The organism is Klebsiella sp. C283 (genome assembly GCF_048822555.1).
GTDB classification, from domain to species: Bacteria; Pseudomonadota; Gammaproteobacteria; order Enterobacterales; family Enterobacteriaceae; genus Klebsiella; species Klebsiella quasipneumoniae.
In genome coordinates this window covers 226,148-282,501 of sequence record NZ_JBMEZS010000003.1, presented here as the reverse complement: position 1 = coordinate 282,501, position 56,354 = coordinate 226,148, and the positions used below count along the sequence as shown (strand labels likewise).

55 protein-coding genes, 2 pseudogenes and 1 other annotated feature (2 of these 58 running past the window's edge) are annotated in these 56,354 nt (G+C 58.2%); of the genes and pseudogenes, 29 read left to right on the top strand and 28 right to left on the bottom strand.

The features are described from left to right. The 5 genes in view from ACOI7Z_RS07125 to ACOI7Z_RS07105 are tightly spaced (at most 11 nt apart) and all read right to left on the bottom strand, a layout consistent with a single transcriptional unit that may run on beyond the window. Positions 1-226 carry the beginning of an HAL/PAL/TAL family ammonia-lyase gene (locus ACOI7Z_RS07125; RefSeq protein WP_087848753.1) on the bottom strand. The gene continues 1,274 nt to the left of window position 1, outside the view, so 226 of the gene's 1,500 nt are visible here — the first part of the coding sequence; its start codon is at positions 224-226; its stop codon lies beyond the left edge, outside the window. Further along, the gene (locus tag ACOI7Z_RS07120) at positions 223-1,017 is read right to left on the bottom strand and encodes an ABC transporter ATP-binding protein (RefSeq protein ID WP_087848752.1); all 795 of its coding nucleotides are present in this window, start codon (positions 1,015-1,017) and stop codon (positions 223-225) included. Before ACOI7Z_RS07120 ends, ACOI7Z_RS07125 begins: the two co-directional genes overlap by 4 nt. A 1-nt stretch (position 1,018) precedes the next feature. Then, positions 1,019-1,750 (bottom strand): ABC transporter permease, encoded by a 732-nt coding sequence (locus ACOI7Z_RS07115; protein ID WP_023289347.1) that lies wholly within the window; start codon positions 1,748-1,750, stop codon positions 1,019-1,021. Positions 1,751-1,759: 9 nt separating this feature from the next. Then, a complete protein-coding gene (locus ACOI7Z_RS07110) occupies positions 1,760-2,479 on the bottom strand; it encodes an ABC transporter permease (RefSeq protein WP_023289346.1) in 720 nt (239 codons plus the stop codon). A gap of 11 nt (positions 2,480-2,490) precedes the next feature. After that, positions 2,491-3,336 carry a transporter substrate-binding domain-containing protein gene (locus tag ACOI7Z_RS07105; RefSeq protein ID WP_023289345.1) on the bottom strand — a complete coding sequence of 282 codons (846 nt, stop codon included), beginning with the start codon at positions 3,334-3,336 and terminating at the stop codon, positions 2,491-2,493. A gap of 209 nt (positions 3,337-3,545) precedes the next feature. On the opposite strand from ACOI7Z_RS07105, the gene ACOI7Z_RS07100 reads away from it, so the two are divergent. The 7 genes from ACOI7Z_RS07100 to osmB all read left to right on the top strand — a co-directional run bounded on the left by ACOI7Z_RS07100 (position 3,546) and on the right by osmB (position 10,089). Beyond that, entirely contained in the window at positions 3,546-4,088 is a 543-nt protein-coding gene (locus ACOI7Z_RS07100) for a HutD family protein (protein ID WP_086075766.1), read from the top strand. 199 nt (positions 4,089-4,287) lie between these two features. Continuing rightward, on the top strand, positions 4,288-5,076 hold the full coding sequence (gene fabI / locus ACOI7Z_RS07095; protein ID WP_023289343.1) for an enoyl-ACP reductase FabI: 789 nt from the start codon (positions 4,288-4,290) through the stop codon (positions 5,074-5,076). A 188-nt stretch (positions 5,077-5,264) separates the two neighbouring features. Then, on the top strand, positions 5,265-6,422 hold the full coding sequence (locus tag ACOI7Z_RS07090; RefSeq protein ID WP_060591015.1) for a CMD domain-containing protein: 1,158 nt from the start codon (positions 5,265-5,267) through the stop codon (positions 6,420-6,422). Between the two features lie 81 nt (positions 6,423-6,503). Then, a complete protein-coding gene (locus ACOI7Z_RS07085) occupies positions 6,504-8,438 on the top strand; it encodes an exoribonuclease II (protein WP_023289341.1) in 1,935 nt (644 codons plus the stop codon). 158 nt (positions 8,439-8,596) lie between these two features. Continuing rightward, positions 8,597-8,776, top strand: a complete 180-nt coding sequence (locus ACOI7Z_RS07080; protein WP_004203883.1) for a hypothetical protein — start codon at positions 8,597-8,599, stop codon at positions 8,774-8,776. Positions 8,777-8,849: 73 nt separating this feature from the next. After that, a complete protein-coding gene (locus tag ACOI7Z_RS07075; RefSeq protein WP_086075764.1) occupies positions 8,850-9,599 on the top strand; it encodes a DNA-binding transcriptional regulator YciT in 750 nt (249 codons plus the stop codon). A 271-nt stretch (positions 9,600-9,870) separates the two neighbouring features. Continuing rightward, complete coding sequence (gene osmB / locus ACOI7Z_RS07070) at positions 9,871-10,089, top strand: osmotically-inducible lipoprotein OsmB (protein WP_002901783.1); 219 nt, start codon at positions 9,871-9,873, stop codon at positions 10,087-10,089. A gap of 129 nt (positions 10,090-10,218) precedes the next feature. On the opposite strand, the gene yciH is transcribed toward osmB, so the two are convergent. The 5 genes from yciH to pgpB form a co-directional block, all read right to left on the bottom strand. Then, positions 10,219-10,545 carry a stress response translation initiation inhibitor YciH gene (gene yciH / locus ACOI7Z_RS07065; protein ID WP_087848751.1) on the bottom strand — a complete coding sequence of 109 codons (327 nt, stop codon included), beginning with the start codon at positions 10,543-10,545 and terminating at the stop codon, positions 10,219-10,221. Then, positions 10,545-11,282 (bottom strand): orotidine-5'-phosphate decarboxylase, encoded by a 738-nt coding sequence (pyrF, locus tag ACOI7Z_RS07060; RefSeq protein ID WP_023289339.1) that lies wholly within the window; start codon positions 11,280-11,282, stop codon positions 10,545-10,547. Before pyrF ends, yciH begins: the two co-directional genes overlap by 1 nt. Positions 11,283-11,474: 192 nt before the next feature. Further along, positions 11,475-12,644, bottom strand: coding sequence for a lipopolysaccharide assembly protein LapB (gene lapB / locus ACOI7Z_RS07055; protein WP_004203879.1), 1,170 nt, complete (start codon positions 12,642-12,644; stop codon positions 11,475-11,477). A gap of 6 nt (positions 12,645-12,650) precedes the next feature. Next, a complete protein-coding gene (locus ACOI7Z_RS07050) occupies positions 12,651-12,959 on the bottom strand; it encodes a LapA family protein (RefSeq protein WP_023289338.1) in 309 nt (102 codons plus the stop codon). Between the two features lie 135 nt (positions 12,960-13,094). Next, positions 13,095-13,862 (bottom strand): phosphatidylglycerophosphatase B, encoded by a 768-nt coding sequence (pgpB, locus tag ACOI7Z_RS07045; protein ID WP_023289337.1) that lies wholly within the window; start codon positions 13,860-13,862, stop codon positions 13,095-13,097. 163 nt (positions 13,863-14,025) lie between these two features. Here pgpB and ribA point away from each other — a divergent pair, with 163 nt between their 5' ends. After that, the gene (ribA, locus tag ACOI7Z_RS07040) at positions 14,026-14,628 is read left to right on the top strand and encodes a GTP cyclohydrolase II (RefSeq protein WP_087848750.1); all 603 of its coding nucleotides are present in this window, start codon (positions 14,026-14,028) and stop codon (positions 14,626-14,628) included. A 47-nt stretch (positions 14,629-14,675) separates the two neighbouring features. Here ribA and acnA read toward each other — a convergent pair whose 3' ends face one another. The 4 genes from acnA to topA all read right to left on the bottom strand — a co-directional run bounded on the left by acnA (position 14,676) and on the right by topA (position 22,065). Continuing rightward, on the bottom strand, positions 14,676-17,348 hold the full coding sequence (acnA, locus tag ACOI7Z_RS07035) for an aconitate hydratase AcnA (RefSeq protein WP_023289335.1): 2,673 nt from the start codon (positions 17,346-17,348) through the stop codon (positions 14,676-14,678). A 388-nt stretch (positions 17,349-17,736) separates the two neighbouring features. After that, the gene (locus ACOI7Z_RS07030) at positions 17,737-17,904 is read right to left on the bottom strand and encodes a YmiA family putative membrane protein (RefSeq protein ID WP_002901776.1); all 168 of its coding nucleotides are present in this window, start codon (positions 17,902-17,904) and stop codon (positions 17,737-17,739) included. A gap of 245 nt (positions 17,905-18,149) precedes the next feature. Then, positions 18,150-19,124 (bottom strand): HTH-type transcriptional regulator CysB, encoded by a 975-nt coding sequence (gene cysB, locus ACOI7Z_RS07025; RefSeq protein WP_004203875.1) that lies wholly within the window; start codon positions 19,122-19,124, stop codon positions 18,150-18,152. Between the two features lie 343 nt (positions 19,125-19,467). After that, on the bottom strand, positions 19,468-22,065 hold the full coding sequence (topA, locus tag ACOI7Z_RS07020; protein WP_087848749.1) for a type I DNA topoisomerase: 2,598 nt from the start codon (positions 22,063-22,065) through the stop codon (positions 19,468-19,470). Between the two features lie 406 nt (positions 22,066-22,471). Between topA and ACOI7Z_RS07015 the strand changes: the two genes are divergently transcribed. Continuing rightward, a complete protein-coding gene (locus ACOI7Z_RS07015; RefSeq protein ID WP_002901761.1) occupies positions 22,472-22,723 on the top strand; it encodes a YciN family protein in 252 nt (83 codons plus the stop codon). Positions 22,724-22,785: 62 nt separating this feature from the next. Here ACOI7Z_RS07015 and sohB read toward each other — a convergent pair whose 3' ends face one another. Next, positions 22,786-23,832 (bottom strand): protease SohB, encoded by a 1,047-nt coding sequence (gene sohB, locus ACOI7Z_RS07010; protein ID WP_032429135.1) that lies wholly within the window; start codon positions 23,830-23,832, stop codon positions 22,786-22,788. 255 nt (positions 23,833-24,087) lie between these two features. Here sohB and ACOI7Z_RS07005 point away from each other — a divergent pair, with 255 nt between their 5' ends. Continuing rightward, positions 24,088-24,849 carry a YciK family oxidoreductase gene (locus ACOI7Z_RS07005; RefSeq protein WP_087848747.1) on the top strand — a complete coding sequence of 254 codons (762 nt, stop codon included), beginning with the start codon at positions 24,088-24,090 and terminating at the stop codon, positions 24,847-24,849. Beyond that, complete coding sequence (gene cobO / locus ACOI7Z_RS07000) at positions 24,846-25,436, top strand: cob(I)yrinic acid a,c-diamide adenosyltransferase (protein WP_023289331.1); 591 nt, start codon at positions 24,846-24,848, stop codon at positions 25,434-25,436. The genes ACOI7Z_RS07005 and cobO overlap by 4 nt, the downstream gene beginning before the upstream one ends. Before the next feature lie 60 nt (positions 25,437-25,496). Here the strand turns inward: cobO and rluB are convergent, their stop codons facing one another. From rluB to rnm, 4 genes are all read right to left on the bottom strand, one after another. Continuing rightward, entirely contained in the window at positions 25,497-26,399 is a 903-nt protein-coding gene (gene rluB, locus ACOI7Z_RS06995) for a 23S rRNA pseudouridine(2605) synthase RluB (protein WP_023289330.1), read from the bottom strand. A gap of 379 nt (positions 26,400-26,778) precedes the next feature. Continuing rightward, the gene (locus ACOI7Z_RS06990; protein ID WP_087848746.1) at positions 26,779-27,441 is read right to left on the bottom strand and encodes a response regulator; all 663 of its coding nucleotides are present in this window, start codon (positions 27,439-27,441) and stop codon (positions 26,779-26,781) included. An 81-nt stretch (positions 27,442-27,522) separates the two neighbouring features. Beyond that, the gene (locus ACOI7Z_RS06985) at positions 27,523-28,143 is read right to left on the bottom strand and encodes an L-threonylcarbamoyladenylate synthase (protein WP_023289328.1); all 621 of its coding nucleotides are present in this window, start codon (positions 28,141-28,143) and stop codon (positions 27,523-27,525) included. A 16-nt stretch (positions 28,144-28,159) separates the two neighbouring features. Continuing rightward, entirely contained in the window at positions 28,160-29,023 is an 864-nt protein-coding gene (gene rnm, locus ACOI7Z_RS06980; protein WP_023289327.1) for an RNase RNM, read from the bottom strand. Between the two features lie 159 nt (positions 29,024-29,182). Beyond that, positions 29,183-29,278, top strand: a sequence feature (Trp leader region). Between the two features lie 33 nt (positions 29,279-29,311). Between rnm and ACOI7Z_RS06975 the strand changes: the two genes are divergently transcribed. Genes ACOI7Z_RS06975 through trpA form a run of 5 tightly spaced genes read left to right on the top strand, consistent with a single transcriptional unit; the run spans position 29,312 to position 35,843 of the window. Next, positions 29,312-30,874: an anthranilate synthase component 1 gene (locus ACOI7Z_RS06975; RefSeq protein ID WP_023289326.1), complete on the top strand. Its 1,563-nt coding sequence runs from the start codon at positions 29,312-29,314 to the stop codon at positions 30,872-30,874. Continuing rightward, positions 30,874-32,469 (top strand): bifunctional anthranilate synthase glutamate amidotransferase component TrpG/anthranilate phosphoribosyltransferase TrpD, encoded by a 1,596-nt coding sequence (gene trpD / locus ACOI7Z_RS06970; RefSeq protein WP_023289325.1) that lies wholly within the window; start codon positions 30,874-30,876, stop codon positions 32,467-32,469. Before ACOI7Z_RS06975 ends, trpD begins: the two co-directional genes overlap by 1 nt. A gap of 3 nt (positions 32,470-32,472) precedes the next feature. Continuing rightward, a complete protein-coding gene (gene trpCF, locus ACOI7Z_RS06965) occupies positions 32,473-33,831 on the top strand; it encodes a bifunctional indole-3-glycerol-phosphate synthase TrpC/phosphoribosylanthranilate isomerase TrpF (protein WP_023289324.1) in 1,359 nt (452 codons plus the stop codon). Positions 33,832-33,840: 9 nt separating this feature from the next. Beyond that, on the top strand, positions 33,841-35,034 hold the full coding sequence (gene trpB, locus ACOI7Z_RS06960; RefSeq protein ID WP_004203860.1) for a tryptophan synthase subunit beta: 1,194 nt from the start codon (positions 33,841-33,843) through the stop codon (positions 35,032-35,034). Then, complete coding sequence (gene trpA / locus ACOI7Z_RS06955; protein ID WP_087848745.1) at positions 35,034-35,843, top strand: tryptophan synthase subunit alpha; 810 nt, start codon at positions 35,034-35,036, stop codon at positions 35,841-35,843. The genes trpB and trpA overlap by 1 nt, the downstream gene beginning before the upstream one ends. Before the next feature lie 216 nt (positions 35,844-36,059). Here trpA and ACOI7Z_RS06950 read toward each other — a convergent pair whose 3' ends face one another. Genes ACOI7Z_RS06950 through ACOI7Z_RS06940 form a run of 3 tightly spaced genes read right to left on the bottom strand, consistent with a single transcriptional unit; the run spans position 36,060 to position 39,735 of the window. Beyond that, entirely contained in the window at positions 36,060-37,319 is a 1,260-nt protein-coding gene (locus ACOI7Z_RS06950) for a glycerate kinase type-2 family protein (protein ID WP_087848744.1), read from the bottom strand. Between the two features lie 2 nt (positions 37,320-37,321). Beyond that, positions 37,322-38,410, bottom strand: coding sequence for a tartrate dehydrogenase (locus ACOI7Z_RS06945; RefSeq protein ID WP_087848743.1), 1,089 nt, complete (start codon positions 38,408-38,410; stop codon positions 37,322-37,324). A gap of 14 nt (positions 38,411-38,424) precedes the next feature. Beyond that, positions 38,425-39,735, bottom strand: a complete 1,311-nt coding sequence (locus ACOI7Z_RS06940; protein WP_004203856.1) for an MFS transporter — start codon at positions 39,733-39,735, stop codon at positions 38,425-38,427. A 127-nt stretch (positions 39,736-39,862) separates the two neighbouring features. Between ACOI7Z_RS06940 and ACOI7Z_RS06935 the strand changes: the two genes are divergently transcribed. Further along, positions 39,863-40,771, top strand: a complete 909-nt coding sequence (locus tag ACOI7Z_RS06935) for a LysR family transcriptional regulator (RefSeq protein ID WP_064158331.1) — start codon at positions 39,863-39,865, stop codon at positions 40,769-40,771. A 47-nt stretch (positions 40,772-40,818) separates the two neighbouring features. On the opposite strand, the pseudogene ACOI7Z_RS06930 reads toward ACOI7Z_RS06935, so the two are convergent. Next, positions 40,819-41,081: pseudogene (locus tag ACOI7Z_RS06930) on the bottom strand (MarR family transcriptional regulator); the annotation flags it as partial. Between the two features lie 172 nt (positions 41,082-41,253). Between ACOI7Z_RS06930 and ACOI7Z_RS06925 the strand changes: the two are divergent. The 3 genes and pseudogenes from ACOI7Z_RS06925 to ybiX all read left to right on the top strand — a co-directional run. After that, positions 41,254-41,583: pseudogene (locus tag ACOI7Z_RS06925) on the top strand (short-chain dehydrogenase); the annotation flags it as partial. Between the two features lie 302 nt (positions 41,584-41,885). Further along, complete coding sequence (locus tag ACOI7Z_RS06920; RefSeq protein ID WP_087848741.1) at positions 41,886-44,171, top strand: catecholate siderophore receptor Fiu; 2,286 nt, start codon at positions 41,886-41,888, stop codon at positions 44,169-44,171. 48 nt (positions 44,172-44,219) lie between these two features. Next, complete coding sequence (gene ybiX / locus ACOI7Z_RS06915) at positions 44,220-44,897, top strand: PKHD-type hydroxylase YbiX (protein WP_032428774.1); 678 nt, start codon at positions 44,220-44,222, stop codon at positions 44,895-44,897. A gap of 78 nt (positions 44,898-44,975) precedes the next feature. Here ybiX and ompW read toward each other — a convergent pair whose 3' ends face one another. Next, positions 44,976-45,614, bottom strand: a complete 639-nt coding sequence (gene ompW / locus ACOI7Z_RS06910; RefSeq protein WP_087848740.1) for an outer membrane protein OmpW — start codon at positions 45,612-45,614, stop codon at positions 44,976-44,978. Positions 45,615-45,883: 269 nt separating this feature from the next. Between ompW and ACOI7Z_RS06905 the strand changes: the two genes are divergently transcribed. The 4 genes from ACOI7Z_RS06905 to yciA all read left to right on the top strand — a co-directional run bounded on the left by ACOI7Z_RS06905 (position 45,884) and on the right by yciA (position 48,166). Next, a complete protein-coding gene (locus ACOI7Z_RS06905) occupies positions 45,884-46,297 on the top strand; it encodes a YkgJ family cysteine cluster protein (protein WP_087848739.1) in 414 nt (137 codons plus the stop codon). Positions 46,298-46,322: 25 nt separating this feature from the next. Beyond that, positions 46,323-47,066, top strand: coding sequence for a YciC family protein (locus ACOI7Z_RS06900; RefSeq protein ID WP_023289311.1), 744 nt, complete (start codon positions 46,323-46,325; stop codon positions 47,064-47,066). A 54-nt stretch (positions 47,067-47,120) separates the two neighbouring features. Next, positions 47,121-47,660: a septation protein A gene (locus ACOI7Z_RS06895; RefSeq protein ID WP_004203842.1), complete on the top strand. Its 540-nt coding sequence runs from the start codon at positions 47,121-47,123 to the stop codon at positions 47,658-47,660. Between the two features lie 107 nt (positions 47,661-47,767). After that, entirely contained in the window at positions 47,768-48,166 is a 399-nt protein-coding gene (gene yciA / locus ACOI7Z_RS06890) for an acyl-CoA thioester hydrolase YciA (protein ID WP_002901629.1), read from the top strand. A gap of 29 nt (positions 48,167-48,195) precedes the next feature. Here the strand turns inward: yciA and ACOI7Z_RS06885 are convergent, their stop codons facing one another. Beyond that, positions 48,196-48,732 (bottom strand): YniB family protein, encoded by a 537-nt coding sequence (locus ACOI7Z_RS06885; RefSeq protein WP_023283571.1) that lies wholly within the window; start codon positions 48,730-48,732, stop codon positions 48,196-48,198. A gap of 188 nt (positions 48,733-48,920) precedes the next feature. Between ACOI7Z_RS06885 and hxpB the strand changes: the two genes are divergently transcribed. The 4 genes from hxpB to ACOI7Z_RS06865 all read left to right on the top strand — a co-directional run bounded on the left by hxpB (position 48,921) and on the right by ACOI7Z_RS06865 (position 52,709). After that, positions 48,921-49,589, top strand: a complete 669-nt coding sequence (gene hxpB / locus ACOI7Z_RS06880; RefSeq protein ID WP_087848738.1) for a hexitol phosphatase HxpB — start codon at positions 48,921-48,923, stop codon at positions 49,587-49,589. A 149-nt stretch (positions 49,590-49,738) separates the two neighbouring features. Then, positions 49,739-50,500, top strand: a complete 762-nt coding sequence (kduD, locus tag ACOI7Z_RS06875) for a 2-dehydro-3-deoxy-D-gluconate 5-dehydrogenase KduD (RefSeq protein ID WP_087848737.1) — start codon at positions 49,739-49,741, stop codon at positions 50,498-50,500. A gap of 91 nt (positions 50,501-50,591) precedes the next feature. Beyond that, the gene (locus tag ACOI7Z_RS06870; protein ID WP_023289309.1) at positions 50,592-51,182 is read left to right on the top strand and encodes a metal-dependent hydrolase; all 591 of its coding nucleotides are present in this window, start codon (positions 50,592-50,594) and stop codon (positions 51,180-51,182) included. A 135-nt stretch (positions 51,183-51,317) separates the two neighbouring features. Further along, complete coding sequence (locus ACOI7Z_RS06865; RefSeq protein ID WP_023289308.1) at positions 51,318-52,709, top strand: L-cystine transporter; 1,392 nt, start codon at positions 51,318-51,320, stop codon at positions 52,707-52,709. A gap of 57 nt (positions 52,710-52,766) precedes the next feature. On the opposite strand, the gene cedA is transcribed toward ACOI7Z_RS06865, so the two are convergent. Further along, the gene (gene cedA / locus ACOI7Z_RS06860) at positions 52,767-53,021 is read right to left on the bottom strand and encodes a cell division activator CedA (RefSeq protein WP_008807754.1); all 255 of its coding nucleotides are present in this window, start codon (positions 53,019-53,021) and stop codon (positions 52,767-52,769) included. A 190-nt stretch (positions 53,022-53,211) separates the two neighbouring features. Here cedA and katE point away from each other — a divergent pair, with 190 nt between their 5' ends. Then, the gene (katE, locus tag ACOI7Z_RS06855) at positions 53,212-55,470 is read left to right on the top strand and encodes a catalase HPII (protein ID WP_087848736.1); all 2,259 of its coding nucleotides are present in this window, start codon (positions 53,212-53,214) and stop codon (positions 55,468-55,470) included. 56 nt (positions 55,471-55,526) lie between these two features. On the opposite strand, the gene chbG is transcribed toward katE, so the two are convergent. Both chbG and ACOI7Z_RS06845 read right to left on the bottom strand, forming a co-directional pair. After that, on the bottom strand, positions 55,527-56,285 hold the full coding sequence (gene chbG, locus ACOI7Z_RS06850) for a chitin disaccharide deacetylase (RefSeq protein WP_087848735.1): 759 nt from the start codon (positions 56,283-56,285) through the stop codon (positions 55,527-55,529). 12 nt (positions 56,286-56,297) lie between these two features. Then, positions 56,298-56,354 carry the 3' end of a 6-phospho-beta-glucosidase gene (locus ACOI7Z_RS06845; RefSeq protein WP_087848734.1) on the bottom strand. Its footprint extends 1,290 nt past the window's final position, so 57 of the gene's 1,347 nt are visible here — the last part of the coding sequence; its start codon lies beyond the right edge, outside the window — the gene reads right to left on this strand; the stop codon is at positions 56,298-56,300.

Below are 56,354 nucleotides of genomic sequence, written 5' to 3'. Positions count from 1 at the left end.
GCTGGTGTAGCTGCGCTTCCGGCAGCGTAATATTGCACAGCGCCCCCAGCCCGGTGTTGATCCCATAGGCCACCTGGCCGGCTTTAACGATATGCTGGACAATCGCCCGCCCTTGCGCGATACGCGACCAGGCGCTGTCGCTGAGGCTCAAGGTCGCCTCGCCCCGGGCAACGCAAGCCACCTCCTGCCAGCGTATCGGCGCATCGCCCCACTGGATCATTTTCATACGACCTGTCCTGGCTGTTGATGGCTGGAGATAAATTGCTTGAAGCGCGCGGATCCCTGGCTGCCAAACAGCGCCTCTGGCGCACCGTCGCAGTCAATCGTCCCCTGGTGCATAAAGACCACCCGGTTGGAAACATTGCGGGCGAATCCCAGCTCATGGGTGACCACCAGCATCGTCCGTCCCTCCTCCGCCAGGCTGCGCATCACCTTTAGCACCTCGCCGACCAGTTCGGGATCCAGCGCTGAGGTAGGTTCATCAAAGAGCATGACGTCCGGCTCCATGGCCAGCGCGCGGGCTATCGCCACGCGCTGCTGCTGGCCGCCGGAGAGCTGCGCAGGATAGAAATCCTTTCGGTTCAACATCCCCACTCGCTCCAGCAACTGCTCAGCCTGTTCAATGCAGGTCCGTTTGTCCCGCTTGAGCACATAATGCGGCCCCTCAATGACATTCTGCAGAACCGTCATATGCGACCAGAGGTTAAAACTTTGGAAGACCATCCCCAGCCGCGAGCGCAGGCGCTCTATCTGCCGGGGGTTCGCCGCCAGCCGATGCCCACGGGCATGATGCTTCATTTCAATCGTCTCGCCGCCGACGCTGACCACTCCGGCATCGGGCGTTTCCAGCAGGTTAATGCAGCGCAGCAGCGTACTTTTACCGGAGCCGCTGGCCCCGAGGATCGAAATGACATCGCCCTGCTGCGCCTGGATGGTGATCCCCTTCAGGACATCCAGGGAGCCAAAGGACTTATGAATATCGCTGACCGATAAGGTCACCGGACGTGAATCGAGCATCTTACTCTCCTTTGGTTATCGGCTTGAGCGACACGGTCGCCGGATTTTGCCGGGTATGCGGGGTTAAACGCCGTTCAAGCAGGGCGTACAGCTGCACAATGATGAAATTGAGCAGCAGGTAGATGGCCGCCGCGCAGAGGAATACCTCCATCGTCCGGTAGGTACGCTGAATAATCTGTTGGGCCACCCCCGTGACGTCCCAGACGGTCACCAGGCTTGCCAGCGCCGTCGACTTGACCAATAAAATGGCCTCCGTGGAGTAGGCTGGCAGCGCATAGCGCAGCATCACCGGGGCAATGATCCGCCGCAGCAGCAGCCAGCGCGACATACCGCAAGCCTGGCCGGCTTCAATCTGGCCCGGCGGTATCGCCAGCAACCCGCCGCGCAGAATTTCCGCGGTATAGGCCGCCGTACAGAGCGCCAGCGCCAGAACGGCGCAGATAAAGGGTTCGCGCAGCAGCGGCCACAGGAAACTGTGGCGGATCACCCCAAACTGACCCAGCCCGTAATAAATGAGAAACAACTGGATCAGCAATGGCGAACCGCGAAAGATTAGGATATAGCCTTTGGCGAAACCGCTTGCCAGCGGCCAGCGGCTCATTCGCAGCGCCAGAACGCCAAGAGCCAACACGCCGCCGAGCAAAAAAGAGCAGATAAAGAGCCCCAGCGTCACTGGCAGCGCCGCGCCGAGCTTCAACAACGTCTCACCGAGAAAGGCAAAATCGATAATCATATGGGCTCCTTACGCCTGCGCGGCGCTGCGACGCAGCCAGGCGCGGTTCAGACGGCTCTCCGCCCGGGTAAACGCGCGGTTAGAGAGCAACGTCAGGATCAAATAGCAGCCGCCGCCGATGAGATAGAACAGGAAATAATCGCGGGTAGAGCCAGCGGCAATCTGGCTGGCGCGCATCAGTTCAACCATCCCGGTCACCGATACCAGCGCCGAGTCTTTGAGGCTCATTTGCCAGACGTTGGACAAACCCGGCAGCGAATAACGGACAATCTGCGGCAACAGGATGCGCTGCAGGATCCGCCAGCGCGGCATGCCAATGGCGGAAGCCGCCTCCACTTCCCCGGGCATCAGCGCCAGACGAGCAGCACGGTAGACTTCCGCCTGATACGAGGAGGAGATCAAGCCAATCGCCAGAGCGCCAATCAGAAATGGCGGAACCTCAATAAAGCCGTCTGCGCCAAACAGACGCCCCAGCCATGAAATCATCCCTGAGCCGCCAAAATAAAACAGATAGATCACCAGTAATTCAGGGATACCGCGGAATACCACCGACCAGGCGGCGCCGAACCAGCGCGCTGGCGCGTGGCGGGACAGCTTCGCGGCGGCGATAACGCCGCCCACCCCCGCACCGACGGCCAGCGCCGCGAGCGACAGCAGCAACGTAGTCAGCGTTGCGCTGAGGATCAGCGTCCCCCACCCGTTTTCACCCAAACTCAGAAGATTTAACATGGTTGCCTCGCTCAGGGAGTCACGTCGCTTTTAAACCATTTCTCACTCAGTTTTTTTACCGTCCCATCGGCCAGCGCCGCCTGAATGGCGCTATCCAGTTTCGCTTTGAGTTCGGTATCGGCGAGGCGCACGCCCATCGCCTCACCGCCTCCCCAGATTGGGCCGCTCATCAGCGGACCGCTCAATGCCAGATTGCTATTCTCCGGGCGCGACAGGGTGGTGTTGGCAAAGGTAATATCATCAAACACTGCGTCGATGCGCTCAGCCTGCAGGTCGAGGATCGCATCCGCTGAGTTGTTATATTCCCGGACATCAGCGATATCCTTGAAATACTTATCAATAAACGGCGTGTACACGGTGCCGGACGCGATGCCGATGGTTTTCCCTTTCAACGCCGCGCGCAGCGGCGCAATCGCCGCCTGAATCTCTTTCTCATTATCATGAAGCTTGACCGCTGGCGAAGGCGGTAGCAGCGACCCTTTTACCGCAATGAAAGAGGCCGGCGTGGCTGCGTATGCCTGGGTAAACGCCACGACCTTCGAGCGCTCTGGGGTGACGACGATAGCATCCATGATCACGTCATATTTTCCGGCGTTAAGTCCGGCAATCATGCCATCCCAGTTCTGCACCACCAGTTTGCATTCGATCTGCATCCGCTGGCATAAATTCGCCATAAGCTCGGGCTCGAAACCGCTGAGTTTCCCTCCGGGAAGGGTTAGATTCCAGGGTTCATAGCCGCCTTCCGTAGCGATGGTGATCGATTTCCACTCTTTAGCGTATGTTGAGCCACCAGACAGCAGTAGCCCCGAAAACAGGGTGACCAGGCAGGCCTGGCGGAAAGTAATACGCTGTTGCATTTTCATTCTCCCGATCGCGTTTTGTCATGATGGCTCTGGTCAAGGCGATAAGATAATTCGCAGATGACTGCTCATGTATATACAAGCATTGACAAACCCGCACACGCGCTCAATGATGGATTTGTGAGCCCTGTTGTAAATAATTTGTAAGAACATTGAGACAAGCGTGTAACAAATACTATCCACTTCAGACTTCCGCCGAGCAAACTATGATCACCTATTTTGATTACGCTACCTTGCCCGTCACGCCATGGAAGAACGGCGCTGGCGCCACCCGGGAAATTATCGCCGTTCCTTCCGTAGATGCGCCTTTTCTCTGGCGCGCGAGCATTGCCACCCTGCAGGCCGATGGCCCATTCTCCCTTTTTCCCGGCGTCGACCGGACGATCGTCCTGCTGGCGGGGCAACCGCTACGGCTGCGCGGGGAGGAGATCGACCATCCGCTGGCGCGCTGGCAGCCGTGGGCGTTCCCCGGCGAATGGGCGCTGTCCAGCGTCGGGATCGTTGAGCCTGGACTGGACTTCAATGTCATGACCCAGCGCGGGCGAGCCCTCGCGCAGGTTGAGGTGGTGAGCGACCGGCAGCGACCGGCCACTGACGGGGTTGCTTATGTGCTGCAGGGTGAATGGGATCTGGCCGGACGGCGCTGCGCCGTCGGCAGCGGGCTCTGCTGGCACGGCGACGCTCCGGGGGAGTTGCTGCCTCTCAGCGCCGATGGGCGTCTGCTGCTGGCGGCGATTGCGCTCAAATAGTCAGCAGAGAAAAATGGTATACTTGAGCCATCGCGATCGGCTTTTGCCCCGCGCGGCGCGGGCCGGCTGAAAAATATCGTGACACAAGGGGTCGTCAGTGGGATATAATTCCCGGCTAAATTTGAGTTATTTTGAAATAACAATGTTAACGTTATGATTGTTAAAGTAAAAATAAGCAATAACGATAAGGATTAAAGCTATGGGTTTTCTTTCCGGTAAGCGCATTTTGATCACTGGCGTCGCCAGCAAACTGTCCATCGCCTACGGTATTGCGCAGGCAATGCACCGCGAAGGCGCGGAACTGGCATTCACCTATCAGAATGAAAAACTGAAAGGTCGCGTTGAAGAGTTTGCTGCCGCGCTGGGTTCTGACATTGTGCTGCCGTGCGACGTTGCTGAAGATGAGAGCATCACCGCGCTGTTCACCGAGCTGGAAAAAGTCTGGCCAAAATTCGATGGTTTCGTCCACTCTATCGGTTATGCCCCGGCTGACCAGTTAGACGGCGACTACGTCAACGCGGTCACCCGCGAAGGTTTCAAAATTGCGCACGACATCAGCGCCTACAGCTTCGTGGCGATGGCTAAAGCCTGCCGCACGATGCTGAACCCGGATTCTGCTCTGCTGACGCTCTCCTACCTGGGCGCCGAGCGCGCGATCCCGAACTACAACGTGATGGGTCTGGCGAAAGCCTCTCTGGAAGCGAACGTGCGCTATATGGCGAACGCGATGGGTCCGGAAGGCGTTCGCGTCAACGCTATCTCCGCCGGTCCGATCCGTACCCTGGCCGCGTCCGGTATCAAAGATTTCCGTAAAATGCTGGCGCACTGCGAAGCGGTCACCCCGATCCGTCGCACCGTCACCATTGAAGACGTGGGTAACAGCGCAGCCTTCCTGTGCTCCAACCTGTCTGCGGGTATCTCCGGTGAAGTCGTTCACGTTGATGGTGGGTTCAGTATCGCCGCTATGAACGAGCTGGAACTGAAATAAGTTCCTTCCCCTCCTCGCCCCGGTGAGGAGGGTTTTCCCTTCCCAGGCCTTGCGCTCCCCCTGTTATTCCAATCGGCTATTTGATAGCACGTATCAATATTTTCTCCTGCTTCCGGGTTACGCCAGGATAGTTCTGCATAAACGATCCGCGGAACGGCGGTTCGCCACATACCGAACAAGGAAAGCCCATGGAGCCACGCCGCGTGAATGGCAAAAACCACTGGTATCACGAAACCCAGTCAACAATCTGCCCGGTGGATGTCCTGCCGCTCGTCCCTGAAGCCGCCCATGTTGAAGACCGCTTTTTGCTGGACCTGACGCTGCCGGACGCCTGGCTACACGCCCACACAGGCTGGCTACGCCCCGCGCGCCAGCTCGCCGAGCGGCTGTTTCCCGACCAGGTGCCGGTAAGCCGCCTGCAAACCTTTACCGCCTACGATCGCCTGAGCACTGCGCTCACCGTCGCCCAGGTCTACGGCGTCCAGCGGCTGTGTAACCACTATGCCGCCCGCCTGGCGCCCCTGCCGGGGCCCGACTCTTCGCGCGAGAGCAACCGTCGTCTGGCGCAGATCACCCAATACGCTCGTCAGCTCGCCGGTTCCCCCTCCGTCATTAACGCCCTTTCCCGCAGCCAGCTGGACGAAGTGGGCCTGACCAGCCGGGATATTATCCTGATCAACCAGATTATCGGTTTTGTCGGCTTCCAGGCGCGGGCGATTGCCGTGCTGCAGGCGGCGCAGGGCTTCCCGGTGCGCTGGATCCCCGGAATGCCGCAGCAAGAGGAGGCGCCCGCCGGCCTGTTTGCCATCCCACCGGGAGAGTGGCAAACCGACATTGAAGATCCCGATCTGCAGTATGCCGATGACGAGCGCCAGCGGCGCATCGCCAGCTGGCAGTCGCTGCCCGGCCTGGGCCCGCTGGCTCCGCTGCTGGCCTGCGACCCGCAGTTGATGGCGCCGCTGGAGACGCTGTTACGCCAGCTCAGCGGCAACGATACCTTTGGCCCGCAGGTCGCCTTACTCACCGCGCGCACCAATGGCAGCGCCACCTGTTTTGACGCCTGGCTCCCCCACTGGCACGGTGAAGAAGCGTTCGCCAGCCATTTACGGGAGGGCGATCAGGCTCTCCATCGCTGGCTTGGGCAGCATCCTCAGTCGCGCGCGCTCGTTACCGCGGTACAGTTGTTAACCCGCTCCCCGGACCGGTTTAGCGCCGCCCAGTTAACACCCCTCGGCGAATATGGACTCTCAGCGGAACAAGCGATCGATCTGTTAACCTGGAGCGGGCTGTGCGGCTGGATGAATCGTCTGAAAATCGCCCTCGGCAATGTGCGTCAGCAGACGTAAATTGCTGAAACAGCGCTTGCTGCGACAGGCATAATCGCGTAAAAATGTCAGCCGCTCTTTTAGCCACGAAAATACCTAATTATGTTTCAGGATAACCCGCTGCTAGCGCAGCTTAAACAGCAACTGCATTCCCAAACGCCGCGCGCGGAAGGGGTCGTTAAGGGCACGGAAAAGGGCTTTGGCTTCCTCGAAGTGGACGCTCAGAAGAGCTACTTCATTCCGCCGCCGCAGATGAAAAAAGTGATGCATGGCGACCGTATCGTTGCGGTGATCCATTCTGAAAAAGAACGCGAAAGCGCCGAGCCGGAGTCGCTGGTTGAGCCTTTCCTGACCCGTTTCGTCGGTAAAGTCCAGAAGAAAGACGATCGCCTCGCTATCGTTCCTGACCATCCGCTGCTGAAAGACGCCATTCCCTGCCGCGCCGCCCGTGGCGTTGAGCATGATTTCAAACAGGGTGACTGGGCCGTCGCTGAAATGCGCCGTCATCCGTTAAAAGGCGACCGCGGATTTTACGCGGAGCTGACCCAGTTCATCACCTTCAGCGACGACCACTTCGTCCCGTGGTGGGTGACGCTGGCGCGCCATAATCTGGAAAAAGAGGCACCGGACGGCGTCGCCACCGAGATGCTTGACGAAGGGCTGACACGCCGCGATTTGACCGCCCTCGACTTCGTCACCATTGACAGCGCCAGCACCGAAGATATGGACGATGCACTGTATGTCGAATCTGGCGCCGACGGCAAACTGTTGCTGACGGTGGCGATCGCTGACCCGACCGCATGGATTGCCGAAGGCAGCAAGCTGGACAACGCCGCAAAAGTACGCGCCTTTACCAACTATCTGCCGGGCTTCAACATCCCGATGCTGCCGCGCGAACTGTCAGACGACCTGTGTTCCCTGCGTGCCGATGAAGTGCGCCCGGTGCTGGCCTGCCGGATGACCCTGGCGGCCGATGGCACCATTGAAGACAACATCGAGTTCTTTGCCGCCACCATCGAATCGAAAGCCAAGCTGGCCTATGACGACGTCTCTGACTGGCTGGAAGGCCGCGGCAGCTGGCAGCCGGGCAGCGAGGCGATCGCGCAGCAAATTACGCTGCTGAAGGACGTGTGTCAGCGTCGCAGCGAATGGCGTCAGACCCACGCGCTGGTGTTTAAAGACCGCCCGGATTACCGTTTCGTCCTCGGCGAAAAAGGCGAAGTGCTGGACATCGTCGCGGAACCGCGTCGTATTGCCAACCGTATTGTCGAAGAGTCGATGATCGCCGCCAACATCTGTGCCGCCCGCGTTCTGCGCGACAAGCTCGGCTTCGGCGTTTATAACGTCCACACCGGCTTCGATCCGGCGAATACCGAACAGCTGGCTGCCCTGCTGAAGACCCACGACGTACACGTTGATCCGACGGAAGTGCTCACCCTGGAAGGTTTCTGCAAGCTGCGTCGCGAACTGGACGCCCAGCCGACCGGTTTCCTCGACAGCCGCATACGTCGTTTCCAGTCGTTCGCTGAAATCAGCACCGAGCCGGGCCCGCACTTTGGTCTCGGTCTTGAGGCCTACGCCACCTGGACCTCGCCGATCCGTAAGTATGGCGACATGATCAACCACCGTCTGCTTAAGGCCATCATCAAAGGCGAAACCATTGCGCGCCCGCAGGATGAAGCCACCGTGCAGATGGCGGAGCGCCGTCGTCTCAACCGCATGGCCGAACGCGATGTCGCCGACTGGCTGTATGCCCGTTTCCTCAACGATAAAGCCGGCACCGATACCCGCTTTGCGGCGGAGATCATCGACATCAGCCGCGGCGGGATGCGCGTGCGTCTGGTGGACAATGGCGCGGTCGCCTTTATTCCGGCCCCGTTCCTTCACGCCGTGCGCGACGAACTGGTCTGCAGCCAGGAAAACGGCACCGTGCAGATTAAGGGAGAAGTGGTCTACAAAGTGACCGATGTTATCGATGTCACTATCGCTGAAGTCCGCATGGAAACTCGTAGCATCATTGCTCGTCCGGCTGCCTGACGTCTCATCACAGCGGTTCCTCCGGGAACCGCTCCTTCTTTCCTCCCTGTCCCGCCATTTCCGTCGCACCGATTAAGGTTGTGCGTTTTTTTCGCTTCTCTTTTTCACCCATTTTTAGCATCATTGATTTCATTCGTTTTTGTTACCAGGATAATGCCATGTCAGATGTGAATGCCCACCTGCTCGCCCAACGTATCGATACCGTGCTGGATATTCTGGTTGCCGGTGATTACCACTCCGCGATCCATAATCTGGAGATCCTCAAAGCGGAGCTGCTGGCGCTGGCGGCAGACGACGCCGAGCAAAACAAACCACCCAAAGCGCCCTGGGAAATCTGATTATCGCCCACATGCCGCAACCGGCGATGCTGACCGGTTGCTCGCCGTATAGCCCCCTAACAGTGATGTTGCTATGAACGCCCGACAACAAAGTATTTTGCAAGTGGTCATCGATAAAGGCCGCATGAGCGTCGCCGATCTGGCGAAGATGACCGGAGTCTCAGAGGTCACCATCCGTCAGGATCTGAACCTGCTGGAGAAGCAGAGCTATCTGCGCCGCACCCATGGCTACGCCGTCCCACTGGACAGTGAAGATGTCGAAACCCGCATGATGACCCATTTCGCCATTAAGCGTGAACTGGCCAGCCGCGCCGCGGCGCTGGTGAATGCCGGCGAAACGGTATTTATCGAAAACGGCAGCAGCAACGCCCTGCTGGCGCGCACCCTGGCCGAACGCGGCGATATCACCATCATCACCGTCAGCAGCTATATCGCCCATCTGCTGAAAGAGACGCCGGGAGAGGTGATCCTGCTGGGCGGGATTTACCAGAAACGCAGTGAAAGTATGGTTGGCCCACTGACCCGCCAGTTCATCCAGCAGGTGCATTTCAGTAAAGCCTTTATCGGGATCGATGGCTGGCAGGCGGAAACCGGCTTTACCGGTCGCGATATGATGCGTGCGGACGTGGTTAACGCCGTTCTGGAGAAGCACTGCGAAGCGATTATCCTCAGCGATAGCTCAAAATTCAGCGCGGTGCACCCCTATCCGCTTGGGCCAGCCGGCCGCTTTAATCGTATTATCACCGACGATCGTCTGCCGAACGACTGCCGTGAGCAGTTGCTGCGCAGCGGCCTGACTGTGGATATTGTACCCTACGTCTGATGTGTCTCCGCCCCGTCCCAGCCAAGCGTCGGACGGGCGCGTTAACGCTCTGAGAGTATTCCGAGCCGGTAATTAAGACTTTTTACCTGACGCTAAATTTTAAAAAAAGTAAAATTATTATTAGCGATATAACAGGAAGTGACTATCACCTGCGTGATTTTCGTGATACCTGCGCACCCTAACTTCATGGAATTGCCCTAAAGCTGCTTTATCAGGCTATGCTTACAGGAGCGCTGTAATCCATGAATAGATTATTCAGGAGAAAAAAATGATGACTTCAACGAGCAAAAAAATGGCTGCTGTTGTTCTGGCTGTCACTGTAGCAATGTCTCTGAGCGCTTGCTCTAACATGTCTAAACGCGATCGTAACACTGCTATCGGCGCAGGTGCCGGCGCCATCGGCGGTGCGGTGTTAACTGACGGTAGCGCACTCGGTACCCTGGGTGGCGCAGCAGTCGGTGGTATTATTGGTCACCAGGTCGGCAAATAATATATTTATCTGACGAAATAAAAGAATAATTCACACGAATTGACTTACGCACGTTAAAACATTCAAGGCCGCGGCATTCACCGCGGCCTTGTTATTTCACCAGGCCATTAATTAGGGTTGAAATAACAATTAGCCGCCGGCTAACTTCACCTTCATCCCTTTCGCCTCGAGCAGCGACTTCAGTAAATCCCGTTTGTCGCCCTGGATCTCGATCACGCCATCTTTCACCGCGCCGCCGCAGCCGCATTTCTTCTTCAGCTCTGCCGCCAGCGCAGTGAGCGCCGCATCGTCGGCATCAATTCCGCTAATCAGACAGACGCCTTTGCCCTTGCGGCCGCTGGTCTGGCGCTGGATCCGCACAATACCGTCGCCTTTCGGGCACACCGGCGCCGGTTTCGCCTCGTCGATACGCCCGGTTTCGGTGGAGTAGACCAGACGGCTGTTGGAATCGCTCATTATGCCCCCTTGCGCAGAGAATCATTGATCGCCCGCAGCGTCGCGGCTGGATCGGTCGACTGGGTAACCGGGCGGCCAATGACCATATAGTCCACCCCTGCCGCCTGAGCCTGCTCGGGAGTCATGATCCGCCGCTGATCGCCAGCATCGCTGCCCTGCGGACGGATACCCGGGGTGACCAGCTTGAACGCCTGCCCCAGCTCTTGCTTAAAGCGTACCGCCTCCTGAGCTGAACACACCACCCCGTCGAGGCCGCAGCGTTGGGTCAGCGCCGCCAGCTTCGCCGCGTAGTCAGCCGGGGATAAGGTAATGCCCAGATCCTGCAGGTCGCTGGACTCCATGCTGGTGAGGACGGTGACGGCGATGAGCAGCGGCGCGTCTTGACCAAAGGGCAGCAGCGCTTCGCGTGCCGCGGTCATCATCCGCGCGCCGCCGGAGGCATGGACATTCACCATCCATACGCCAAGCTCGGCGGCGGCCGCCACCGCGCGGGCGGTAGTGTTGGGAATATCGTGAAACTTAAGGTCCAGGAACACCTCAAACCCACGCTGATGCAGATCGCGGACAAACTGCGGTCCCAGCAGGGTGAACATCTCTTTGCCCACCTTCAGGCGGCAGTCGCGCGGGTCGATGCGGTCGACAAATGCCAGCGCTTTATCGCGATTATCATAGTCGAGCGCAACCACAACGGGAGAGGAAGTGACAGCGCGGGAAGATGGGATAGCTGTTGACGTCATGACCAGACCTTAGTGTTGATGGGCGCCAGAGGGCGCAAAAAAGGTAAACGGGCAGCATTCTACCTGTGAAGCTAACAAAATAACAGGCTGCTGTTTTGCCCTGCGCGGACGATGGCGTTGCCGGGGCTGCAGGCGGTGACGGGAAAGAAATGATAAGTATGTTGTAACTAAATCGTCTGTTTTTTTTTGACCTTACTGGCCGTCGAGGCCGCGAATAGGTTTGATGGTCGCCCAGGAGCGGCAGGACGGACAATGCCAGTAGAGAGTATGAGCGGTAAAGCCGCATTTCTGGCAACGGTAGCGCGGTTTGCTGCGCACCTGTTCGCCGACCATGTTTCGCAGCACCCCAAGGCTTTCTTTCGCCCGCCCTTCTTCCGCTTCGTTGAGATGGTAGTCCATCAGCTTATGGAAAACGCGCATGGTCGGGTGGCGCTCAAGCTGCCGGGTCACGTAGTTTTGCGCCGCTTCGACCCCTTCCCGCTGCTCAAGGATCTGCGCCAGCATCAGTTCGGCGGTCGCCCCGGCGTTCTCCTCCACACAGCGGCGCAGGAAAACTTCCCATTCATCGGCTTTGCCGAGCTGCTGGTAACAGGTTTGCAGCATCTCCAGCGTCTCACCCACCAGCTCTTTATCCTGATCGATAACCCGCTCGAGGCTCTCCACCGCTTTGGCGTAGTCGCCCTTCTCCATCCAAACCCGGCCCATCATGATCGAAACCCGGGCGCTGTTGCGGTCCGCGGCGGCGCCTTTCTTCAACAGCGCCATCGCCTTATCCAGATCGTTGGCCGCCATCTGCTGCAGGGCCAGTTCGCACCAAAAGTTGGCGATTTCGCCACGATGCTTCTCTTTCCCCAGCTTCACCAGCCGTTCAGCCACCTCGATAGCCGACTGCCAGTCGCTGGTCGCCTGGTAGATCTGCAGCAGCTGCTGCAGCGCGCCGAGGCGAAAATCGGTCTCATCCACCAGCTGTTTGAACATATCTTCCGCGCGGTCATACAGCCCGGCGGCCATATAGTCGCGCCCCAGCTGTTGCACCGCCAGCAGGCGCTGGTCATAGGTGAGCGACGCGCTTTCCATCAGACTCTGGTGAATACGGATCGCGCGGTCGACCTCGCCGCGCGAGCGGAACAGGTTGCCGAGGGTCAGGTGGGCCTCAACGGTGCCGGTATCCTCTTTCAGCATATCAAGGAACAGATCGACGGCTTTATCCTGCTGGTTGCTAAGCAGAAAGTTTACCCCCGCCACGTAATCCCGTGACAGGCGGCTCGCGTCGTCCTGTTTGGACTGTTGTGCACTTCTGCGCCCCATGTACCAACCGTAGGCGGCGGCAACGGGTAAAAGCAGAAACAACAACTCCAGCATAAGAGATTATTCCTTCACCGCAGGCACGCCTGCCTCGACAGCCGCCGGACTGACAGGGGCAATCTGGTGTTCAAGGCGCTTTATTTTCCGCTCCGCGCGCGCCAGCGAGACGCGCACCCGCAGCCAGAACAGGCCGCAGATCAGCCAGCCGATAGCAAAGCCCGCGGCGAACAGCACCGCCAGCAGCGTCGAAATGCGGAATTCACCCTGAGCGAGCAAATAGTTGAAAGTGACCTGTTGGTCATTCTGCGCCCCCAGCGTCACTGAAATGACGAAGATTGCTAACACCAGTAAGAAAATGAGTAAATATTTCACATGACTTCCCGTTCTGTGGGTTGCGCGTAAAAAGCCCGCTTTCAGCCCTATAAAGTATCATTTTCGCCGCAGCGGTGGAACGAAAAAGCACGGCAACTCGACAGGATATGCGGTCGGATGCCGCTAAAATCAACATTATTCCGCTTCAGGCATCCGTTTTTTAATATCCTGCGCCTCTTCCCCCGGCGGCGAAAGCGGCCCGCAAAGACGCTGCGTCAGCCAGCAGGCCACCGTGACCAGCAGCCAGGAGATCAGCGTAGCGACGATGAGATCCAGCGGCCAGTGCATACCGAGCGCCAGGCGACTCCCCATCACCGCCGTCGCCCACGCCAGCAGCACCGCGATCGTGCCCCAGCGCCGACGCGGCCACAGCAGCCCGGCAGCGAGCAGCGCCCAGCTGGCGGCGAACATCGTATGGCCTGACGGGAATGCAAACCCGGTCTCTTTCTGCCAGTGTTTGCGTAAAAACGGCGGGATGTCCTGCGCCTGCGCCAGCTGCTCATGCACCAGTTTAGCGCGTTCTTTGCGCTTTAACGCGTAGAATTGCGTCACCGGCACCTGCCTTGCGTTTTCCAGCCAGATGACAAACGGTCTCGGCTCCTGAACCCGCGCCTTGACCCAGGATTTGGTCCCCTGTCCCACCAGGATGGCGGCGGCAAGAATGAGGAACAGGATCAGCGCCGCGCGCAGGCGAAAGCGCAGGCACCAGAGAAACCAGGCGCACAGCACAACATGGGTGATAATTCCCCACGGCTGGGTCACCGTTTCCGTCACCCACCAGAGGCTTTTCAGCCATACCACCGGCAGTCCTGGCTGCCACAGCCAACCAGACAGCCAGACCGTGAGGGGCATGACCAGCAGCAGCGCCGCCGCGAGAGCGGTTCGTCGGGCAATCAACAGCATTTTCTCTCCTTCTCCTTGTAGATGAACATCATAGCGGAAAGTAGATCGTTTGTGCGCTTTCCGCGCGGCTAACCGTTCGTGATTAGGAGAACGTCCCGGCGTTGTGGCAAAATAGCGGTAAACAGAAAGCACATTCAGGTGCTGACAGAATCTGGAGAATCACATGCAGCTTAAACGTGTGGCAGAAGCCAAACTGCCAACCCCCTGGGGCGATTTCCTGATGGTGGGTTTTGAAGAACTGGCAACCGGACAGGATCATGTCGCGCTGGTATACGGCGATATTTCAGGGCAGTCGCCGGTGCTCGCCCGCGTCCATTCAGAATGTCTGACGGGCGATGCCCTGTTTAGCCTGCGCTGTGATTGCGGCTTTCAGCTGGAGGCGGCCCTGTCGCATATCGCCGAAGAAGGCCGGGGGATCCTGCTCTATCATCGTCAGGAAGGTCGCAACATTGGTTTATTGAATAAGATCCGCGCCTACGCGCTGCAGGATCTGGGTTATGACACTGTCGAAGCGAACCATCAGCTTGGCTTCGCCGCCGATGAACGCGACTTCACCCTGTGCGCCGATATGTTCAAGCTGCTCAACGTTGAGCAAGTGCGGTTGTTAACCAACAACCCGAAAAAAGTGGAAATCCTCAGCGAAGCCGGGATTAACATTGTGGAGCGCGTTCCGCTGATCGTCGGGCGCAACCCGAAAAACGCCCACTATCTGGACACCAAAGCCGCCAAGATGGGCCATCTGCTGAACAGCAAGCCGGCGGAATAATACCGGCGGCAGCGTAAAGAGAGGGCCAGCGATGCTGGCCCTTCGTTTTACAGCATATTGCGGATAACGTAGTGCAAAATGCCGTCGTTGCGGTAGTAGGTGAGTTCGGTCGCCGTGTCGATACGACACCGGCAGGCGATCACCTCCTGCGAGCCGTCAGCGCGGGTGAGGGTCACTGGCACCGTGGCGCCGGGCTGCAGCGACTGCAGGTTACTGACATCAATCCGCTCTTCGCCGGTCAACTGTAGCGTTTTACGGGTGACGCCCTGCGGGAACTCCAGCGGCAGAATCCCCATCCCGATCAGGTTGGAGCGGTGGATACGTTCGAAGGACTCGGCGATCACCACCCGGATCCCCAGCAGGCGCGGCCCCTTCGCCGCCCAGTCGCGACTGGAACCTGAGCCATACTCCTTACCAGCAATCACCGCCAGCGGTATGCCCTCAGCTTTATATAGCATCGCTGCATCGTAGATCGCCACCGGTTCGCGGTCCGGCAGATGGCGGGTCATGCCCCCTTCCACCCCCGGCACCATTTCGTTGCGGATGCGGATATTGGCGAAGGTGCCGCGCATCATCACCTCATGGTTACCGCGACGTGAGCCGTAGGAGTTAAAGTCGCGCCGGGCAACCCCATGCTCCTGCAGATAGCGGCCTGCCGGACTATCGGCTTTGATGCTTCCCGCCGGCGAAATGTGGTCAGTGGTTACTGAATCGCCCAGCATGGCGAGGATCCGCGCGCCGTGAATATCCTCCACCGGCAGCGGCTCGATGCCCATCTCGTCAAAGAACGGCGACAGGCGAATATAGGTCGAATCTTCCTGCCAGTCGTAGGTATCTGACGCCTCCACCTTGATCGCCTTCCACTCCTCTGTCCCGGAAAACACTTCCGCGTACTCTTTGCGGAACATCTCCGTGGAGACCTGTTCCACCGCGCGGGCAATCTCCTCCCCGCTCGGCCAGATATCTCTCAGATAGACCGGCTCGCCGTCGCTGCCCTGCCCCAGCGGCTCGCGGGTAAGATCGATGTTCATGTTCCCGGCCAGCGCGTAAGCGACCACCAGCGGCGGCGAGGCCAGCCAGTTGGTTTTCACCAGCGGGTGGATACGCCCTTCGAAGTTACGGTTACCGGAGAGCACCGCCCCGACGGTGAGGTCGCCCTTTTTGATTGCTTCTTCAATAGGTTCCGGCAGCGGGCCGGAGTTACCGATACAGGTGGTACAGCCATATCCCACCAGATTGAAGCCGAGCTGGTCGAGGTAAGGCGTCAGGCCGGCATGGGCCAGATAATCCGACACCACTTTCGAGCCCGGGGCCAGAGAAGCTTTCACCCACGGCTGCGGCTGCAGTCCGCGTTCGACGGCTTTTTTCGCCAGCAGGCCGGCGGCCATCAGCACGCTGGGGTTGGAGGTGTTGGTACAGGACGTGATCGCCGCAATGGCCACAGCGCCATCCGGCAGCGAATAGTGATGCCCGTTCAGCGTATACGCCACCGGCTGGCGCTGACGCTGAAGGTGGTTAACCTCCAGCTCGCCGCTGGCGGCAAAGGCTTTCGGCACATCGCCGAGCGCCACGCGATCCTGCGGCCGCTTCGGCCCGGCGAGGCTTGCTTCAACGCTGCCCATATCCAGCGCCAGGGTACTGGTAAAGACCGGCTCATCGCCCGGCTGGCGCCACATGCCCTGCGCTTTGGCATAGGCTTCCACCAGCGCCACCTGTTCTTCGCTACGTCCGCTGAGGCGCATATAGCTGAGCGTCACGTCATCGATCGGGAAGAAACCGCAGGTGGCGCCATACTCTGGCGCCATATTGGCGATGGTGGCGCGGTCGGCCAGGGGCAAGGTATCCAGACCGTCACCGTAGAACTCAACAAATTTTCCGACAACGCCGTGCTGGCGCAGCATCTGGGTGACCGTCAGGACCAGGTCAGTAGCGGTAATGCCTTCGCGCAATTTGCCGCTGAGCTTAAAGCCTACCACATCGGGGATCAGCATCGACACCGGCTGGCCAAGCATGGCGGCTTCCGCTTCAATCCCGCCCACGCCCCAGCCCAGCACGCCGAGCCCGTTAATCATGGTGGTATGGGAGTCGGTGCCCACCAGGGTATCCGGCCACGCCATCCACTTCCCATTCACCTCTTCGCTCCACACCGCCCGTCCGAGATATTCCAGGTTGACCTGGTGGCAAATCCCGGTGCCCGGCGGCACCACGCTGAAGCGGCTAAAGGCCTGCTGCCCCCAGCGCAGAAAAGCGTAGCGTTCGTGGTTACGTTCCATTTCCAGGCGGACGTTGTCTTCAAAGGCTTCGTCATCGCCGAAGCGGTCGACCGTCACCGAGTGGTCGATCACCAGGTCGACCGGCGACAGCGGGTTCACCTTCGCGGTATCGCCGCCCAGGCGTTTCACCGCCTCGCGCATGGCGGCCAGATCCACCACCGCCGGTACGCCGGTAAAGTCCTGCATCAGGACGCGGGCCGGACGATAAGCAATCTCCCTGTCGGCATGGGCCTGCTGCAGCCAACCGGCAAGGGCGCGAATATCTTCTTCAGTCACCGAGTCACCGTCCTGCCAGCGCAACAGGTTCTCCATCAGCACCTTCAGCGACTTGGGCAGTCGACTGAGATCGCCCAGCTGCTTCTCCGCCAGCGGCAGACTGTAGTAATGCCAGGTTTTCGCGTTAACCTGCAGCGTATCCTTACTGGCTTCTCGTAGGGTTGACGACATAGCTCCTCCTTTATCTCAGGGATGGCATACCCCGATTCTCCTCAGGGTCTCCATTAAAGATAACACATGATGGGCATAACACTTTGATAACAACCCAAATTGCTAAATCTGATGTGACGGAGAGGGGTTAAAGGGAATTATCTACGCGCAGAGGAAATAGCACCAAAATAGTGCAGAGAGGTCTTTTAAGCGATATTGTATTAGTACACGAGGACAAAAAAAGAGCTAATCATTACCTGCTGGCCGATTAGCTCTTGTGATTGATTTCAGGTTGGATGAATCCCGCGGCAAAATATATTCTCCCTGTATTGCCGGTCACTGATTTTATATTACAGTTTCCTTTCACTGTCATAAAAATGACATGTATCTACAACGATGACCTACAGCTTTAGCTGACAATCCAGATGTTGCAGATGGTGAGCGCGATGATGCTCCAGAACATCGCCAGCCCTACCAACACTACGCCCCATACGCGACTACGCAGAACGGGATCGATTTCGGTTTTGTCATTTTCGTATGACATCGCCAGTTTCATGTAATCGATATTACTTATCATATTGTCACCACCAATTGCTCAAATCATCAGGTACAGATAAATCTTAATTATGGATAAACGATTAATCCAGTGAATTTAGGCCTGATGGAATATATTTGACCGGTTATTTGATCGCGACGGGCATTATGAAAAACGCGTTATCAGAAATTCTTAATTTTGTGATTGGTTCGAGGTTTAAGTTGTTAAATAAGGGCCATGATAGTTAATGGCACTCCTTACACGGAATGCCATTATTTTTAACGTGGTTATTTTTCCGGAAGTTTTATATCTTTGAACATCGCTTCAATATCTTCATTCGACCGTAGCGCCACTGCGGTATCCACGACATCCCGGGTCAGATGGGGTGCAAAACGTTGAATAAAATCATACATGTAGCTTCGTAAGAAGGTGCTACGGCGGAAGCCTATTTTAGTGGTGCTGTGGCTGAAAATACCGTTGGCATCCAGCTTCACCAGGTCCGGATCGGAGACCGGATCTACCGCCATGCTGGCAATCACCCCAACCCCCAGCCCCAGGCGAACATAGGTTTTAATGACGTCGGCATCGGTAGCGGTAAAGACAATGCGCGGCGTCAGGCCCGCACGGTTAAACGCGGTGTCCAGTTCGGAGCGGCCGGTGAAGCCAAAGGTATAGGTCACCAGCGGGTACTGCGCCAGCTCTTCTATTGATACCGAGCCCCTGGAGGCCAGAGGATGCTCCGGCGTCACCACGATCGACCGGTTCCAGTGATAGCATGGCAGCATCACCAGGTCGTCATACAGATGCAGCGCTTCGGTAGCAATGGCGAAGTCGGCGTTGCCTTTCGACACGGCTTCGGCGATCTGGGTTGGCGAACCCTGATGCATATGGAGCGACACCCGCGGATAGCGTTCAATAAAGCCCTTGATCACCCCGGGCAACGCATAGCGCGCCTGGGTATGGGTGGTCGCCACGTACAGCGACCCTTTGTCCGGCCAGGTATGCTCCCCGGCGACAGATTTGATGGCATCGACTTTCGACAACACCTCGCGGGCAATGCGGATGATCTCCTGCCCGGCAGGCGTCACCTGAGTCAAATGCTTGCCGCTGCGGGCAAAGATTTGGATGCCCAGCTCATCTTCCAGCATACGCACCTGCTTACTGATGCCTGGCTGAGAGGTATAAAGCCCTTCGGCGGTGGATGAAACATTCAGGTTATGGTTAACCACCTCAACGATGTAGCGAAGCTGTTGTAGTTTCATGCTGATATCCGTTTGCGCGTAAAATGAAGCCGCTTAATACACTTTACGTTCAGGCAACTTGTCGCCGGTGAAGGCCAGGCCTCCCGGCAGTTGGCCATAGTGGCGCCGCAACGCATCCTGAAAGCGATGATGTATAAGACGTTTTAATAATAAAAAAGGCATTAACTATAACCACTATATCATTTATATCAACACTGTATAGACGGTAACGAAAAATAATATAGGTGGTTATAAGAGGGTGAAAAGCGCGGAGAGAAAGGAAAACGACACGGCAGAGGCATCCATGGCCCCTGCCGGCCGCCAGAGCAGGAAAAGCGCCCTTTTCCTGCCTGATAATGGTCAGTTACTTTTTAGCTTCCGTCCATTTACCGTCGATAAAGAAGGCTGACCAGCCGGTCGCTTTGCCCTCTTTTTCGGACGCTACGTACTGTTGCTTCGTTTTACGGCTAAAGCGCACCAGCGTCTTATTGCCTTCCGGATCCTGCTGCGGCGCATCGGCGAGATAACGCAGTTTTTCCGGCAGACGATCGCGGAAGCGGTACAGCTCTTCCACAAGCGGCGCGCGCGTTTCCCGTGATTTCGGGAAGGTGTTGGCCGCCAGGAAGACGCCCGCGGCCCCGTCACGCAGCACGAAATAGGCGTCAGACTTCTCGCACGGCAGCTCCGGCAACGGCACCGGATCTTCCTTCGGCGGCGCCACTTCCCCATTGCGCAGGATCTTACGCGTATTCTTACACTCGTCGTTGGTACAAGCCATGTACTTCCCAAAACGCCCCATCTTCAGGTGCATCTCGGAGCCGCACTTCTCGCACTCCACTACCGGACCGTCATAGCCCTTGATGCGGAACTCGCCCTCTTCAATCTCATAGCCATCGCAGGTCGGGTTGTTACCGCAGACGTGCAGTTTACGCTTGGGATCGATAAGGTAGCTGTCCATCGCCGTACCGCACTTCTGGCAGCGGCGTTTGGCGCGCAGCGCGTTAGTTTCGGCGTCATCGCCTTCCAGCACGTTGAGGACTTCGTTTTCCGGCACCAGGTTAATGGTGGTTTTGCAGCGCTCTTTCGGCGACAGGGCATAGCCCGAACAGCCGAGGAAAACGCCGGTGCTGGCGGTACGGATACCCATTTTACGGCCGCAGGTCGGGCAGTCGATGCTGGTAAGCACCATCGGGTTCGGCTGCATACCGCCCTCTTCCGGATCTTTCTCCGCCGTCTCCAGCTGGGTGGAAAAATCGCCGAAGAAGTGGTTCAGCACCTCTTTCCACTCGGCCTGGTGATTAGCCACCTGATCGAGACGATCTTCCATCTGCGCGGTGAAGTCGTAGTTCATCAGATCGCGGAAGTTCTCTTCCAGTCGGTCGGTGACGATCTCGCCCATTTTCTCCGCGTAGAAACGACGGTTTTCCACTCGCACGTAACCACGATCCTGAATGGTGGAAATAATCGAGGCATAAGTCGACGGACGGCCGATGCCGCGTTTTTCCAGCTCTTTAACCAGCGAGGCTTCGCTGAAGCGCGCCGGCGGCTTGGTAAAGTGCTGCGCAGGCGTCAGCTCGACCAGGCTCAGCTGGTCGCCCTGTTTGACCAGCGGCAGGGTCCGGTCTTCATCGCCCTTGCGCAGAGCCGGCATCACTTTGGTCCAGCCGTCGAAGCGTAAGGTACGACCGCGCGCTTTCAGTTTGAAATCGCCCGCCGCCACGGTCAGCGTCGTGGAGTCGTACTGCGCTGGCGTCATCTGACAGGCGACAAACTGGCGCCAGATCAGCTGATACAGTTTCTGCGCATCCGCTTCCATATCTTTCAGCGTTTCCGCCAGCACGTTCACATCAGACGGACGAATCGCTTCGTGCGCTTCTTGTGAATTTTCTTTGCTGGCGTACTGATTCGCGCTTTCCGGCAAATATTTTTTACCAAACTTATCGCTGATATAACCGCGAACCATGTTCAGCGCGTCCTGACTCAGGTTGGTGGAGTCGGTACGCATATAGGTGATGTGCCCCGCCTCATAGAGACGTTGAGCCATCATCATGGTCTTTTTCACGCCGAAGCCGAGGCGGGTGCTGGCCGCCTGCTGCAGGGTGGAGGTGATGAACGGTGCGCCCGGCTTACTGCTGGTCGGCTTGTCTTCCCGCTCCAGTACGCTGTAGCTGGCTTTTTCCAGCAGCGATACCGCCGCCATCGTCTCATCACGGCTGACCGGACGGAATGGCTTATCATCCTTATGGGTCACCTGCAGCGGCAGCGCGTCGCCGCCCGGCGTGGTGGTACTGGCATCAACTTCCCAGTACTCTTCCGGGACGAACGCTTTGATTTCACGCTCACGCTCCACCACCAGGCGGACCGCGACGGACTGCACGCGCCCGGCAGAAAGACCACGGGCGATTTTTTTCCACAGCAGCGGCGAAACCATATAACCCACCACGCGGTCCATAAAGCGACGCGCCTGCTGGGCGTTAACCCGATCGATATTCAGCTCGCCCGGCTTTTCGAAAGCCTGACGAATGGCGTTTTTGGTGATCTCATTGAACACCACGCGGCTGTAACGCTGCTCATCGCCGCCGATGACTTCCCGCAGGTGCCAGGCAATGGCTTCCCCTTCGCGGTCAAGGTCGGTTGCGAGATAGATGTGGTCAGCTTTTTCCGCCAACTGTTTGAGTTCGGAAACGACCTTTTCTTTACCCGGAAGTACTTCATAATGCGCATTCCAGTCATGCCATGGGTCCACGCCCATGCGGTTAACCAGAGCACCACGTTCGTCCTTTTTAGGCTTTTTAGCCCCTTTGGTGGCGGTAGAGTCGGTGCTCTTTTTGGAAGCTGATCCACTGGTCGGCAAATCGCGGATATGACCGACGCTGGATTTCACCACGTAGTCATTACCCAGATACTTATTGATCGTTTTGGCTTTTGCCGGGGACTCAACGATAACGAGAGCTTTACCCATATTCACCTTTACCTAATTTGATTCATCCAGGAATACATCGCACATTCATACACCCTCCACTGGCGACTGCCTCATATGTTGCGGCACCGTCGGTGAATATCAACCCAGAACACCTGTTTCAACTCCGTAAAACCAGGCGCTTGAGTTTACTGACCTTTTTTCGTCAGGTGACATAGCACGAAGAATTTTTGGCCGAATGTCAAGCAAATCTGTTGCCAGATCGCCGAAAGCGTCACACTGTACCTGATAAAATTCGTTACGCAACTTTATTAGCATGCAAAAGCGAATCACGCCAGTAAACCGCTGTTTCTCCACTGGTTACGATTACCCCTGTTTTGTCCATGGAAAATTTGCCCCGCGCCGCCGCGCGGCGTAAACTACGCCCGGAGAAAAAGAGGAGTCCGTTATGCAAGGTACAACCCAACCAATCGATCGCCAGACGCTGCTCGAAAAAGCCAACAAACTTATTCGTGAACATGAGGATACGTTAGCCGGTATCGAAGCCACCGACGTCGTTCAGCGCAACAATGTCCTGGTGTTTAGCGGTGAGTTTTATCTTGATGAGCAGGGTCTGCCGACGCCAAAGAGTACAGCGGTATTTAATATGTTTAAGTACCTCGCCCATGAGCTGTCGGACAAATATCACCTTGTCGATTAAGACCGGCGTAGATTAAGACTGCTCTAAACGAGAACGCGAGGCAGAGCCTCGCGTTTTATCATCTACATCAGCGGCTTCTGTCCGCGCTGCCACCAGCGCAGCAGCAGTCGATCGGCACTCTCCGCCGCGCTACCTGTGAAGCGATCGAGCATTTTCTTACGCTGTTGATAACGCACCCCGATCACCTCGTGGCTTTCCATTAATCCCAGCAGCAGCTCATCGCTGGTTTCAACCGCATCCACCAGCCCTTTTTCCAGCGCCTGTACCCCGTACCAGTGTTCGCCAGTGGCCACCTGCTCAATATCAAGGCCCGGGCGCATCCGATGTACGAAATCCTTGAACAAATGGTGCGTCTCATTGAGATCCTCGCGGAACTTGCGCCGTCCTTCTTCAGTGTTTTCACCCAGCATAGTGAGCGTTCGTTTGTACTGTCCGGCGGTGTGCAGTTCGATATCAATATCTTTGTTCTTCAGGAAACGGTGCAGGTTTGGGATCTGCGCCACCACGCCAATAGAGCCGAGGATCGCAAACGGCGCCGAGACAATTTTGTTCGCCACGCAGGCCATCATATAGCCGCCGCTGGCCGCCACTTTATCGACCGCCACCGTCAGCGGGATTTGTTTGTCACGCAAGCGCTGCAGCTGAGAGGCAGCCAGCCCGTAGCCGTGCACCACCCCGCCGGGGCTTTCCAGACGAATCACCACCTGATCGCGCGCTTTCGCCGCGGCCAGCACCGCGGTGATCTCTTCGCGCAGGCTGGTGACCTCATGGGCATCCATACTGCCTTTGAAATCCAGCACCCAGGCGCGCGGCTTGCCTTCCGGCTCCACGTTACCCAGCTTCGCCCGCGCTTTCGCCGCCTTCGCCTCTTGCTTTTGCTTTTTCTTCTGCGACTTATGCCACTGCTTCTGCTGCGGGCCATCCAGCAGGGCCACCGCCAGCGATTCCTTCATCTCTTTATAATGCTCGCTAAGATTCGTCACCCGCAGCTCGCCGCGCTGCTTCTTGCGCTGGGCCAGGTTGACGATAATAGCGGCAATCACCGCGATAGCGACGACAACGGTCGCGATCTTGGCTAAAAATAAGCCATATTGAGCAAGTAATTCCACGTTTTCACCTTGTGTAAAGCACTGACGTTGCTGCACAGTGTACATCAGCCCCTGGCGAGAAGTCTTTGTGCTTTGTGTCCTCTGCGCAGCGGATTCCGTTTTTTTTCAGCGAGGCTGAAATCGTTGCAAGATATTAATTTTGTGAATACTTTCCGCTTCGCCGATTGCAATGGCGGGCGCTTTCAGGCATAACAGCGCAAAAGTGAGATACCAAAGATGAAGCGCGATCGAGAGCCGATCGCCAAAGGAGTCGCCGTGCATTATCAACCGCAACGCCACTTGCTGAAAGATCGCATCATTCTGGTCACCGGGGCCAGCGACGGAATTGGCCGTGAAGCGGCCCTGACCTACGCCCGCTACAGCGCCAGCGTGATTCTGCTTGGCCGCAACGACGAAAAACTGCGCGCCGTCGCCCATGAGATTGAACGCGAGGGCGGTATTTCCCCCCGCTGGTTTACTCTCGACCTGCTAACCTGCACGCCGCAGGCGTGTCAGCAGCTGGCGCAGCAGATCAGCATGCACTATCCCCGCCTTGACGGCGTGCTGCACAATGCTGGCCTGCTCGGCGATATCTGCCCGATGGATGAGCAGAAACCGGAGGTCTGGCAGCAGGTGATGCAGGTGAACGTCAATGGCACCTTTATGCTGACCCAGGCGCTTCTTCCTTTATTACTCCGTTCTGAATCAGGTTCGCTGGTCTTTACCTCATCCAGCGTCGGTCGTCAGGGTCGCGCCAACTGGGGCGCCTATGCCGTCTCCAAATTCGCTACCGAGGGGATGATGCAGGTGCTGGCCGACGAGTACCAAAGCCGCCACCTGCGCGTGAACTGCATCAACCCTGGCGGCACCCGCACCGGCATGCGCGCCAGCGCGTTCCCGACGGAAGATCCGCTGAAACTGAAAACCCCCGCTGACATTATGCCCGTCTATTTGTGGCTGATGGGCGACGACAGTCGTCGCAAGACGGGAATGACCTTCGACGCCCAACCGGGGCGTAAACCAGGAATTGCCCAATGAGTGATGAACGCTACCGCGAACGCCAGCAGCGGCTGAAAGATAAAGTTGACGCCCGGGTGGCGGCGGCCCAGGACGAACGCGGCATTGTGATGGTCTTTACCGGCAACGGCAAAGGCAAAACCACCGCCGCCTTTGGCACCGCGACCCGCGCCGTCGGCCACGGCAAAAAAGTCGGCGTGATCCAGTTTATCAAGGGGACCTGGCCTAACGGCGAGCGTAATCTGCTGGAGCCACACGGCGTCGAATTCCAGGTAATGGCGACAGGCTTTACCTGGAACACCCAGGACCGCGACAGCGACACCGCCGCCTGTCTGGCGGTCTGGGAGCATGCCCGCCGTATGCTTGCCGACGACCAGCTCGATCTGGTGCTACTGGACGAACTGACCTACATGGTGGCCTACGATTACCTGCCGCTGGAGGCGGTGCTGAGCGCCCTACGTGAGCGTCCTGCCCACCAGTCGGTGATCATCACCGGCCGCGGCTGTCATCGCGATATTATTGAACTGGCGGATACCGTTAGCGAGCTGCGCCCGGTGAAACATGCCTTTGATGCCGGCATTAAAGCACAGATGGGGATTGACTACTGAGGGCCGGATACGGCGAAAGGAAGTCCGCGTTCCGGCGCAAAACCACCGGAACGCGCAACATTAACCGTTGGTCTTATTGCGGGTACTGGAACGGCGGTTGCTGTTATTACCCTGGCGCGGGTTAGCGCTGCTCTGGCTGTGGCGCTTCACCGCCCGGCGGATCTGATTGGCTTTCAACCGGCGACGATCTTTTTCAACGGCGACCTTAGAGCTGGTTTCCGGAGTGAGTTCCACCAGCTCGCGCAGGTAGTTGGTCTGCGCCAGGTCCAGCTCGGTATAGCCGCCGCGCGGCAGGCCTTTCGGCAGCAAAATATCGCCATAGCGCACGCGGATCAGGCGACTGACCTGCACGCCGACCGCTTCCCACAGGCGACGCACTTCGCGGTTACGCCCTTCGGTCAGGGTGACGTTGTACCACTGGTTAATCCCTTCACCGCCGGTGAATTTAATGGTTTTAAACGCCGCCGGACCATCTTCTAGCTGCACGCCGCGAGACAGTTGACGCAGCTTATCTTCATCCACCTGGCCGAAAACGCGAACGGCGTACTCACGCTCGACTTCACGGCTCGGGTGCATCAGACGGTTTGCCAGTTCGCCGTCGGTGGTGAACAGCAGCAGGCCGCAGGTGTTGACGTCCAGACGACCAACGGCAATCCAGCGCGCGCCGCGCAGTTTAGGCAGACGATCGAACACCGTCGGGCGCCCTTCCGGATCGTTACGGGTGCACAGTTCGCCTTCCGGCTTATAGTAAGCCAGCACGCGGCAGATCTGCTCAGCGGACTCTTTCACCGAGATCAGATGGCCATCGATACGAATTTTTAAACCGGGGACGATCTCCACACGGTCGCCGAGGGTGGCGATTTTGCCATCGACGCTGACGCGGCCAGCTTCGATTTTCGCTTCAATTTCACGGCGGGAGCCGTGGCCGGCGCGGGCCAGCACTTTTTGCAGTTTCTCGCTCATTGAGCTTCCTTAAGGTGTCGCCTTCCCAGGCGTCTGGTATGCTTTATGAAACAATGAGGCCTTTTTCAACAACTCATTGTTACGTATATACTTTTTACGTAAAGTCTCGCTGGCATGCGCAAAACATTCACCGCGAGCCCGTAATCGTGGCCGAACATACTACACTAACTTCGTCGGGAAAGCTTCTGTTCGCCGCATTGCGCTGAGTATGGAACAGATTTTGCGCGGACGCTTAGATTTGCGAGCAGCCTGAACCTATAAAGACCTGGTGGGTCATTGATTATCAATCCGGGAAAGGGAATTTACAGATAACCCGCCTCCAGCCGAGGATATAGCAAGAGGTGGAATGCAGAAGTCATCCTCTGGATTTGATGGATAATTATTTTTTTAACGCCCCCATGACCAGGCGAAATAATTCCGGCGGATTATTGGTCGCGTCTAAAGCGCCATGCTGTTTTGCTTGTTCCTTATGCTGAGCAGCATTGGAGCTCGCATAGATAATGTATGGAATGTCTTTGCCCTTTCTTCTTAGCTCATCCAGGAGAGTATATCCCGCACGATCATCCCCTGGCCTCTTCATATCGGAAATAATCACATCAAACGACTGATTTTTTAGTCTTTCGAGAGCCTCGTCGGTAGATACTACATTAACAAACCTTATGCCCAGAGCTTCCATGGACTGACGTTCAAAGCGATTACCATTGGGTCTGTCATCAACCCACAAGATGACGGCATCACCCGCTCTTCGCAATACTCTCGGCGTTACAGCCTGAGTCACTACGTTGACGTCATCCAGAACGCTTTGCTCTACATTACCCTCGCCTTTAGCAATGGTACCTTTGCTGGCCAATGCAGCGGCAAGATTGGCACTAGACTCAGCCCCTTTATTGAAGGTCTCGACTTCAAAGCCGGGACCTTTAATGGAAAGGCGGCTGAGGTTTTCAAGAAACCGGTTGATTGCAGTTCCAAATCGACATAGAAAAAACAGAACAATAGCGGGCCAAATAACAACATTGATTAACGTTATCAGCTCATGAAGCATAACCAGGTTCTCCCATGAGACTTTCAGGAGCCAGACAGGCTCCTGACGTTCGAGCGTTGCTTCAGCCCACTTTTCGTCAGATTACAGAAACGGCCTCACGTCGCCGACGCCTTCGCGCAGCACCACCGGAGCGTCTTCAGTGAGATCGATAACCGTGGTCGGCTGCTGTCCAAGGAAGCCGCCGTGGATAATGAGGTCCACGACTTTCTCCAGACGATCTTTGATCTCTTCCGGGTCGGATTCGGTAAAGTCGCTGCCGGGCAGCATCAGCGAGGTGGAGAGCATCGGTTCGCCTAAGGTCTCAAGCAACGCCTGAGCGATGGGATTGGACGGGACGCGCATACCAATGGTTTTACGCTTCTCCTGCAGCAGCCGGCGCGGCACCTCTTTCGTTCCTTTGAGGATAAAAGTGTAGTTGCCCGGCGTATTGTTTTTCATCAGGCGAAACGCCACGTTGTCCACAAAGGCGTAGGTTGACAGTTCGGACAGGTCGCGGCACATCAGGGTGAAGTTGTGGCCGTCCGGCAGCTGACGGATGCGGCAGATCCGCTCCATCGCGCCCTTGTCTTCAATTTTGCAGCCCAGCGCGTAGCCGGAGTCAGTAGGATAAACGATCACCCCGCCCTTACGCACAATCTCCACCGCCTGGTTAATCAACCGCGCCTGCGGGTTATCCGGATGGATATAAAAAAACTGGCTCATACTTCCCTCTCAATTTTTATTCGGCGGCCGCTTCCCAGCTGTGCCAGACGCCTTCGACGCCGGCAGGGAGCCAGAGCTTACGGCCAAGCTCGATCCACGCGCAGGGTTGATGGAAATCGGATCCCTGCGACGCCAGAAGACCAAACTGCACGGCCAGGGCGGCCAGTTGAGCGCGTTCGTGGGGCGCCTGCTGGCACTGGGCCACTTCCATGGCATCACCGCCCTGCTCGCTAAAGTGGGCCAACAGCCGCTTCAGCCACTTGGCGGAAAGATCGTAACGTCCGGGATGGGCTATCACCGCCTTGCCGCCAGAATGATGAATGACATCAATTGCTTGTTTTATTGTACACCACTGCGGCGGCACGTAACCGGTTTTCCCGCGGGCAAGGTATTTTTTGAAGACCTCCGCCATGTTCTTCGCGTGGCCGGCCTCCACCAGAAAACGGGCAAAATGGCCTCGGGTGACGGCGCCACCGTCCGCCAGCCGCAGCGCCCCTTCCCAGGCGCCGGGGATGCGCGCCTTCTCCAGACGCTCGGCAATCATCTGCCCGCGCTGCTGGCGCCGCGCTTTCTGCTCCTCCAGCAGGGCGGTCATCGCCGGGTGTGCAATATCAATATTGAGACCCACAATATGAATCTCGTGATTCTCCCAGAGGGTGGAAATCTCGACGCCGTTCACCAGGGTCAAGGGTAATCCGGCGCGGGCAATCTCTTCCCGGGCCGCCGGGATAGCCGCCACGCTGTCATGGTCGGTGATCGCCAGCGTGCCAACGCGCATCTCATGGGCGCGATGGACCAGTTCCTGCGGAGTCAGCCGCCCGTCAGAGGCGGTGGTATGGCTGTGCAGATCGTAAATCACTGCGTATTGGCTGTCGCTCAAAAGGACTCCTGCTGGACATCAACGTAAATAAGCGCATTATCATACCGACAGGCAGAGAAAATCTGCAAACAAGGGTTGACTTTATTCCATCGAACTAGTTAACTAGTACGCAAGTTCACATGAAGGGGTATCACGATGAAAATGCACTTTATCACTCTGCACAGCTGGTGGCGCACCTCCTGATAACGGGCGGCGTGATCGCGTTTTGCATTCAGCATACAGATACCCGGCCCGCCAATGAGCGGGCTTTTTATTGGACAAAAATAATACGAACAGGCGAGAACAATAATGCAAACATCCAAACCGGCACTCGAGCTTCTCACCAGCGACGCCATCTACCGGGAGAACCCGACGGCGTTATTCCACCAACTGTGCGGCGCCCGTCCGGCCACCCTGCTGCTGGAATCGGCTGACATCGACAGCAAAGATGACTTAAAAAGCCTTCTGCTGGTCGACAGCGCGCTGCGCATCACTGCCCTCGGTGACACTGTCACCATTCAGGCCCTCTCCGCCAACGGCGCCGCGCTGCTGGAGCTGCTGGACGGCGCGCTGCCCTCCGGGATCGCCAATCAGCGCCAGCCCAATGGCCGCATCCTGACCTTCCCGGCGGTCAGCTCCCTGCTCGATGAAGACGCCCGCCTCTGCTCGCTGTCAGTGTTTGACGCCTTCCGTCTCCTGCAGGAGCTGGTGACCGTCCCGGCCAACGAGCGTGAAGCGATGTTCTTCGGCGGCCTGTTCGCCTATGACCTGGTGGCCGGCTTTGAAGATCTGCCGCCGCTGCAGAGCGACACCGCCTGCCCGGACTACTGTTTCTATCTGGCGGAGACCCTGCTGGTCATCGACCATCAGACCAAGCATACCCGCATTCAGGCGAGCCTGTTTACGCCGCTGGAGAGTGAAAAACAGCGCCTGGAGCAGCGCCTGAGCCAGCTTCGCCAGCAGCTGAACGAGCCGCCGCTGCCGCTGCCGGTCACCACCGTGGCCGAAATGCGCTGCGACGTTGACCAGAGCGATGAAGAGTACGGCGCGGTGGTGCGCAAAATGCAGCGCGCGATCCGCGCCGGGGAAATCTTCCAGGTGGTCCCTTCCCGCCGCTTCTCGCTGCCCTGCCCGTCGCCGCTGGCCGCCTATGATGTGCTGAAGAAGAGTAACCCCAGCCCGTATATGTTCTTTATGCAGGACAACGATTTCACCCTGTTCGGCGCCTCGCCGGAGAGCTCGCTGAAGTACGATGCCGTCAGCCGTCAGATTGAGATCTACCCCATCGCCGGCACCCGGCCGCGCGGCCGCCGCGCCGACGGTTCGCTGGATCGCGATCTCGACAGCCGTATCGAACTGGAAATGCGCACCGATCACAAAGAGCTTTCCGAGCACCTGATGCTGGTGGACCTGGCGCGCAACGATCTGGCCCGCATCTGCACCCCGGGCAGCCGCTATGTCGCCGATTTAACCAAGGTTGACCGTTACTCCTTTGTCATGCATCTGGTCTCCCGGGTGGTGGGTGAACTGCGTCAGGATCTTGATGTACTGCACGCCTACCGCGCCTGCATGAACATGGGCACTCTCAGCGGCGCGCCGAAGGTTCGCGCCATGCAGTTGATTGCCGCCGCCGAAGGTAAACGACGCGGCAGCTACGGCGGCGCGGTGGGCTATTTCACCGCCCACGGCGACCTCGACACCTGCATCGTCATCCGTTCCGCCTACGTGCAGGAGGGTATCGCTACCGTCCAGGCCGGAGCCGGCATTGTGCTCGACTCGGTTCCCCAGTCGGAAGCGGATGAGACCCGAAATAAAGCCCGCGCGGTGCTGCGCGCCATTGCCCAGGCCCATCACGCGAAGGAGATTTTCTGATGGCTGACATTCTGCTGCTCGATAATATCGATTCTTTCACCTATAACCTGGCAGACCAGCTGCGCGCCAACGGCCATAACGTGGTGATTTACCGTAACTCCGTTCCGGCGCAGGCGCTGATTGAGCGTCTGGGCACCATGGACAACCCGGTGCTGATGCTCTCCCCTGGCCCGGGTACGCCAAGCGAAGCCGGCTGCATGCCGGAACTGCTGACCCGCATGCGGGGCAAGCTGCCGATCATCGGCATCTGCCTCGGCCACCAGGCCATTGTTGAAGCCTACGGCGGCTATGTCGGCCAGGCGGGCGAGATCCTCCATGGCAAAGCCTCCAGCATTGAGCACGACGGCCAGGCGATGTTTGCCGGTCTGGCTAACCCGCTGCCGGTGGCGCGCTACCACTCGCTGGTCGGCAGCAATATTCCCGCCGGGCTGACGATTAACGCCAATTTCAACGGCATGGTGATGGCGGTGCGTCACGATGCGGACCGGGTGTGCGGCTTCCAGTTCCACCCGGAATCAATCCTCACCACCCAGGGCGCGCGACTGCTGGAGCAGACTCTGGCCTGGGCGCTACAGAAGCTGGAGCATACCAACACCCTCCAGCCGATCCTGGAGAAACTGTACCAGGCGGAAACCCTGAGTCAGCAGGAGAGCCACCAGCTGTTCTCCGCTGTGGTGCGCGGCGAAGTGAAGCCTGAACAGCTGGCCGCCGCGCTGGTCAGCATGAAAGTGCGCGGCGAGCAGCCGCAGGAAATTGCCGGCGCCGCCACCGCGCTACTGGAAAACGCCGCGCCGTTCCCGCGCCCGGACTACCTGTTTGCCGACATCGTCGGCACCGGTGGCGACGGCAGCAACAGCATTAATATCTCCACCGCCAGCGCGTTTGTCGCCGCCGCCTGTGGATTAAAAGTGGCGAAGCACGGCAACCGCAGTGTCTCCAGTAAATCAGGCTCTTCCGACCTGCTGGCGGCCTTCGGCATTAATCTCGATATGAACGCCGATAAATCCCGCGCGGCGCTCGATGAGCTGGGCGTCTGCTTCCTGTTCGCGCCCAAGTATCACACCGGTTTCCGCCACGCGATGCCGGTCCGTCAGCAGTTGAAGACCCGTACCCTGTTTAACGTGCTGGGACCGCTGATCAACCCGGCGCATCCACCGCTGGCGCTGATTGGCGTCTACAGCCCGGAGCTGGTGTTGCCGATTGCGGAAACCCTGCGCGTACTCGGTTATCAGCGCGCGGCCGTGGTGCACAGCGGCGGGATGGATGAAGTCTCGCTGCATGCGCCCACGGTGGTCGCCGAGCTGCATGCCGGGGAAATCAAAAGCTATCAGTTGACCGCCGACGACTTCGGCCTGACGCCTTACCATCAGGCGCAGCTGGCGGGCGGTACGCCGGAAGAAAACCGTGACATTCTGACGCGCTTGCTACAAGGTAAAGGTGAAGCCGCTCACGAAGCCGCCGTCGCCGCCAACGTCGCCATGTTGATGCGTTTACACGGGCATGAAGATCTGAAAGCTAACGCTCAGCAGGTACTGGATGTGCTGCACAGCGGCGCGGCCTATGACAGAGTGACCGCCTTAGCGGCAAGAGGGTAAAGAATGCAGACCGTTTTAGCAAAAATCGTTGCCGACAAAGCGATTTGGGTGGAAGCCCGCAAACAACAACAACCGTTAGCCAGTTTTCAGAATGAGGTCGTCCCGACGCAGCGCAATTTCTATGACGCGCTGGCCGGCACCCGCACCGCGTTTATTCTCGAGTGCAAAAAGGCCTCGCCGTCGAAGGGGTTGATTCGCGAAGATTTCGATCCGGCGGCGATCGCCAGCATCTACAAACACTACGCCTCGGCGATCTCGGTGCTGTGTGATGAGAAATATTTCCAGGGCAGCTTCGATTTTCTGCCGATCGTCAGCAAGGTCGCGCCGCAGCCGATCCTGTGTAAGGACTTCACCATCGACCCTTACCAGATCTACCTGGCGCGCTACTATCAGGCCGACGCCTGCCTGCTGATGCTCTCGGTGCTCGACGATGAACAGTATCGTCAGCTCTCCGCGGTGGCTCACAGCCTGAATATGGGCGTACTGACCGAAGTCAGCAATGAAGAGGAGCTGGAGCGCGCCATCGCTCTGAAGGCGAAGGTGGTAGGCATTAACAACCGCGACCTGCGCGATATGTCGATTGACCTTAACCGCACCCGTCAGCTGGCGGCGCGTCTCGGCCCGGATGTCACGGTGATCAGCGAATCCGGCATCCATACCTATGCCGAAGTGCGTGAGCTGAGCCACTTCGCCAACGGCTTCCTGATCGGCTCCGCCCTGATGGAGCAGGCGGATCTGGAAGCGGCGGTCAAACGCGTGCTGCTCGGCGAGAACAAAGTGTGCGGCCTGACGCGCCCACAGGATGCCCAGGTGGCCTGGGAGTCCGGCGCCATCTACGGTGGCCTGATCTTCGTCCCGACCTCGCCGCGGGCGGTAAATGATGCCCAAGCCAAAGCGGTGATCGCCGCAGCGCCGCTGCAGTACGTCGGCGTCTTCCGCAATGCGCCGCTGGACGAGGTGGTCGCCCGCGCCCAGGCCCTGGGGCTGGCCGCCGTGCAGCTGCACGGTGATGAAGACCAGGCTTATATCGACGCGCTGCGCGACGCCCTCGCGGATAACGTCCGCATCTGGAAAGCGTTGAGCGTTGGCGAAACTTTGCCGGCCCGTACACTCCGCCATGTCGATAAGTATCTGCTCGACAACGGCCAGGGCGGCAGCGGCCAGCGTTTTGACTGGAGCCTGCTGCAGGGCCAGGATCTGCGCAACGTTATGCTGGCCGGCGGCCTCGGCGCCGATAACTGTGTGGAAGCGGCCAAAAGCGGCTGTGCCGGACTCGATTTCAATTCAGGCGTAGAGTCGCAACCCGGGATTAAAGACGCCAGCAAGCTGGCCTCCGTTTTCCAGACGCTGCGCGCATATTAAGGAGCAATAATGAGCACTTTACTGAACCCCTACTTCGGCGAATTCGGCGGCATGTATGTGCCGCAGATCCTGATGCCCGCCCTGCGCCAGCTGGAAGAAGCCTTTGTCAGCGCGCAGAAGGACCCGGCCTTTCAGGCGGAATTCACCGACCTGCTGAAAAACTACGCCGGTCGTCCGACGGCCCTGACCAAATGTCGGAACCTGACCGAAGGGACCCGCACCACCCTGTACCTGAAACGCGAAGATCTGCTGCACGGCGGCGCGCACAAAACCAACCAGGTACTGGGCCAGGCTCTGCTGGCCAAACGGATGGGCAAAACCGAAATTATCGCCGAGACCGGCGCCGGCCAACACGGCGTCGCCTCAGCGCTGGCCAGCGCCCTGCTCGGCCTGAAATGCCGTATCTACATGGGCGCCAAGGACGTCGAACGCCAGTCGCCGAACGTCTTCCGTATGCGCCTGATGGGCGCCGAGGTGATCCCGGTGCACAGCGGCTCCGCCACGCTGAAAGATGCCTGTAACGAGGCGCTGCGCGACTGGTCCGGTAGCTACGAGAAGGCGCACTATATGCTGGGCACCGCCGCCGGTCCGCACCCGTTCCCGACCATCGTGCGTGAATTCCAGCGCATGATCGGCGAAGAGACCAAAGCGCAGATCCTCGAAAAAGAGGGCCGTCTGCCGGACGCGGTGATCGCCTGCGTCGGCGGCGGGTCAAACGCCATCGGCATGTTCGCTGATTTTATCGAGGAAACCCGCGTCGGCCTGATCGGCGTGGAGCCTGCCGGGCACGGTATCGAAAGCGGGGAGCACGGCGCGCCGCTGAAGCATGGTCGTGTGGGGATCTACTTCGGGATGAAGTCGCCGATGATGCAAACCGCCGACGGCCAGATCGAGGAATCTTATTCCATTTCCGCCGGGCTGGACTTCCCGTCCGTTGGGCCGCAGCACGCGTTTCTTAACAGCACCGGGCGCGCCGACTATGTGTCGATCACCGATGACGAAGCGCTGGAGGCGTTTAAAGCGCTCTCCCGCCACGAAGGGATCATCCCGGCGCTGGAGTCCTCTCACGCTCTGGCCCATGCGCTGAAAATGATGCGCGAGAACCCGGAAAAAGAGCAGCTGCTGGTGGTTAACCTCTCCGGCCGCGGCGATAAAGACATTTTCACCGTACACGACATCCTGAAAGCGCGAGGGGAAATCTGATGGAACGCTATGAGACGCTGTTTGCCCAACTGAAAAACCGCCAGGAAGGCGCTTTCGTCCCCTTTGTCACCCTTGGCGATCCGGGACCGGAGCAGTCGCTGAAAATTATCGATGCGCTGATCGAAGGCGGCGCCGATGCCCTTGAGCTGGGGATCCCCTTCTCCGACCCGCTGGCGGACGGCCCGACCATCCAGGGCGCGGCCCTGCGCGCCTTCGCCGCGGGGGTGACCCCGGCGCAGTGCTTTGAGATGCTGGCGGCGATCCGCCAGAAGCATCCGACGATCCCAATCGGCCTGCTGATGTACGCCAACCTCGTCTTCAGCCCGGGTATCGATGAGTTCTATGCCCAGTGCGCCCGCGTCGGCGTCGACTCGGTGCTGGTCGCCGACGTGCCGGTGGAAGAGTCCGCCCCGTTCCGCCAGGCGGCGATGCGCCATAACATCGCGCCGATTTTCATCTGCCCGCCCAATGCGGATGACGATTTACTGCGCCAGATTGCCTCATATGGCCGCGGCTACACCTATCTGCTGTCGCGCGCCGGGGTGACGGGTGCGGAAAATCGCGCTGCGCTGCCGCTGCACCATCTGGTGGAGAAGCTGGCGGAATATCACGCCGCGCCGCCGCTGCAGGGCTTTGGCATCTCCGCGCCGGAGCAGGTGAGCGCCGCCATTGACGCCGGCGCCGCCGGGGCGATCTCCGGTTCCGCCATCGTCAAAATCATCGAACGCCATCTTGATGAGCCGCAGGCCATGCTTGACGAGCTGAAAGCCTTCGTCCGGAGCCTGAAGGCGGCGACCAAAACCGCCTGACCGTCAGCCGCCTGGCCTTGCGCCGGGCGGCGATTTCCTCGCGTTAGCTCCCCTTCCACGTCATCTTGCACGCCTGCACATCAGACTGAACGATGATCGACACCTTGACGCCAGGCGATGCGCTTTAACGTGGAAATTGATGGCGGGCGGATACCGAAGATTTGCACCATGTTGAAAGTAAAAATATCGCTCTCCCTGGTACAGGAGAGCGATAGGTCAGGCAATCAATATTGCCCGAATATCATTGACGTTGGTTAACGTTGGGCCGGTCATTACCAGGTCATCGAGCGCATGAAAATAGCTATAGCTATCGTGTGCATCAAGATAACTAGCCGCATTTAGACCACCCATTTTGCCGCGTGTTAGCGTGTCCGGGAATACCAGCGCACCTGCTGCATCTTCCGTTCCGTCGATACCATCACTGTCGCCAGCGATTGCCCATATACCGCTTTCTCCCTGCAACGCACAGGCCAGACTGAGCGCAAATTCAGTATTACGACCTCCTTTCCCGTGCTGACCCTGACTTACCGTCACGGTGGTTTCGCCCCCCGACAATAGCACTGCCGGACCGGAAACCGGATGACCATATTGCTTCACGGATTTAGCAATCCCGGCCATAACAATGGCCACTTCACGACTTTCGCCTTCTAACGCATCGCCGAGAATAAGCGGCGTAAGTCCGTGTCTGCACGCAGCCAGCGCGGCAGCCTGCAAAGCCAGCTGCGGCGTGGCAATGAGTTTTACTTCGCTGTTCGCTGTGTTTTCAACCGGGCCTGCCGGCTGGCTTAGCAGTTTATGAACAGGTTCCGGGGTCTGAATACCGTAGCGCTGAAGTACCCGAAGCGCATCAAGCGGCGTGCTGTCATCGGCGACAGTAGGACCTGATGCCACACCTGCCGGGTTATCCCCCGGCACATCGCTGATAATCAGTGACACAATACGGGCCGGTTGCGCTATTCTTGCCAGCTTGCCGCCTTTCACCGCGGAGAGATGACGACGTACCAGATTCATCTCTTTGATATTGGCACCGCTGTGCAGTAGCGCGCGGGTAATGGCCTGCTTATCTTTCAATGTTAATCCTGGTGCAGGCAGCGCCATCAACGCCGACCCGCCACCGGAAATGAGCGCCAGCACCGGGTCATCAGAGGTCAATCCGCGCAGCGCTTCCACAATCAGCATTGCGGCAACTTCGCTCATCGAATCCGATACCGGATGAGCAGCCTCGATAATGCGGATGCGACCAGCAGGCACCGCGTAACCGTAACGCGTCACCACCACGCCAGACACATCCACATCCGGCCAGGCTGCATCCACAGCCGCTGCCATTGCCGCCGAGGCTTTACCGGCACCGATTACCACGCAGCGGCCACGCGGTTTTTCCGGCAGGTTAGACAGGATCGCAGGCCCGGCTCGGGCGCTGTCGACAGCATGCTGAAAAATATCCTGCAGGATCTCTGTAGGCTGTTCATTTATCATGGTTATACGGTCTCGGCGATATTTGCTCTGGCTTCGATAAATTCCACTACAGCGCGGGTGACGTCCGCGGTACTGGCCGTTCCACCGACATCTGGCGTCAGAATGCCTTTCTCACAAACATATTCGATACTTTCCATAATCATCGCCGCGGCGTTACGCTCTCCCAGATGTTCAAGCATCTGTACCGCAGTCCAGAAGGTTGCTATCGGGTTAGCAATGCCTTTGCCGATGATATCAAAAGCTGAACCATGGATAGGTTCGAACATGGAAGGGAAGCGGCGTTCCGGATCAATATTGGCGGTCGGCGCTACGCCCAGACTGCCCGCCAGCGCGCCGGCCAGATCGGAAAGGATATCGGCATGCAAATTGGTGGCAACGATGGTATCCAGGGTCTGGGGATGCAGCGTCATGCGGTGCGTCATCGCATCGACCAGCATCTTGTCCCACTGCACATCCGGGAATTCCTGCGCCACCTCGGCGGCAATCTCATCCCACATCACCATTCCGTGGCGCTGGGCGTTGGATTTAGTCACCACGGTCAGCAGTTTACGTGGACGAGACTGCGCCAGTCTGAAGGCATAGCGCATAATGCGAGTAACCCCGACGCGGGTGAAGATGGCCACCTCGGTGCCGACTTCTTCCGGTAAGCCACGGTGTGCACGGCCGCCGTTACCGGAATACTCACCTTCGGAGTTTTCGCGCACAATCACCCAGTCAAGATCGCCGGGCCCGCGGTTGCGCAGCGGTGAGGTGACACCCGGCAGGATTTTGGTTGGACGCACGTTGGCGTACTGGTCAAACCCCTGGCAAATTGGCAGGCGCAGACCCCAGAGTGTGATGTGGTCAGGGACATCCGGTGCGCCCACCGCGCCGAAGTAAATGGCATCAAATTTTTTTAGTGTGTTCAGCCCTTCTTCCGGCATCATCACGCCATGTTTTTTGTAATAGTCCGACCCCCAGTCAAAGGTCTCCACATCAAACTTCAGCTGCGGATCGTGGCGTGTCAGTGCATGCAGCACTTCAACACCTGCCGAGATGACTTCAGGACCAATACCGTCGGCAGGTATGGCGGCAATTTTATAGTTACGCATAGTAAATTCTCCGGTTAATGAGTATGAGGATGAGTGAGTTCTGCCGTTTGCGGTTTACCCGCCCTGGCAGAAAGGATCAGGACAATGAGGGCCGAAATAGCCAGCAGTCCGGCGACAAAGTACAGGCCCCAGGTGTAGCTACCGGTCTGCTCGCGGATCACGCCAATCATCATCGGGCCGACAAAGCCGCCCAGATTGCCGATGGAGTTAATCGTGGCAATACCCGCGGCCGCAGCCGGGCCGCTGAGGAACACGGTAGGCATACTCCAAAGGGGCGGTTTCGAGGCGCTGATGCCTGCGGTGACCAAGGTTAAGGCAACAATCACGGTAAACAGTGTGCTGACGTTACCGGCGTAAATCAGACCGGCTGCTGCCAGCAGGCAGGCACCAATCACATGCCAGCTGCGCTCTCTGGTGCGGTCAGAATGCCGCGCCCACAGGATCATGGCGATGACGCCGATGACAGCCGGGAAGGCGTTGAGGAAGCCAATCTCAAGTGAGGTAGCACCGAAGCTGCGGATGATTTGCGGGGACCAGATGCCAAGTGTGTACAAGCCGGCAGAAGTACCGAAATAGACCAGCGCCAGAGCCAGTACCCGCTTATCCGCCAGTCCTTTCCATGCGCTGCTGTGGTTCTGTTTTGCCGCCCGGGCCAGCTCCTCGGCCTGCATGGTGTTTTCCAGCCATGCACGCTCTTCGTCAGTCAGCCATTTGGCTTTGGCCGGACGATCGGTAAGAAAGAACAGAACCACAACGCCGAGTATCAGCGCTGGCAAGGCTTCCAGCACAAACATCCACTGCCAGCCGGCGTAGCCGAGAAAGCCATGCATCTCCAGCAGGGCGGCAGAAACAGGCGATCCCAATGCTGTAGAGAGCGGGGCTGCGGCCATAAAGATGGCGGTAACCTGCGCGCGTCTGGCTGCCGGGAACCAATAACTGAGATAAAGGATAATTCCCGGGAAGAAACCGGCTTCCGCTACACCGAGTAGAAAACGCAGAATGTAGAAGCTCGTCGTACCCTGCACAAAAGCCATGCAGCCAGAGACCAGGCCCCAGGTGATCATGACGCGGGCAATCCAGATGCGGGCGCCTACTTTATGGAGAATTAAGTTTGACGGCACCTCAAACAGAAAGTACCCCAGGAAGAAGATGCCGGCGCCCAGCCCAAAAACGGTGGGTGAAAAACCCAGATCCTGATTCATGGTCAGGGCGGCAAAGCCAATGTTGACACGGTCGAGGAAGGCAATGAAGTACAGCAGCATGATGAAAGGAATAATGCGCAGGGTAACCTTGCGCATCACCTTCTTTTCGAGGTCGTTTTTCATGACGGATGCTCCATAGTGATGTAGGGTTGTTATCGTTTTGTAATAAACCCAGTATGAAGTTTTGAACCGCTTTATCATCGGCATGGCTTTATATAAATAATTTGCATAATCAGGTTTTGGTGAAAAAATGGATATAAATCAGCTACGTTGCTTTGTGGTATTGGGTGATGAGCTTCACTTCGGCCGTGCTGCCCGTAAACTTGAAATGATGCCTGCGTCACTGAGTCGCTTCATAAAACTGCTGGAAGATGATTTGGGGATAAGACTACTGAATCGATCGACCCGCAATGTGTCGCTAACGCCTGAAGGTGCCGCCTTTTTAAATGAGGCCAAAACGGTCATTGCTGATTTCGATGCGCTACGGCAGCGATTCCGTAAAAATAGCCTGTTGCAGAAAAGGACGTTGCGGATCGGAGCTATCGATAGCGCAGCCAAAGGATTACTTCCTGAACTGCTTAATCTTTTCGTCAAGCGTTTTCCGGAGGCAGACATTCATCTTACGGAAGATAAATCTCACAAACTTATCCCCCGACTCATTTCAGGATGGCTGGATGTGGTCTTTGTACGTCCGCCGGAACATATTGATGCCACGCTGACAACACGTTTTATCGCCAATGAAACCTGCGTGCTCGCCGTGCCCGCTAACCACCGCCTGGTCAGTTATGACGAAGTCAGTATCGATGACTTCCGACACGAGCCGGTTATCGTGCCGGAAAGAGGCACCCGGCGTCACAGCCATGACCTGACAATGAATATTTTCAAGGAGGGTGGCAGCATGCCTGTCATCGCGCAGTATGCCGAAGAGAAGCAGACTATCCTGAGTTTTGTTGCCGCTGGACTGGGCATCGCTCTGGTGCCTGCGTCATATAAAGATATGAATGCGGACGGCGTGAAATACCTTAAGCTCGCGCCCAAAAAACATATCGAAGGCCTTCCCCTCAGCGCGATGTGGCATCAGGGAAATAACACTATCTATTTGCGATCCCTACTGGAGATACTTTCCGACAACATCGACGAGCTGACCCGTGATTTGTGACGGAAAAAGATGATTGTTGCGCCGGGGCGGCAACACGCGAGAATTTAGTTCGGTTGCTTACAGGCGAGCCCCTGGGCTTCCAGTTCCTTCACCTGGCGACTGACGGTGGTGTTATCGCGCCCTAAATGATCCGCCAGCTCCCCCCCACCGGGCCATGGCGCCCTACCGCCACCAGCAGCGGAAACAGCATCTGTTCCAGCTGGACGCCAGCCGCCTGGAGGATCTGCTCATCGCGCACCGGCTGGTTCATCACGCTGATGATATCCAGCAGCGCACGGTCTTTACCCTTGGATAAAAATCGCTTCCGCACAAAAGATGGGGTTGATATCTTAAATGAGAAATATTATCTTTCTCATCACTGAGTAGTTGAGTAAATAACTCAGGTATTCAGTACGACATTGCTCACATTGCTTCCAGTATTTTTGCCCGCACTTGTGCGGGCTTTTTTTTTGCTCACAACACACCTCACGCACCAGCTGCCGCAGCCGGCGGTCAAGCCGCAGGGGCTGCTGGGCGTGATGTCCTCCGGCCAGGGCAGTCTGACGAACAATCTCGGCGGCCAGCGGGAGCTCTACCGCGGAAGTAAAGCCGCGCTGAATATGTTCATGCGCAGCTTCGCCGCTCGCCCCACCTCGGCCTGCCACCCGCTGGTAGTGATGGCTCCGGGATGGATCCGCACCGAGCTCGGCGGGGCCGACATCCCCCTGACCATCGAAGAGACCATCCCATGCCTGGTGAACGTCCTGCTCGACAAGCAGCGGCGCCCGGGACTGGAGTTTCCGGATTACCAGGGCCGCACGGTGCCCTGGTAAGCCCGCCGGGACGCCTGCCTCCGGGCGTCATTGCTCCCAGGTCACCACGTCATGTACCGCTTTGTCCCGCCGCCTTTGCCGAGCTAATCCGCCTTTTTTGTTCAAAATTTATGAAATTTGTAAATGGTGGTGAAGAAATCAGTTTAAACGTCAACTTTTCTGTGTAAATATTAAGGCGAATGATAACCATTCTTTTTATCATTTATAGAGTCACGCCGGGTCAGCGCAAGCCAGACGACGAATAACGTCGCTTTTGCGCGGCGTGATATGTGCGAATAACAAAAAATAAGCCTGCATTTATCATGGAAAAAAACGCTTCTCTGCCGTTTGGCAGTTTCAACTCATTGGCATTGTTTACGGGTCTGTGTCTGGGGGCCGCGCCGGCAACCGGCATGGCAGCGGAAAAATCAGTCAAAAATAATGAAGAGACGCTGGTGGTGGAAGCCGCCCCGCCTTCGCTTTATTCTCCCGGAGCCTCCGCCGATCCCAAGTTTAATAAACCGCTGGTGGATACCACTCGCACCATCACCGTGATCCCCGAACAGGTCATTAAAGATCAGGGCGTCACCAACCTGACTGACGCCCTCAAGAACGTCCCTGGCGTCGGGGCGTTTTACGCCGGGGAGAATGGCAGCTCAACCACCGGGGACGCCATCTTTATGCGCGGCGTGGACACCTCCAACAGTATTTATGTGGACGGCATTCGCGATATCGGCAGCGTGACGCGGGATACCTTCAATACCCAGCAGGTGGAAGTCATCAAAGGGCCCGCCGGCACGGACTATGGCCGCAGCGCCCCCTCCGGCTCGATCAATATGATCAGCAAACAGCCGCGTCTTGACTCCGGGATCGACGGTTCGGCCAGCATCGGCAGCGCCTGGTCGCGCAGGGGTACCCTTGATCTTAACCAGGCCTTCGGCGACAACGCCGCGTTTCGCCTCAACCTGATGGGCGAAAAAACTCACGACGCCGGCCGGGATAAGATTGAGAACGAGCGCTACGGCATCGCTCCGTCGCTGGCCTTTGGCCTCGATACGCCCACCCGTCTGTATCTGAACTATCTCCACGTCCGGCAGAACAACACCCCGGATGGCGGGATCCCCACCGTCGGCCTGCCGGGCTATTCAGCGCCTTCGCCGAAGTATGCCGCGCTCAATTCCGCCGGTAAGGTCAATACCAGCAATTTCTATGGCACCGACTCCGATTACGATAAATCCACCACCGACAGCGGCACCCTGCGCTTCGAACACGATCTGACGGACAATACCACCGTGCGCAATACCACCCGCTGGTCGCGGGTGAAGCAGGAGTATCTCCTGACTGCGGTGATGGGCGGCGCGAGCAATATCACTGCCCCCGACATCAATGACGTCAATACCTGGAGCTGGTCACGGCTGGTTAATACCAAAGATGTCAGCAACCGCATTCTGACCAACCAGACCAATATCACCTCGACCTTCAATACCGGCTCGATAGGCCATGACGTTAGCGCCGGCGTGGAGTTTACCCGGGAAAACCAGACCAACTATGGCGTCAACGCCCTGACCGCCCCGGCAGTGAATCTCTATCATCCGGTGAGCAGCCTGTCGATTGGCGGGCTGGACAGAAACGGGGCGAACGCCAACGGCCAGACCGATACCTTCGGCATTTATGCCTTCGATACGCTGGCGCTGACCGATCGGGTTGAGGTCAACGGCGGGCTGCGTCTCGACAGTTACCATACCAAATATGACAGCGCCACCGCCTGCGGCGGCAGCGGACGCGGGGCTGTCGCCTGCCCGCAAGGACAGTCGACCGGCAGCCCGGTCACCACAGTCGATACCGCCAAATCCGGTAACCTGGTTAACTGGAAGGCCGGGGCGCTGTATCGCTTAACCGAGCAGGGCAATATCTACGTCAACTATGCCATCTCGCAGCAACCGCCGGGGGGCAGCAGCTTCGCGCTCGCCGCCAGCGGCAGCGGCAACAGCGCCAACCGGACCGACTTTAAACCGCAGAAGGCGAAATCCAGCGAACTGGGCACCAAGTGGCAGATCCTCGACAAGCGCCTGCTGCTCAGCGCGGCGTTATTCCGTACCGATATTGAAAACGAAGTGGCCGCCAACGATGACGGAACCTGGTCGCAATACGGCAAAAAGCGCGTGGAGGGGTATGAGCTCTCCGCGACCGGGAACCTGACACCGGACTGGACGATCATCGCCGGCTACACCCAGCAGCATGCCAAGGTGACAGAGGGGCAGAATGTGGCGCAGGATGGCTCTTCCGCGCTGGCCTACACTCCGAAACATGCCTTTACGCTGTGGACGCAGTATCAGGCCACCAGCGATTTGTCCGTCGGCGGCGGCGTGCGCTATGTCGGAAGCCTGCGCCGGGGCAGCGATGGCGCGGTCGGTACCCCGGATCACACCGAGGGCTACTGGGTCGCCGACGCCAAACTGGGCTATCGGGTCAACAGCAACCTCGATCTGCAGCTCAATATGTACAACCTGTTTGATACCGATTACGTGGCTTCCATCAACAAGAGCGGCTATCGCTATCATCCGGGCGAACCCCGTACCTTTATGCTGACGGCGAACGTCCATTTCTGAGTCTGTACGTGGGGCCATCGAGCCCCACCTTTTTGAGAGAACACCGCAATGATGTATCACATTCCTGATGTGTTAACGGCGGACCAGGTGGCTGAATATGCCCGCCTGCTGGCGCAGGCCGAATGGGTTGACGGGCGGGTTACCGTCGGCAGCCAGGGGGCGACCGTCAAACAAAACCAGCAGATCGATACCCGCACGCCGCTGTACGCCCGTCTGCAGGCCGCCGTACTCGACGCGCTGCGCGGCCATCCGCAGTTTTTTTCCGCCGCGCTGCCGCGGACGATTTCCGCACCGTTGTTTAATCGCTACGGGCCGGGGGAGACCTACGGCTTTCATGTCGATGGCGCGGTGCGTCAGAACGGCGAAGCGGGCTGGATGCGGACCGATTTATCGGCGACGCTGTTTCTCTGCGAACCGGAAAGCTATGAGGGAGGCGAACTGGTCATTGAAGACACCTATGGCCAGCATCGGGTGAAGCTCCCGGCCGGGCATCTGGTGCTCTATCCCGCCAGCAGCCTGCACTGCGTCACCCCGGTCACCCGCGGCGTACGCCAGGCCTCTTTCCTGTGGATCCAGTCGATGGTCCGCGACGATAAGCAGCGCGCGATGCTCTACGACCTGGACCGCACGATCCAGTCGCTCAAAACGCGCTTTGGCGACGGAGAAGAGGTGCTCTCCCTGCTCAATATGTATCACAACCTGCTGCGCCAGTGGACGGAAGTGTGATCCGCAGGCGAAGGGGTATCGCAGGGAGGAGTGAGGAGGCAACAAACTGGCCGTCCGCTGGCCAGTTTGCAGCAGGCGTTAGAACCGATAGCCTGCGGAGAACATAAACACCCACGGATCCAGGCGGGTGCTGACTTTCTGGTCCACACCGCCGGCTTTGAATTTCACATCGGTATCGATATCCATGTACCACACCGACATATTCAGCAGCCAGTCACGGTTAATCAGGTAATCGAGGCCGACCTGCCCCGCCGCGCCCCAGGAGTCCTTCAGGCTCAGATCGGAAAGCCCGGCCGCCTTGCCGTTATCGTTAAAGTCTTCATTAAAGAAGGTGGTGTAGTTAATCCCCACCCCCACGTACGGGCGCACCTTGCTTTGCGCATCGCCAAAGTACCACTGCGCCATCAGGGTGGGTGGCAACTGATGGACGGTGGCGATGGTGCCGGTTGGCCCGGTACCAACCTTATGGCGGAAGGGCGTTGCCGCCAGCAGTTCCACGCCGATGTTATCGGTCGCCATATAGGTAAAGGTTAAACCCAACTGAGTGTTGTTACTGACGTTGAAACCGCCCAGGCTGCCTAACACATTGTCAGAGCCCTCCGTCGGTCGGACGGTGGCGGTCCCGGCGCGAATGAAAAATTCACCCGCTTCATGCGCCCAGACGCTGCCGGTGGAAAGAGTGCTTAGAATTAATGCCGCCGCTGCTAACTTCTTCATATCCACTTCCTCATTATGGTTTTTCAGCGCGGCCAAATATACCTATAACGAGTTACGTTTGATCTGTTTTAGATCACACTAAAACCTTAGATTTAACATTTATTGATCCAGATTAATTTTTGATACCGATCGCAATACGCTGAATCCTTCACACATCAATTTTCACTTTTCGCGAAAAAAATTATTTCTGCCCCTCTTGCCGCCGCTGAGGCGGCTGGATAAGTTAACTGCCGACAATCTGTATTGATGCGTTTTTTTCAGGTGTAATTATGAGTGAAATCAACCCGTGCATGACGTGCGGTGCCTGTTGTGCGTATTTTCGTGTCTCTTTCTACTGGGCGGAAGCCGACGACGCGGGCGGCCTGGTGCCCTCCGCGCTGACCGAGCCGCTAACCCCTTTCCTGCGCTGCATGAGCGGCACCAATCAACGCCAGGGCCGCTGCGCGGCGCTATCGGGCGATATCGGCGACGCCGTCCACTGCACTATCTATGAAAACCGTCCCTCGCCATGTCGCGAATTCGCCATGTCCGGGGAAGATGGCGAGGAAAACGACGCCTGCAACCGGGCGCGAGCGCGCTATGGCCTGCCGCCATTGCGGCCTCTTTACAAAGATATACCTGCCCTGACCGGCGCAGAGAGTGCTACGACGGAACGATTTGCGGTACAATCGCCGGCTAGTTAACACCTGCGACACTCAAGGAGAATGCATGTCTATCACGGCGAAGTCCGTCTACCGTGACACCGGGAATTTTTTTCGTAATCAGTTCATTACCATTTTGCTGATTGCGCTGTTGTGCGCGTTCATTACGGTAGTACTTGGCCATGCCTTTTCACCCAGCGACGAGCAGCTGTCGATACTCAGCGAAGGCGACAACCTCGCCGGTAGCGCAGGCCTGTTCGAGCTGGTGCAGAATATGACGCCGGAGCAGCAGCAGGTTCTGCTGCGCGCCTCGGCGGCATCGACCTTCTCAGGTCTGGTGGGCAATGCGATCCTCGCCGGCGGCGTCCTGCTGCTCATCCAGCTGGTCTCTGCCGGTCATCGCGTCAGCGCTCTGCGCGCTATCGGCGCCTCGGCGCCGGTGCTGCCGAAGCTGCTGCTGTTGATCCTCTTCACCACCTTCCTGGTGCAGATGGGGATGATGTTAGTGCTGGTGCCCGGCGTCCTGTTGGCCATTGTGCTGGCCTTTGCGCCGATCATGCTGGTGCAGGATAAAATGGGCATCCTCAGCGCCATGCGCAGCAGCATGCGTCTGGCCTGGGCCAATTTGCGGCTGGTGGCGCCGGCCATTATCGGCTGGCTGGTGGCGAAAACCCTGCTGCTGCTGTTCGCTTCCAGCTTTGCCGTGCTGACGCCGAACGTCGGCGCGGTGGTCATCAACACCATCAGCAACCTGATTTCCGCCCTGTTGCTGATCTATTTATTCCGCGTGTATATGCTTATCCGTAGCTAATTTTAACCTGGACCGGGAAATTTCCCGGTCCGTCCTGACAGACGGGATCGATGTATGAAGCAGTTTCTGGATTTTTTACCGCTGGTGGTCTTCTTCGCCTTCTACAAGCTTTACGATATCTACGCCGCTACCACGGCGCTGATTGTGGCGACCGCCATCGTGCTGATCTACAGCTGGGTGCGCTACCGTAAAATCGAAAAAATGGCGCTGATCACCTTCGTGCTGGTGGCCGTCTTCGGCGGATTAACGCTCTTCTTCCACAATGATGAGTTTATTAAATGGAAGGTGACGGTGATCTATGCCCTATTCGCCGGCGCGCTGCTGTTCAGCCAGTGGGTAATGAAAAAGCCGCTTATCCAGCGCATGCTGGGTAAAGAGCTGACCCTGCCGCAGCAGGTCTGGTCGCGTCTAAACCTGGCGTGGGCGGCGTTTTTTATCCTCTGTGGGCTGGCTAATATCTATATCGCCTTCTGGTTGCCGCAGAATATCTGGGTTAACTTTAAGGTCTTCGGTTTAACCGCTCTTACGCTGGTCTTTACCTTGCTGAGCGGGATCTACATCTACCGCCATATGCCGCAGGACGACCACCACTAATCCCCCGGCAGCCTGCGCCCGCCTCCGCGGGCGCTATCCCCTATTCTCTCTCCGCCGTTTTCATAGTAGCATCCCGCTGATCGTCTTTGACCACAACAGAGTAGAGCATGACAACAACAGATCTCGCCCCGAAGGGCGAAATGGTTTTACGCACCCTGGCAATGCCGGCGGATACTAATGCCAACGGGGATATTTTTGGCGGCTGGCTGATGTCGCAGATGGATATCGGCGGCGCCATTATGGCCAAAGAGATCGCCCAGGGTCGCGTGGTGACCGTGCGCGTGGATGGGATGACCTTTTTACGTCCGGTGGCCGTGGGCGACGTGGTGTGCTGCTATGCCCGCTGCGTGAAGCGCGGCAATACCTCAGTAACCATCAACATCGAAGTGTGGGTGAAAAAAGTCTCTTCAGAACCGATTGGCCAGCGCTACAAGGCGACGGAAGCGCTGTTTATCTACGTCGCCGTCGATAATCAGGGTAAACCCCGCCCTCTGCCGGCGGAATAAGATGGCGCCCGGCTAACCGGGCACCTGGCTTAGAGAAAGCCCAGCAGCGAGAAGAAGAAGTAGCCGATGACAATTACGATCACCGGCAGCACGTACAGCGGGAAATACTGCACCAGGATCGTATGTCGCGGCACTACAATGCGTTCGGCGAGCTGCTCGCGAGTTAACCCTTCCGCGCCTTTCGCCTGCTCGAGGATCAGCTGATCCTCAATCCCCTCGCGGAGAAATTTCGCCTGCCGCGCCATCCGCGCGCCGGAGGCCTGCAGCGCCATACCGACGAACACCAGAATGAAGATAATCCAGAAGCCGATGTTCAGGCTGTGGTGAAAATCCGGCAGCGGTGAGTTGTACCAGAAAAAGTTCAGGAACGGCGTGTTAAAGCGCATCATCTCAATCATGACGTGCGCAAAATCCATCATTACCGCGTCAATGCCGGGTTTCTTTTCACTGTGCTCATACATAAATTTGAGGACAGAAATCAGCGTCGACAGCACGGCGGGAATAAAGATGACCCATCCCAAAATACGTTTGATGACCGCAATGCGTCCAGCTTGTTGGTACGTCATGAGTTCCCCTTGTTAAAGACGCGTTAGTGGTTCGCCTGCCGCCCGTTGCGTGGCGCAGGCGCTCCTCGCTTACCCGAATGTGTCGGGTATAAGTCTATCTTCCACGGCGAATTTCGCCCAATAACGCGCGGTATGATATACCATGAATGCCGATTCGTTTATCTGATTACGCAACAGGAGAAGGACATATGTCAGCGAAGCGCCGCATTGAGGCTGCGATTTTTGATATGGACGGGTTGCTGATTGACTCTGAGCCGCTTTGGGATCAGGCGGAGGTCGAGGTCATGGAGAGCCTGGGGGTGGATACCCGCCGCCGCGATGAACTGCCCGACCTGCTGGGTCTGCGAATCGACCTGGTGGTGGATCTGTGGTACGCGCAGCAGCCGTGGCGCGGCGTGGACCGCGCGGAAGCCACCGCGCGCATTATCCGTCGCGCCATTGAACTGGTGGAGACCTCACGTCCGCTGCTGCCGGGGGTGCGCGAGGCGGTGGCCCTGTGTAAAGCCCAGGGGTTGAAGGTTGGGCTGGCCTCAGCCTCGCCGCTGGTGATGCTGGAGAAAGTGCTCAATATGTTCGAGCTGCGCGATCAGTTTGATGCCCTCGCCTCGGCGGAGCATCTGCCCTGGAGCAAACCGCACCCGCAGGTGTATCTCAACTGCGCCGCCGCCCTCGGGGTCGACCCACAGCGCTGCGTCGCGCTGGAGGACTCGGTCAACGGCATGATCGCCAGCAAAGCTGCGCGCATGCGCGCTATCGTGGTGCCGGAAGCGGAGAACAGCCGCGACCCGCGCTTTGTGCTGGCGGACGTCAAGCTGCCGTCACTGCAGGCCCTGACCGTCGAGGCGCTGCTCGGGTAAGGCCGCTGGCGGCTGACGCGATCGCCGTCACGCCGCCGGCAATAAAATCAAAACAGCGTTTCATTTTAATTGTAATTTTGTTTTTCTGCCTCTATGCTGGGCACAGGTGGCGTCATCGTACGCCTGAAGATCAGCACGCAGAGGTGAATATGGTACTGAACGCCTTCGACCTGACGGGTAAGGTCGCCATCGTGACCGGTTGCGATACCGGCCTGGGACAGGGAATGACGCTGGGCCTGGCGCAGGCCGGATGCGATATCGTCGGCATCAATCGCAAAATTCCCCACGACACGGCCGCGCAGGTTGAGGCGCTGGGCCGCCGTTTTCATGCCATTCAGGCGGATCTCAGCCATCAGGATGATATGACCGTTCTGGTCGACCAGGCGGTGGCGGCGATGGGCCGGGTCGATATTCTGGTTAACAACGCCGGGATTATCCGCCGCCATGACGCCCTGACCTTCACGGAAAGCGACTGGGACGCGGTCATCGATCTGAATTTGAAAGCGGTTTTCTTCCTCTGCCAGGCGGTCGCCAGGCAGTTCATTCGCCAGGGTGAAGGCGGGAAAATTATTAACATCGCCTCGATGCTCTCGTTTCAGGGCGGGATCCGCGTCCCCTCTTATACCGCCTCGAAAAGCGGCGTGCTGGGCCTGACCCGCCTGCTGGCCAACGAATGGGCTGATCAGGGTATCAACGTCAACGCCATTGCGCCCGGGTATATGGCCACTAATAACACCCAGGCGCTGCGCGAAGATGAAGAGCGTAACCAAGCAATCCTTGAGCGTATCCCCGCCGGTCGCTGGGGGGTGCCGGGTGACCTGCAGGGGCCGGCGGTGTTTCTCGCCTCGTCCGCCGCCGACTATATTCATGGCTATACCCTGGCCGTCGACGGCGGATGGCTGGCGCGCTGAGAATTTGTGACAAAGAGTTACACCGTCACCTCTTCCGTGCACTGTATAAAAACCCTATACTGTATGAATCGACAGTTTAGGGTGTGTTATCATGACGGCGGAAGGCCATCTCTTCTTTTCAATCGCCTGCGCAGTATTTGCCAAAAACGCAGAGTTAACGCCGGTGCTGGCGCAGGGCGACTGGTGGCATATTGTGCCCTCCGCGGTCTTGACCTGCCTGCTGCCGGACATCGATCACCCAAAGTCGTTTCTTGGCCAGCGGCTGAGCTGGATCTCCAGGCCCGTGGCGCGGGCCTTTGGCCACCGCGGCTTCACCCACAGCCTGCTGGCGGTGTTTGGCGCGCTGACGCTATTCTACCTCAAGGTGCCTGACAGCTGGATTGTCCCGGCGGACGCCCTCCAGGGCCTGGTGCTGGGCTATCTCAGCCACATTCTCGCCGATATGCTCACCCCCGCCGGAGTGCCGCTGCTATGGCCGTGTCGCTGGCGCTTCCGGCTGCCGATCCTTGCGCCGCGCAAAGGCAACCAGCTGGAGCGCGCCTTATGCATGGCGCTGTTCGTCTATGCCGTCTGGATGCCGCAGACGCTGGCGGACAACAGCGCGATACGCTGGTCTTCCGGGGTGATTAATTCCCTGCAGATCACCTTCAATCGCTTCATAAGTCACCAGAGTGGGCGATAAACCGGCAGAAAACGCCATTTGGTTATAACCCATTCCATTTGAATATAAGTCCTTGATAACGCCTTCTGCTAACCTTGCGGTCATAAGAGCTGGTTATCCACCAGCCCAGGTTATAAAAATATCAGGAGAACGGGGATGAACTTTCCATTAATAGCGAACGTAGTCGTGTTCGCCGTATTGCTGTTTGCGCTGGGGCAAACTCGCCATAAACAGTGGAGCCTGGCCAGGAAGGTCCTGGTCGGCCTGGCGATTGGCGTGATCTTCGGTCTGGCGCTACAGCTGATCTATGGGTCTGACAGCCAGGTGCTGAAAGATTCCATCCAGTGGTTCAATATCGTCGGCAACGGTTATGTCCAGCTGCTGCAAATGATCGTTATGCCGCTGGTCTTCGCGTCAATCCTTAGCGCGGTGGCCCGCCTGCACAATGCCTCACAGCTGGGGAAAATCAGTTTCCTGAGCATCGGTACTCTGCTGTTCACCACCCTGATCGCCGCCCTGGTTGGCGTGCTGGTGACCAACATGTTCGGCCTCACCGCCGAGGGGCTGGTCCAGGGCAGCGCGGAGACCGCCCGTCTGAACGCCATTCAGAGCAACTATGTGGGTAAAGTGGCCGATCTCAGCGTCCCGCAGCTGATCCTCTCCTTCGTGCCGAAGAACCCGTTTGCTGACCTCACCGGGGCTAACCCGACCTCGATCATCAGCATCGTCATATTCTCGGCGTTCCTCGGCGTCGCAGCCCTGAAGCTGCTGAAAGAGGATGTGGAAAAAGGCCAGCGCGTACTGACCGCCATCGATACCCTGCAGGGCTGGGTGATGAAGCTGGTTCGTCTGGTGATGCAGCTGACCCCTTACGGCGTGCTGGCGCTGATGACCAAAGTGGTTGCCGGGTCGAATCTACAAGATATCATCAAGCTTGGCGGCTTCGTGGTGGCCTCGTACATCGCGCTGGGCATCATGTTTGTCGTTCACGGCCTGCTGCTGGCGATTAACGGCATCAGCCCGCTGAAGTACTTCCGTAAAGTCTGGCCGGTGATCACCTTCGCCTTCACCAGCCGCTCCAGTGCCGCCTCCATTCCACTGAACGTGGAAGCGCAGACCCGTCGTCTCGGCGTACCGGAGTCGATTGCCAGCTTCTCCGCCTCCTTTGGCGCCACCATTGGTCAGAACGGCTGCGCCGGTATCTACCCGGCCATGCTGGCGGTGATGGTCGCACCGACCGTAGGCATCAACCCGCTGGATCCGATGTGGATTGCCACCCTTGTGGGCATCGTCACCGTCAGCTCGGCGGGCGTCGCCGGGGTGGGCGGCGGGGCCACCTTCGCCGCGCTGATCGTCCTGCCGGCGATGGGCCTGCCGGTGACCCTCGTGGCGCTGCTGATCTCCGTCGAACCCCTGATCGATATGGGGCGTACCGCGCTGAACGTTAACGGCTCCATGACCGCCGGGACGCTGACCAGCCAGTGGCTGCGCCAGACCGACAAGTCGATTTTCGATAGCGAAGAAGAGGCCGAACTGGCGCATCGCTAAACGGTAAGCACAAAAAAACCGCTGATAATCAGCGGTTTTTTTATTTCTGCAGGAGATTCAGGCTTCAATCTCACCTTCCTGACGCACCTGGTTAGCCCAGCGCTGCGCCGACTCCGGCACGCTGAACGCCGGTGAACGGCGGAAATGCTCCCCCATCAGCAGAAAGGCGACATACTTCCCGCGCAAAATCCAGACATCGCGAAAATGGTCCATTTTCACGGCATGTTCCGGGGGCGCAGGCTCCACGCGCGGCACGTAGCTAATGACAGGGCGATTTTGTTGGCGCAATGGTTTCATAACAAATGGATTCACTAAGCAAAGCGGGAAACAGAAACCTCTATCATAGCCGATCGTGGCCCCGTTCGTCGCCCCCCTGCCGCCGATGCGCATTTTAGGATAACTCCCTGCCCCCTCGCCGGGCGCAGCCAGCGTAATGTTCTATAGTTAGAAGGGTTTTGGTTTATCAACGACCACTTTTAGCAATGAAAGCAGGAGACGAGCAATGTCTGATAAGCACCCAAACCCGCACCACCAGCAGGCACCGGTTCACGGCAGCGAGGAAGCGCAGCCGGGTCTCGACTCGCTGGCGCCGGATGACCGGGAGTGGCGCCCCACGCCGAAACCCACCGCCCCTGGCGCTGAACCGACCGCCCCTGGCAGCCTGAAAGCGCCTGATACCCACAGCAGCAAACTTGACGCCCTGGAGCCGCAGCGCAAAGGCGGAGAAGACTATCCGCTGACCACCAACCAGGGCGTGCGCATTGCCGACGATCAGAACTCGCTGCGCGCCGGCGCCCGCGGCCCAACGCTGCTGGAAGATTTCATTCTGCGGGAGAAGATCACCCACTTCGACCATGAGCGAATTCCGGAGCGTATCGTACATGCCCGCGGCTCAGCGGCCCACGGTTACTTCCAGCCCTACAAAAGCCTGACAGCGTTGACCAAAGCCGATTTTCTCTCGGCAGCCGATAAAATCACCCCGGTCTTTGTGCGCTTCTCCACCGTGCAGGGCGGCGCGGGGTCGGCGGACACCGTTCGCGATATTCGCGGCTTCGCCACCAAGTTTTACACCGACGAGGGGATTTTTGACCTCGTCGGCAACAACACCCCGGTCTTCTTCATTCAGGACGCGCTGAAGTTTCCCGACTTTGTCCACGCCGTGAAGCCTGAGCCCCACTGGGCCATCCCCCAGGGACAAAGCGCTCACGACACCTTCTGGGACTACGTTTCCCTGCAGCCGGAAACGCTGCACAACGTGATGTGGGCGATGTCCGATCGCGGCATTCCGCGCAGCTATCGCACCATGGAAGGCTTCGGGATCCACACCTTCCGCCTGATCAATGCCGAGGGCAAAGCCACCTTTGTTCGCTTCCACTGGAAACCGGTCGCCGGCAAGGCGTCGCTGGTGTGGGATGAAGCGCAGAAGCTGACCGGCCGTGACCCCGATTTTCATCGCCGCGACCTGTGGGAGGCCATTGAAGCCGGGGACTACCCGGAATTTGAGCTCGGGCTGCAGCTGATCCCCGAGGAGAACGAATTTGATTTTGACTTCGACCTGTTAGATCCCACCAAGCTGATCCCTGAGGCGCTGGTGCCGGTGCAACGGGTCGGCAAAATGGTCCTCAACCGCAACCCGGACAACTTCTTTGCCGAGAACGAACAGGCGGCCTTCCATCCCGGGCATATCGTACCGGGCATCGATTTCAGCAACGATCCGCTGCTGCAGGGACGTCTCTTCTCCTACACCGATACGCAGATTAGCCGCCTCGGCGGACCGAATTTCCATGAAATCCCGATCAACCGGCCAACCTGCCCGTACCACAACTTCCAGCGCGACGGTATGCACCGGATGGAGATTGACACCAACCCGGCCAACTACGAACCCAACTCGATCAACGACAACTGGCCGCGCGAGACGCCGCCAGCCGCCAAACGCGGCGGTTTCGAGTCCCTTGCCGAGCGCGTCGACGGCGAGAAGATCCGCCAGCGCAGCCCTTCATTCGGCGAATATTACGCCCAGCCGCGTCTGTTCTGGCTGAGCCAGACGCAGATTGAGCAGCAGCATATTATCGATGGCTTCAGCTTCGAGCTCAGCAAAGTGGTCCGCACCTGGATCCGCGAGCGGGTGGTCGATCACCTGGCCCATATTGATACCCGGCTGGCGGAAGCGGTCGGGGCGAATTTAGGTATTGAACTGAGCGATGAGCAGCGCAGCCTCTCTCTGCCCTCCCCGGTCAACGGCGTGGAGAAAGATCCCACCCTCAGCCTCTATGCGGACGCCGAAGGGGATGTGAAAGGTCGCGTGGTGGCGGTGCTGCTCAATGAGCGTACCTCGGCGCAGGACCTGGTCCATCTCCTGCAGGCGCTACAGGCCCAGGGCGTGCACAGTAAACTGCTCTATTCGCGGATGGGCGAGGTCATCGCCGACGATGGGTCTCCCGTGCCGATCGCCGGCACCTTCGCCGGTTCCCCATCGCTGACGGTGGATGCCGTGGTGGTGCCCGGCGGCGACCTCAGCGCCCTGAGCCAGAGCGGCGATGCGCGCTACTACCTGCTGGAGGCCTATAAGCACCTGAAGCCGATCCTGCTGGCAGGCGATGCGCGGCAGTTAACGTCGGTTCTCCAGGTCCCGGCCCAGGGTGAAGAGGGCGTCATCGTTACCGATGCTCTCGACACCCCGGCGGCAGATAAACTGCTCGCCCTGATGACGGCCCACCGGGTGTGGTCGAGAAGCCCAAAAATCGCCGCTATTCCGGCGTAGCAAAAAGCCCGGCACGGTGTGCCGGGCTTGACTCACTTTCCTTTCCCCCGTCGGGCTTACACGTCGCGGTAGGTTCCCAGGCGATAACCCCGGTCGGCCACCGCCGCTTTCAGCGAGGCAGAGGTCAGCACATCAAGCTCGCCCAGCCGCGGGTAGCAGTAGGCGCTGCCCATGATGGTCTGGTCGACAAAGGCCGGATGGCACATCACCTCCAGGGAGCGCTCCTCGCGGGCGATTGAGGCGTCCAGCGTCTGCAGGAACAGCGCCTCAGAGACGGCTTCCCCGTAAAACTCGCTGCTGAAGCCTGCGCTGCTGCGCGTCGCCTGCTGATCGAGACCGCTCTGCGCCGCCACCTGGCGATCGATGCGCAACGCGATGCCTTTATCGCGGGCAAAAGCGGCGACGATGGGATAGATCGCGGCGATCATATGCACATGGTGATGGCTGTCGAGATGCGTCGGCTCATGGCCGAAGAGATCGATAAAACGACGGTACTGACACGCCAGCTCGTGGGCAATCTCCTCCAGCGGCAGGTTATCTTCTTCCGCCTGCTGCCAGATCCATTTGCCCAGCCGGCCGTCGCGGGTTAACCCCGGCATGGCCGACAGCGGTTCGCCAAGCGTCAGCACAAAGTGCATCCCGACCGCCAGCTCCGGCGTACTGCGGCTCAGCTGGGCGGCGTGGTCAATAGCCGCGCCGTTGACCAGCGCCGTAGTCGATGTCACCACGCCGTTGCGGCAGGCTTCGATAATGCCGTAGTTCTGCCCTTTACTGAGGCCGAAGTCGTCGGCGTTGACGATCAATACCCGTTCCATTTGCCGCTCCCGTTACGCTTTCAGTTTTTTGATCGTCGCCGCAAAGTTCGGCAGCCATTTTTCATGAGC

Bases quoted from the DNA above. Each gene is read 5' to 3' on its own strand.
- ACOI7Z_RS07120 (WP_087848752.1), bottom strand. From the start codon at position 1,017: ATGCTCGATTCACGTCCGGTGACCTTATCGGTCAGCGATATTCATAAG.
- ACOI7Z_RS07115 (WP_023289347.1), bottom strand. From the start codon at position 1,750: ATGATTATCGATTTTGCCTTTCTCGGTGAGACGTTGTTGAAGCTCGGC.
- ACOI7Z_RS07110 (WP_023289346.1), bottom strand. From the start codon at position 2,479: ATGTTAAATCTTCTGAGTTTGGGTGAAAACGGGTGGGGGACGCTGATC.
- ACOI7Z_RS07105 (WP_023289345.1), bottom strand. From the start codon at position 3,336: ATGCAACAGCGTATTACTTTCCGCCAGGCCTGCCTGGTCACCCTGTTT.
- ACOI7Z_RS07100 (WP_086075766.1), top strand. From the start codon at position 3,546: ATGATCACCTATTTTGATTACGCTACCTTGCCCGTCACGCCATGGAAG.
- fabI (WP_023289343.1), top strand. From the start codon at position 4,288: ATGGGTTTTCTTTCCGGTAAGCGCATTTTGATCACTGGCGTCGCCAGC.
- ACOI7Z_RS07090 (WP_060591015.1), top strand. From the start codon at position 5,265: ATGGAGCCACGCCGCGTGAATGGCAAAAACCACTGGTATCACGAAACC.
- ACOI7Z_RS07085 (WP_023289341.1), top strand. From the start codon at position 6,504: ATGTTTCAGGATAACCCGCTGCTAGCGCAGCTTAAACAGCAACTGCAT.
- ACOI7Z_RS07080 (WP_004203883.1), top strand. From the start codon at position 8,597: ATGTCAGATGTGAATGCCCACCTGCTCGCCCAACGTATCGATACCGTG.
- ACOI7Z_RS07075 (WP_086075764.1), top strand. From the start codon at position 8,850: ATGAACGCCCGACAACAAAGTATTTTGCAAGTGGTCATCGATAAAGGC.
- osmB (WP_002901783.1), top strand. From the start codon at position 9,871: ATGACTTCAACGAGCAAAAAAATGGCTGCTGTTGTTCTGGCTGTCACT.
- yciH (WP_087848751.1), bottom strand. From the start codon at position 10,545: ATGAGCGATTCCAACAGCCGTCTGGTCTACTCCACCGAAACCGGGCGT.
- pyrF (WP_023289339.1), bottom strand. From the start codon at position 11,282: ATGACGTCAACAGCTATCCCATCTTCCCGCGCTGTCACTTCCTCTCCC.
- lapB (WP_004203879.1), bottom strand. From the start codon at position 12,644: ATGCTGGAGTTGTTGTTTCTGCTTTTACCCGTTGCCGCCGCCTACGGT.
- pgpB (WP_023289337.1), bottom strand. From the start codon at position 13,862: ATGCTGTTGATTGCCCGACGAACCGCTCTCGCGGCGGCGCTGCTGCTG.
- ribA (WP_087848750.1), top strand. From the start codon at position 14,026: ATGCAGCTTAAACGTGTGGCAGAAGCCAAACTGCCAACCCCCTGGGGC.
- acnA (WP_023289335.1), bottom strand. From the start codon at position 17,348: ATGTCGTCAACCCTACGAGAAGCCAGTAAGGATACGCTGCAGGTTAAC.
- ACOI7Z_RS07030 (WP_002901776.1), bottom strand. From the start codon at position 17,904: ATGATAAGTAATATCGATTACATGAAACTGGCGATGTCATACGAAAAT.
- cysB (WP_004203875.1), bottom strand. From the start codon at position 19,124: ATGAAACTACAACAGCTTCGCTACATCGTTGAGGTGGTTAACCATAAC.
- topA (WP_087848749.1), bottom strand. From the start codon at position 22,065: ATGGGTAAAGCTCTCGTTATCGTTGAGTCCCCGGCAAAAGCCAAAACG.
- ACOI7Z_RS07015 (WP_002901761.1), top strand. From the start codon at position 22,472: ATGCAAGGTACAACCCAACCAATCGATCGCCAGACGCTGCTCGAAAAA.
- cobO (WP_023289331.1), top strand. From the start codon at position 24,846: ATGAGTGATGAACGCTACCGCGAACGCCAGCAGCGGCTGAAAGATAAA.
- rluB (WP_023289330.1), bottom strand. From the start codon at position 26,399: ATGAGCGAGAAACTGCAAAAAGTGCTGGCCCGCGCCGGCCACGGCTCC.
- ACOI7Z_RS06990 (WP_087848746.1), bottom strand. From the start codon at position 27,441: ATGCTTCATGAGCTGATAACGTTAATCAATGTTGTTATTTGGCCCGCT.
- ACOI7Z_RS06985 (WP_023289328.1), bottom strand. From the start codon at position 28,143: ATGAGCCAGTTTTTTTATATCCATCCGGATAACCCGCAGGCGCGGTTG.
- ACOI7Z_RS06975 (WP_023289326.1), top strand. From the start codon at position 29,312: ATGCAAACATCCAAACCGGCACTCGAGCTTCTCACCAGCGACGCCATC.
- trpD (WP_023289325.1), top strand. From the start codon at position 30,874: ATGGCTGACATTCTGCTGCTCGATAATATCGATTCTTTCACCTATAAC.
- trpCF (WP_023289324.1), top strand. From the start codon at position 32,473: ATGCAGACCGTTTTAGCAAAAATCGTTGCCGACAAAGCGATTTGGGTG.
- trpB (WP_004203860.1), top strand. From the start codon at position 33,841: ATGAGCACTTTACTGAACCCCTACTTCGGCGAATTCGGCGGCATGTAT.
- trpA (WP_087848745.1), top strand. From the start codon at position 35,034: ATGGAACGCTATGAGACGCTGTTTGCCCAACTGAAAAACCGCCAGGAA.
- ACOI7Z_RS06950 (WP_087848744.1), bottom strand. From the start codon at position 37,319: ATGATAAATGAACAGCCTACAGAGATCCTGCAGGATATTTTTCAGCAT.
- ACOI7Z_RS06945 (WP_087848743.1), bottom strand. From the start codon at position 38,410: ATGCGTAACTATAAAATTGCCGCCATACCTGCCGACGGTATTGGTCCT.
- ACOI7Z_RS06940 (WP_004203856.1), bottom strand. From the start codon at position 39,735: ATGAAAAACGACCTCGAAAAGAAGGTGATGCGCAAGGTTACCCTGCGC.
- ACOI7Z_RS06935 (WP_064158331.1), top strand. From the start codon at position 39,863: ATGGATATAAATCAGCTACGTTGCTTTGTGGTATTGGGTGATGAGCTT.
- ACOI7Z_RS06920 (WP_087848741.1), top strand. From the start codon at position 41,886: ATGGAAAAAAACGCTTCTCTGCCGTTTGGCAGTTTCAACTCATTGGCA.
- ybiX (WP_032428774.1), top strand. From the start codon at position 44,220: ATGATGTATCACATTCCTGATGTGTTAACGGCGGACCAGGTGGCTGAA.
- ompW (WP_087848740.1), bottom strand. From the start codon at position 45,614: ATGAAGAAGTTAGCAGCGGCGGCATTAATTCTAAGCACTCTTTCCACC.
- ACOI7Z_RS06905 (WP_087848739.1), top strand. From the start codon at position 45,884: ATGAGTGAAATCAACCCGTGCATGACGTGCGGTGCCTGTTGTGCGTAT.
- ACOI7Z_RS06900 (WP_023289311.1), top strand. From the start codon at position 46,323: ATGTCTATCACGGCGAAGTCCGTCTACCGTGACACCGGGAATTTTTTT.
- ACOI7Z_RS06895 (WP_004203842.1), top strand. From the start codon at position 47,121: ATGAAGCAGTTTCTGGATTTTTTACCGCTGGTGGTCTTCTTCGCCTTC.
- yciA (WP_002901629.1), top strand. From the start codon at position 47,768: ATGACAACAACAGATCTCGCCCCGAAGGGCGAAATGGTTTTACGCACC.
- ACOI7Z_RS06885 (WP_023283571.1), bottom strand. From the start codon at position 48,732: ATGACGTACCAACAAGCTGGACGCATTGCGGTCATCAAACGTATTTTG.
- hxpB (WP_087848738.1), top strand. From the start codon at position 48,921: ATGTCAGCGAAGCGCCGCATTGAGGCTGCGATTTTTGATATGGACGGG.
- kduD (WP_087848737.1), top strand. From the start codon at position 49,739: ATGGTACTGAACGCCTTCGACCTGACGGGTAAGGTCGCCATCGTGACC.
- ACOI7Z_RS06870 (WP_023289309.1), top strand. From the start codon at position 50,592: ATGACGGCGGAAGGCCATCTCTTCTTTTCAATCGCCTGCGCAGTATTT.
- ACOI7Z_RS06865 (WP_023289308.1), top strand. From the start codon at position 51,318: ATGAACTTTCCATTAATAGCGAACGTAGTCGTGTTCGCCGTATTGCTG.
- katE (WP_087848736.1), top strand. From the start codon at position 53,212: ATGTCTGATAAGCACCCAAACCCGCACCACCAGCAGGCACCGGTTCAC.
- chbG (WP_087848735.1), bottom strand. From the start codon at position 56,285: ATGGAACGGGTATTGATCGTCAACGCCGACGACTTCGGCCTCAGTAAA.